51 protein-coding genes, 1 tRNA gene and 1 other RNA gene (1 of these 53 only partly in view) are annotated in these 57,671 nt (G+C 57.2%); 29 read left to right on the top strand and 24 right to left on the bottom strand.

The genetic code is table 11. From position 1 onward, the window contains the following. From dapA to ypfH, 6 genes are all read left to right on the top strand, one after another. Positions 1-151 carry the final stretch of a 4-hydroxy-tetrahydrodipicolinate synthase gene (gene dapA, locus L370_RS21290; RefSeq protein WP_023308757.1) on the top strand. Its footprint begins 728 nt before the window's first position, so the window shows 151 of its 879 coding nt (coding positions 729-879); its start codon lies off the left edge, out of view; its stop codon occupies positions 149-151. A gap of 16 nt (positions 152-167) precedes the next feature. Next, a complete protein-coding gene (gene bamC, locus L370_RS21295; RefSeq protein WP_023332986.1) occupies positions 168-1,202 on the top strand; it encodes an outer membrane protein assembly factor BamC in 1,035 nt (344 codons plus the stop codon). 109 nt (positions 1,203-1,311) lie between these two features. Continuing rightward, on the top strand, positions 1,312-2,025 hold the full coding sequence (purC, locus tag L370_RS21300; protein WP_023332985.1) for a phosphoribosylaminoimidazolesuccinocarboxamide synthase: 714 nt from the start codon (positions 1,312-1,314) through the stop codon (positions 2,023-2,025). Positions 2,026-2,145: 120 nt separating this feature from the next. After that, entirely contained in the window at positions 2,146-3,015 is an 870-nt protein-coding gene (locus L370_RS21305) for a KPN_02809 family neutral zinc metallopeptidase (protein WP_023332984.1), read from the top strand. After that, positions 3,015-4,961 carry a tRNA(Met) cytidine acetyltransferase TmcA gene (locus tag L370_RS21310; protein WP_023332983.1) on the top strand — a complete coding sequence of 649 codons (1,947 nt, stop codon included), beginning with the start codon at positions 3,015-3,017 and terminating at the stop codon, positions 4,959-4,961. Before L370_RS21305 ends, L370_RS21310 begins: the two co-directional genes overlap by 1 nt. Before the next feature lie 73 nt (positions 4,962-5,034). Beyond that, on the top strand, positions 5,035-5,730 hold the full coding sequence (gene ypfH / locus L370_RS21315; protein ID WP_023332982.1) for an esterase: 696 nt from the start codon (positions 5,035-5,037) through the stop codon (positions 5,728-5,730). 91 nt (positions 5,731-5,821) lie between these two features. On the opposite strand, the gene L370_RS21320 is transcribed toward ypfH, so the two are convergent. The 3 genes from L370_RS21320 to L370_RS21330 are packed head-to-tail and all read right to left on the bottom strand — an operon-like array spanning position 5,822 to position 7,532. Continuing rightward, positions 5,822-6,019 carry a YpfN family protein gene (locus tag L370_RS21320; protein ID WP_014171111.1) on the bottom strand — a complete coding sequence of 66 codons (198 nt, stop codon included), beginning with the start codon at positions 6,017-6,019 and terminating at the stop codon, positions 5,822-5,824. Positions 6,020-6,043: 24 nt separating this feature from the next. After that, on the bottom strand, positions 6,044-7,171 hold the full coding sequence (gene dapE, locus L370_RS21325; RefSeq protein ID WP_023332981.1) for a succinyl-diaminopimelate desuccinylase: 1,128 nt from the start codon (positions 7,169-7,171) through the stop codon (positions 6,044-6,046). Between the two features lie 10 nt (positions 7,172-7,181). After that, entirely contained in the window at positions 7,182-7,532 is a 351-nt protein-coding gene (locus L370_RS21330) for an ArsC family reductase (RefSeq protein ID WP_023332980.1), read from the bottom strand. Between the two features lie 387 nt (positions 7,533-7,919). On the opposite strand from L370_RS21330, the gene ypfM reads away from it, so the two are divergent. Continuing rightward, complete coding sequence (gene ypfM / locus L370_RS23315) at positions 7,920-7,979, top strand: protein YpfM (protein WP_015572204.1); 60 nt, start codon at positions 7,920-7,922, stop codon at positions 7,977-7,979. 109 nt (positions 7,980-8,088) lie between these two features. On the opposite strand, the gene acrD is transcribed toward ypfM, so the two are convergent. Together acrD and narQ are read right to left on the bottom strand one after the other, a co-directional pair. Then, positions 8,089-11,202, bottom strand: a complete 3,114-nt coding sequence (acrD, locus tag L370_RS21335) for a multidrug efflux RND transporter permease AcrD (RefSeq protein ID WP_023332979.1) — start codon at positions 11,200-11,202, stop codon at positions 8,089-8,091. Between the two features lie 142 nt (positions 11,203-11,344). Further along, positions 11,345-13,039, bottom strand: a complete 1,695-nt coding sequence (gene narQ, locus L370_RS21340) for a nitrate/nitrite two-component system sensor histidine kinase NarQ (protein ID WP_023332978.1) — start codon at positions 13,037-13,039, stop codon at positions 11,345-11,347. A 152-nt stretch (positions 13,040-13,191) separates the two neighbouring features. Between narQ and aegA the strand changes: the two genes are divergently transcribed. The 3 genes from aegA (at position 13,192) to L370_RS21355 (ending at position 16,973) form a co-directional block, all read left to right on the top strand. Next, the gene (gene aegA / locus L370_RS21345) at positions 13,192-15,168 is read left to right on the top strand and encodes a formate-dependent uric acid utilization protein AegA (protein WP_023332977.1); all 1,977 of its coding nucleotides are present in this window, start codon (positions 13,192-13,194) and stop codon (positions 15,166-15,168) included. 66 nt (positions 15,169-15,234) lie between these two features. Then, positions 15,235-15,822 carry a GDP-mannose pyrophosphatase NudK gene (gene nudK / locus L370_RS21350; RefSeq protein ID WP_023332976.1) on the top strand — a complete coding sequence of 196 codons (588 nt, stop codon included), beginning with the start codon at positions 15,235-15,237 and terminating at the stop codon, positions 15,820-15,822. Positions 15,823-15,929: 107 nt separating this feature from the next. Further along, the gene (locus tag L370_RS21355; protein WP_023332975.1) at positions 15,930-16,973 is read left to right on the top strand and encodes a DUF1176 domain-containing protein; all 1,044 of its coding nucleotides are present in this window, start codon (positions 15,930-15,932) and stop codon (positions 16,971-16,973) included. Positions 16,974-17,252: 279 nt separating this feature from the next. On the opposite strand, the gene ygjK is transcribed toward L370_RS21355, so the two are convergent. The 6 genes from ygjK to ebgR all read right to left on the bottom strand — a co-directional run bounded on the left by ygjK (position 17,253) and on the right by ebgR (position 26,859). Continuing rightward, a complete protein-coding gene (gene ygjK, locus L370_RS21360) occupies positions 17,253-19,598 on the bottom strand; it encodes an alpha-glucosidase (protein ID WP_023332974.1) in 2,346 nt (781 codons plus the stop codon). A gap of 14 nt (positions 19,599-19,612) precedes the next feature. After that, positions 19,613-20,671, bottom strand: coding sequence for a protein YgjJ (ygjJ, locus tag L370_RS21365; protein WP_023332973.1), 1,059 nt, complete (start codon positions 20,669-20,671; stop codon positions 19,613-19,615). 38 nt (positions 20,672-20,709) lie between these two features. After that, complete coding sequence (locus tag L370_RS21370) at positions 20,710-22,146, bottom strand: amino acid permease (RefSeq protein ID WP_023332972.1); 1,437 nt, start codon at positions 22,144-22,146, stop codon at positions 20,710-20,712. Between the two features lie 53 nt (positions 22,147-22,199). Further along, entirely contained in the window at positions 22,200-22,649 is a 450-nt protein-coding gene (locus L370_RS21375) for a beta-galactosidase subunit beta (protein WP_023332971.1), read from the bottom strand. Next, on the bottom strand, positions 22,646-25,729 hold the full coding sequence (gene ebgA, locus L370_RS21380) for a beta-galactosidase subunit alpha (RefSeq protein ID WP_023332970.1): 3,084 nt from the start codon (positions 25,727-25,729) through the stop codon (positions 22,646-22,648). The genes L370_RS21375 and ebgA overlap by 4 nt, the downstream gene beginning before the upstream one ends. Before the next feature lie 146 nt (positions 25,730-25,875). Beyond that, positions 25,876-26,859 carry a transcriptional regulator EbgR gene (ebgR, locus tag L370_RS21385; RefSeq protein WP_023332969.1) on the bottom strand — a complete coding sequence of 328 codons (984 nt, stop codon included), beginning with the start codon at positions 26,857-26,859 and terminating at the stop codon, positions 25,876-25,878. A gap of 137 nt (positions 26,860-26,996) precedes the next feature. Here ebgR and L370_RS21390 point away from each other — a divergent pair, with 137 nt between their 5' ends. Continuing rightward, the gene (locus L370_RS21390; RefSeq protein WP_023332968.1) at positions 26,997-27,329 is read left to right on the top strand and encodes a tRNA-binding protein; all 333 of its coding nucleotides are present in this window, start codon (positions 26,997-26,999) and stop codon (positions 27,327-27,329) included. Positions 27,330-27,394: 65 nt separating this feature from the next. Here L370_RS21390 and tkt read toward each other — a convergent pair whose 3' ends face one another. Together tkt and tal are read right to left on the bottom strand one after the other, a co-directional pair. Continuing rightward, positions 27,395-29,383, bottom strand: coding sequence for a transketolase (tkt, locus tag L370_RS21395; protein WP_023332967.1), 1,989 nt, complete (start codon positions 29,381-29,383; stop codon positions 27,395-27,397). A 19-nt stretch (positions 29,384-29,402) separates the two neighbouring features. Continuing rightward, positions 29,403-30,353 carry a transaldolase gene (gene tal, locus L370_RS21400; RefSeq protein WP_023332966.1) on the bottom strand — a complete coding sequence of 317 codons (951 nt, stop codon included), beginning with the start codon at positions 30,351-30,353 and terminating at the stop codon, positions 29,403-29,405. A gap of 289 nt (positions 30,354-30,642) precedes the next feature. Here tal and maeB point away from each other — a divergent pair, with 289 nt between their 5' ends. Continuing rightward, on the top strand, positions 30,643-32,922 hold the full coding sequence (maeB, locus tag L370_RS21405; RefSeq protein WP_023332965.1) for an NADP-dependent oxaloacetate-decarboxylating malate dehydrogenase: 2,280 nt from the start codon (positions 30,643-30,645) through the stop codon (positions 32,920-32,922). Between the two features lie 79 nt (positions 32,923-33,001). On the opposite strand, the gene hemF is transcribed toward maeB, so the two are convergent. Together hemF and amiA are read right to left on the bottom strand one after the other, a co-directional pair. Then, on the bottom strand, positions 33,002-33,901 hold the full coding sequence (gene hemF, locus L370_RS21410; RefSeq protein WP_023332964.1) for an oxygen-dependent coproporphyrinogen oxidase: 900 nt from the start codon (positions 33,899-33,901) through the stop codon (positions 33,002-33,004). Continuing rightward, positions 33,901-34,776, bottom strand: coding sequence for an N-acetylmuramoyl-L-alanine amidase AmiA (gene amiA, locus L370_RS21415; RefSeq protein ID WP_023332963.1), 876 nt, complete (start codon positions 34,774-34,776; stop codon positions 33,901-33,903). The genes hemF and amiA overlap by 1 nt, the downstream gene beginning before the upstream one ends. 212 nt (positions 34,777-34,988) lie before the next feature. Here amiA and L370_RS21420 point away from each other — a divergent pair, with 212 nt between their 5' ends. The 10 genes from L370_RS21420 (at position 34,989) to pdxK (ending at position 43,330) form a co-directional block, all read left to right on the top strand. After that, positions 34,989-35,414: a GNAT family acetyltransferase gene (locus tag L370_RS21420; RefSeq protein ID WP_023332962.1), complete on the top strand. Its 426-nt coding sequence runs from the start codon at positions 34,989-34,991 to the stop codon at positions 35,412-35,414. Further along, a complete protein-coding gene (locus L370_RS21425) occupies positions 35,401-35,850 on the top strand; it encodes a DUF2919 domain-containing protein (protein ID WP_023332961.1) in 450 nt (149 codons plus the stop codon). Before L370_RS21420 ends, L370_RS21425 begins: the two co-directional genes overlap by 14 nt. Before the next feature lie 63 nt (positions 35,851-35,913). Next, on the top strand, positions 35,914-36,489 hold the full coding sequence (locus tag L370_RS21430) for an RpoE-regulated lipoprotein (RefSeq protein ID WP_023332960.1): 576 nt from the start codon (positions 35,914-35,916) through the stop codon (positions 36,487-36,489). A 92-nt stretch (positions 36,490-36,581) separates the two neighbouring features. Next, on the top strand, positions 36,582-37,481 hold the full coding sequence (locus tag L370_RS21435) for a Dyp-type peroxidase (RefSeq protein WP_023332959.1): 900 nt from the start codon (positions 36,582-36,584) through the stop codon (positions 37,479-37,481). A gap of 176 nt (positions 37,482-37,657) precedes the next feature. Further along, positions 37,658-38,671 (top strand): sulfate ABC transporter substrate-binding protein, encoded by a 1,014-nt coding sequence (locus tag L370_RS21440; protein ID WP_023332958.1) that lies wholly within the window; start codon positions 37,658-37,660, stop codon positions 38,669-38,671. After that, positions 38,671-39,504 (top strand): sulfate/thiosulfate ABC transporter permease CysT, encoded by an 834-nt coding sequence (cysT, locus tag L370_RS21445; RefSeq protein ID WP_004123378.1) that lies wholly within the window; start codon positions 38,671-38,673, stop codon positions 39,502-39,504. The genes L370_RS21440 and cysT overlap by 1 nt, the downstream gene beginning before the upstream one ends. Then, entirely contained in the window at positions 39,504-40,379 is an 876-nt protein-coding gene (gene cysW, locus L370_RS21450; protein ID WP_023332957.1) for a sulfate/thiosulfate ABC transporter permease CysW, read from the top strand. Before cysT ends, cysW begins: the two co-directional genes overlap by 1 nt. After that, the gene (gene cysA, locus L370_RS21455) at positions 40,369-41,463 is read left to right on the top strand and encodes a sulfate/thiosulfate ABC transporter ATP-binding protein CysA (protein WP_008501607.1); all 1,095 of its coding nucleotides are present in this window, start codon (positions 40,369-40,371) and stop codon (positions 41,461-41,463) included. Before cysW ends, cysA begins: the two co-directional genes overlap by 11 nt. Before the next feature lie 113 nt (positions 41,464-41,576). Next, the gene (gene cysM / locus L370_RS21460) at positions 41,577-42,488 is read left to right on the top strand and encodes a cysteine synthase CysM (RefSeq protein ID WP_023332956.1); all 912 of its coding nucleotides are present in this window, start codon (positions 41,577-41,579) and stop codon (positions 42,486-42,488) included. A gap of 5 nt (positions 42,489-42,493) precedes the next feature. Further along, on the top strand, positions 42,494-43,330 hold the full coding sequence (pdxK, locus tag L370_RS21465) for a pyridoxine/pyridoxal/pyridoxamine kinase (protein WP_023332955.1): 837 nt from the start codon (positions 42,494-42,496) through the stop codon (positions 43,328-43,330). A 44-nt stretch (positions 43,331-43,374) separates the two neighbouring features. On the opposite strand, the gene crr is transcribed toward pdxK, so the two are convergent. The 5 genes from crr to cysZ all read right to left on the bottom strand — a co-directional run bounded on the left by crr (position 43,375) and on the right by cysZ (position 48,168). Further along, on the bottom strand, positions 43,375-43,884 hold the full coding sequence (gene crr, locus L370_RS21470) for a PTS glucose transporter subunit IIA (protein ID WP_003861316.1): 510 nt from the start codon (positions 43,882-43,884) through the stop codon (positions 43,375-43,377). 40 nt (positions 43,885-43,924) lie between these two features. Continuing rightward, entirely contained in the window at positions 43,925-45,652 is a 1,728-nt protein-coding gene (gene ptsI, locus L370_RS21475) for a phosphoenolpyruvate-protein phosphotransferase PtsI (protein WP_023332954.1), read from the bottom strand. Between the two features lie 44 nt (positions 45,653-45,696). Next, positions 45,697-45,954 carry a phosphocarrier protein Hpr gene (gene ptsH, locus L370_RS21480; RefSeq protein ID WP_000487600.1) on the bottom strand — a complete coding sequence of 86 codons (258 nt, stop codon included), beginning with the start codon at positions 45,952-45,954 and terminating at the stop codon, positions 45,697-45,699. 317 nt (positions 45,955-46,271) lie between these two features. Continuing rightward, complete coding sequence (gene cysK, locus L370_RS21485) at positions 46,272-47,243, bottom strand: cysteine synthase A (RefSeq protein ID WP_014884739.1); 972 nt, start codon at positions 47,241-47,243, stop codon at positions 46,272-46,274. A gap of 163 nt (positions 47,244-47,406) precedes the next feature. Further along, positions 47,407-48,168, bottom strand: coding sequence for a sulfate transporter CysZ (gene cysZ, locus L370_RS21490; RefSeq protein ID WP_023332953.1), 762 nt, complete (start codon positions 48,166-48,168; stop codon positions 47,407-47,409). A 230-nt stretch (positions 48,169-48,398) separates the two neighbouring features. Here cysZ and zipA point away from each other — a divergent pair, with 230 nt between their 5' ends. The 3 genes from zipA (at position 48,399) to L370_RS21505 (ending at position 51,678) form a co-directional block, all read left to right on the top strand. Next, a complete protein-coding gene (zipA, locus tag L370_RS21495) occupies positions 48,399-49,376 on the top strand; it encodes a cell division protein ZipA (protein ID WP_023332952.1) in 978 nt (325 codons plus the stop codon). Between the two features lie 69 nt (positions 49,377-49,445). Then, positions 49,446-51,461, top strand: coding sequence for an NAD-dependent DNA ligase LigA (gene ligA / locus L370_RS21500; protein ID WP_032643533.1), 2,016 nt, complete (start codon positions 49,446-49,448; stop codon positions 51,459-51,461). A gap of 1 nt (position 51,462) precedes the next feature. Further along, complete coding sequence (locus tag L370_RS21505) at positions 51,463-51,678, top strand: DUF3820 family protein (RefSeq protein ID WP_003861328.1); 216 nt, start codon at positions 51,463-51,465, stop codon at positions 51,676-51,678. Here L370_RS21505 and L370_RS21510 read toward each other — a convergent pair. Then, positions 51,675-52,670, bottom strand: a complete 996-nt coding sequence (locus L370_RS21510) for a bile acid:sodium symporter family protein (RefSeq protein WP_023332950.1) — start codon at positions 52,668-52,670, stop codon at positions 51,675-51,677. The two genes, L370_RS21505 and L370_RS21510, sit on opposite strands and share 4 nt — an antisense overlap. An 89-nt stretch (positions 52,671-52,759) precedes the next feature. On the opposite strand from L370_RS21510, the gene L370_RS21515 reads away from it, so the two are divergent. Further along, positions 52,760-53,695 carry a LysR family transcriptional regulator gene (locus L370_RS21515; protein ID WP_032666646.1) on the top strand — a complete coding sequence of 312 codons (936 nt, stop codon included), beginning with the start codon at positions 52,760-52,762 and terminating at the stop codon, positions 53,693-53,695. Here L370_RS21515 and L370_RS21520 read toward each other — a convergent pair. Beyond that, positions 53,692-54,030, bottom strand: a complete 339-nt coding sequence (locus tag L370_RS21520; protein ID WP_023332948.1) for a FlxA-like family protein — start codon at positions 54,028-54,030, stop codon at positions 53,692-53,694. The two genes, L370_RS21515 and L370_RS21520, sit on opposite strands and share 4 nt — an antisense overlap. Before the next feature lie 206 nt (positions 54,031-54,236). Here L370_RS21520 and xapA point away from each other — a divergent pair, with 206 nt between their 5' ends. From xapA to L370_RS21535, 3 genes are all read left to right on the top strand, one after another. Next, positions 54,237-55,061, top strand: coding sequence for a xanthosine phosphorylase (xapA, locus tag L370_RS21525; protein WP_023332947.1), 825 nt, complete (start codon positions 54,237-54,239; stop codon positions 55,059-55,061). A 51-nt stretch (positions 55,062-55,112) separates the two neighbouring features. Beyond that, on the top strand, positions 55,113-56,369 hold the full coding sequence (locus tag L370_RS21530) for a nucleoside permease (protein WP_023332946.1): 1,257 nt from the start codon (positions 55,113-55,115) through the stop codon (positions 56,367-56,369). A 67-nt stretch (positions 56,370-56,436) separates the two neighbouring features. After that, complete coding sequence (locus tag L370_RS21535; RefSeq protein ID WP_023332945.1) at positions 56,437-57,321, top strand: LysR family transcriptional regulator; 885 nt, start codon at positions 56,437-56,439, stop codon at positions 57,319-57,321. A gap of 43 nt (positions 57,322-57,364) precedes the next feature. On the opposite strand, the gene L370_RS22345 is transcribed toward L370_RS21535, so the two are convergent. After that, a non-coding RNA gene (locus tag L370_RS22345) (RtT sRNA) lies at positions 57,365-57,493 on the bottom strand. Between the two features lie 26 nt (positions 57,494-57,519). After that, positions 57,520-57,595: transfer RNA gene (locus tag L370_RS21540), tRNA-Lys, on the bottom strand. Positions 57,596-57,671: the final 76 nt, after the last annotated feature.

Here is a 57,671-nt window from a genome sequence, read left to right as displayed (position 1 = left end):
ATTTGTCGAACCCAATCCGATCCCAGTGAAATGGGCATGTAAGGAGTTGGGACTTGTAGCATCCGACACGCTGCGTCTGCCAATGACACCGATTACCGACCATGGTCGTGACATCGTCAGGGCGGCGCTGAAGCATGCCGGTTTGCTGTAGAGTTTAGGGAGATTTGATGGCTTATTCAGTACAGAAGTCGCGCCTGGCGAAGGTTGCGAGTGTTTCGCTTGTTATGCTGCTCGCTGCCTGTAGTTCAGACTCGCGCTACAAGCGCCAGGTGAGCGGTGATGAATCCTATCTGGATGCGACCCCGCTTGCTGAACTTCACGCACCGGCTGGTATGATCCTGCCGATTCAGAACGGCGATTATAATATTCCCGTGACCAACGGCACCGGCCTGGTCGGTAAAGCGCTTGATATTCGTCCGCCAGCACAGCCTCTGGCGCTGGTCAGCGGGGCGCGTACCCAGTTTACCGGTGATACGGCGTCTCTGATGGTTGAGAGCGCGCGCGGTACCACGCTGTGGCCGCAGGTTGTCAGCGTTATTCAGTCGAAGAACTACACCATCGATAAACGCGATGACGCCAGCCAGACGTTAACCACCGACTGGATCGAATGGAACCGTCTGGATGAAGACCAGCAGTACCGCGGTCGCTATCAAGTCTCCGTAAAACCACAGGGTTACCAGCAGGCGGTTAACGTTAAGCTGTTGAACCTGGAGCAGGCGGGTAAACCGGTTGCGGATGCCGCGTCCCTGCAGCGTTACAGCACCGAAATGCTGAACGTGATTGCCGCGGGTCTGGATAAGACCGCTACCGATGCCGCCAACGCCGCGCAGAGCCGCAACGGCGCGACCTTCGATGTGCAAAGCGGAGCGGATGATACCGGCCTGCCAATGCTGGTGGTTCGTGCTCCGTTTAACCAGACCTGGCAGCGCCTGCCAGCGACGCTGGAAAAAGTGGGCATGAAAGTGACCGACAGTACGCGTTCGACCGGCAGCATGACGGCAACGTATAAGCCGCTCTCCGACAGCGCATGGCAGGAACTGGGCGCGAAAGATCCTCAGCTTGCCTCCGGTGACTACAAGATTCAGGTAGGCGACCTGGATAACCGCAGCAGTCTGCAGTTTATCGATCCAAAAGGTCACACGCTGACCCAGTCGCAGAACGATGCGCTGGTCGCTGTCTTCCAGGCAGCATTCAGCAAATAAATACGAGGGCTGGTGAATCCAGCCCTTTTTATTTTAGTGCCACGCAAACGTGTGCGTGGCATAATATCCCCAGTTTTGAACACAAATCATCACACCAGGAGTAATGAAGATGCAGAAGCAAGCTGAGTTGTATCGTGGCAAAGCGAAGACCGTATACAGCACGGAAAACCCGGATCTGTTGGTGCTCGAGTTCCGCAATGATACGTCAGCAGGGGATGGCGCGCGCATTGAGCAGTTCGATCGTAAAGGCATGGTGAACAACAAGTTCAACCACTTCATTATGACCAAACTGGCCGAAGCGGGTATCCCGACCCAGATGGAAGCGTTGCTGTCCGATACGGAATGTCTGGTGAAAAAACTGGATATGGTTCCGGTTGAGTGCGTTATTCGTAACCGTGCGGCGGGCTCCCTGGTGAAGCGTCTCGGCATTGAAGAAGGTATCGAACTGAATCCACCGCTGTTCGACCTGTTCCTGAAAAACGATGCCATGCACGACCCGATGGTCAACGAATCCTACTGCGAAACCTTCGGCTGGGTGAGTAAAGAGAACCTGGCGCGCATGCAGGAGCTGACCTACAAAGCCAACGACGTGCTGAAAAAACTGTTTGATGACGCGGGCCTGATCCTCGTCGATTTCAAGCTGGAGTTTGGTCTGTTCAAAGGCGAAGTGGTGCTGGGCGATGAGTTCTCACCGGACGGTAGCCGCCTGTGGGATAAAGAAACCCTGGATAAAATGGACAAAGACCGTTTCCGTCAGAGCCTGGGTGGCCTGATTGAAGCGTACGAAGCGGTTGCTCACCGTTTAGGCGTTAAGCTCGACTAACTCCCTCACTTGCCAAAGGATGTTCCCATCCTTTGGCGTCTTACCTTTGTTTCCTATGGTAATCTTGCCGTTAACCGCCTACGATCATAGCTATTATAAATGGAATAGTTCGAGGTGGTTATGCGCTGGCAAGGGCGTCGTGAAAGTGACAATGTAGAAGACAGACGCAGTGATGGCGGCGGCGGTCCTTCAATGGGGGGGCCCGGCTTCCGGTTACCCAGCGGCAAAGGCGGGATAATCCTGCTGATTGTTGTGCTGGTCGCGGGGTATTATGGTGTCGATCTCACCGGTTTAATGACCGGTCAGCCGCTGCAACAGCAGCAGCAATCTCAGCACTCCATTAGCCCGAATGAAGATGAAGCGGCCAAATTTACCTCCGTTATTCTCGCCACAACAGAAGACACCTGGAGTCAGCTGTTTGAGAAGATGGGGCGTACCTACCAGCAGCCGAAGCTGGTGATGTACCGGGGGGCAACCCGCACCGGATGCGGTACCGGGCAATCTGTAATGGGGCCGTTTTACTGCCCGGCAGACGGCACCGTCTATATCGATCTCTCTTTTTACGATGACATGAAACGCAAGCTTGGCGCTGACGGTGATTTTGCCCAGGGCTACGTGATCGCGCATGAAGTTGGCCATCACGTGCAAAAGCTGCTGGGGATTGAGCCAAAAGTGCGCCAGCTTCAGCAAAATGCCTCTCAGGCGGAAGTGAACCGCCTTTCCGTTAAAATGGAGCTGCAGGCAGACTGCTTCGCGGGCGTCTGGGGCCACAGCATGCAGCAGCAGGGCGTGCTGGAATCCGGCGATCTTGAGGAGGCGTTAAATGCCGCTCAGGCTATCGGTGACGACCGCCTTCAGCAGCAGAGCCAGGGGCGCGTCGTGCCGGACAGCTTCACTCACGGTACCTCACAGCAGCGGTACACCTGGTTTAAACGCGGCTTCGACAGCGGCGATCCGGCGCAGTGTAATACCTTCGGCAAAGCGATGTAATGCTGGAGTTTGAACAGCTGATACGCGAGCTTGAGCGCACCGGCCATCGTCGGCTGGTGGTGCTCAGCGGTGATGCACAGTGGACGTTAAGCCAGGCGCTTGCCCTGCGCGACGCATTGCCTGGAGACTGGGTAAGGCTTGACGAACATCCTTCAAAAGCCATCAGCGGCCTGCTGGGACGCGAGTTCCGGCATGCCGTTTTTGACGCCAGCGCCGGGTTTGATGTCGCCGCGTTTGCCGCCCTGAGCGGAACGCTGAGCGCCGGAAGCCTTCTGGTGCTGCGGGTTCCGCTGCTCGACGCGTGGTCCGGGTTGCCAGACAGCGATTCGCTGCGCTGGAGCGACAGCGCCGAAGCGATAGCCACGCCGCATTTTGTACACCATTTCTGCCGGACGATTGCCGCCAATCCCGACGCGATTGTCTGGCTTCAGGGCCGTGCGTTATCCCTTCCGCCTTTACCCGACGCGCCTGACTGGCAGCCTGCCAGCGGCGCCCCGCAGCGCGAGCAGGCCGAGATCCTGAATGTGCTGCTGGGGATGGCGGAGGGCATCGTGGCCGTCACCGCCGCGCGCGGGCGCGGAAAATCAGCCCTGGCGGGCATGTTGCTGAACCGCATTGCCGGCAGCGCCGTGGTCACCGCCCCGTCGAAGGGGGCGACGGATATCATCGCCCGCTTTGCCGGAGAGCGTTTTCATTTTATGGCCCCGGACGCGCTGCTTGCCTCTTCACGCCAGGCTGACTGGCTGATTGTCGATGAAGCCGCTGCGATCCCCGGTCCGCTGCTGGAAAAGTTAGTTGTCCGCTTCCCTCGCGTGCTGTTGACCACCACGGTGCAGGGATATGAAGGGACGGGCCGGGGATTCTTGCTTAAATTCTGCGGTCGGTTTGCCGGGCTGCAGCGCTACAGTTTATCTACACCGGTCCGCTGGGCTGCGGGCTGCCCGCTTGAGCGGGTTGTCGCCAGCGCGCTGCTGTTTGACGATACGCTGATCGACCGCCGCCCGGATGGAGAGGTGCGTTTAACGTCCCTGACGCCGACGGCATGGGAAAGCCGCCCGGCGCTTGTCGCGAGCGTATACGAGCTCCTCTGTGCGGCGCATTATCGCACCTCGCCGCTCGATTTACGCCGCATGATGGACGCGCCCGGGCAGCAGTTTGTCGTTGCCGAAACGAACCCGGTTATCGCCGGGGCGCTCTGGCTGGTAGAGGAGGGGGGGCTGTCCCCCGAGCTTAGCCGCGCCGTGTGGGCAGGGTACCGGCGTCCGCGCGGTAACCTGGTGGCGCAGTCTCTGGCGGCGCACGGCGGCTCTCCGCTGGCGGCGACGCTCAGAGGACGACGAGTGACCCGCATTGCCGTACATCCTCACCGTCAGCGGGAAGGGATTGGCCAGGCGCTTGTTCGCAGCGCCAGCGGCGAAGATTATCTGTCGGTGAGCTTTGGTTATACCGATGAGCTTTGGCGCTTCTGGCAGCAGTGTGGGTTTGTACTGGTGCGGATGGGCAGCCATCGTGAAGCCAGCAGCGGCTGCTACACCGCGATGGCCTTGCTGCCGCAGAGTGAGGCAGGGCGTCAACTGTGTGAGCAGGCGCAGCGGCGTCTGAAGCGCGATGTACGGGTGTTATCGGCCTGGAACGGTGAAAAGATCCCCGTGGAGGATGGCTGGGAAGCTACCCTTAATAATGACGACTGGCTGGAGCTGGCGGGGTTTGCATTTGCGCATCGGGCGTTTTCAACCTCGGTTGCCGCGCTGACGCGGTTGTTGCTCACCGTTGATATGCCGCTCCCGGCCCTGCGGGGGAAAATGGCAGGAAAAGCGGAAGACATCGGGCGAAAAGCATTGCTGGCAACGTTGCGGAGTGAAACCGCACAAGCGATTGAAAGTCTTGACTATCCGCGCTGCCAGCAGTTGAAGGAAGAGATTTTGCAATGGCAATTTTTTCAATGACTTCTTCAGTAAAGTGGCATGGTCATTCACGTCGGGAGGCGTAGAATCCAGGTCATCTATTAAGGAGACCACCATGAAACATGACCATTTTGTTGTTCAAAGCCCTGACAAACCGGCTAAACAGTTACTGCTTCTGTTTCATGGCGTTGGCGATAATGCCGTCAATATGGGGCAGATTGGCAGCTGGTTTGCGCCCGTTTTCCCCGAAGCGCTGATTGTCAGCATCGGTGGCGTAGAGCCATGTGGTCCGAACGGGCGCCAGTGGTTCTCGGTTCAGGGCGTAACGGAAGCGAACCGTCAGGCCCGCATCGACGCCATCATGCCCATCTTTATCGACGTCGTCCGCTACTGGCAGCAGCAGAGCGGTGTGGGAGCCGATGCGACCGCGCTGATTGGCTTCTCGCAGGGGTCAATCATGTCGCTGGAAAGCGTTAAAGCGCAGCCGGGTCTGGCGTCACGCGTCATCGCGTTTAACGGCCGTTTTGCGACGTTACCGACAAGCGCGACCACGCAGACCACGATCCACCTGATCCACGGTGGTGAAGACCGGGTGATTGAGCTCTCGCATGCGGTTGCCGCTCAGGAAGCCCTGATTCGCGAAGGTGGAGACGTGACGCTGGATATCGTTGACGATCTGGGGCACGCGATTGACGACCGTAGCATGCAGTTCGCGCTCGATCGTTTGCGCTATACCGTACCGAAGCACTACTTTGATGAAGCGCTCAGCGGCGGTAAGCCGGATAACGATGATATTGTAGAGTTTATGTGAGGTTTCCCCCTCACCCTGACCCTCTCCCCGGAGGGGAGAGGGAACATGGCCCCCCTCGCCCCTCCGGGGAGAGGGGTTGGGGGTGAGGGGATTACTTCTTCTGATCCTTCTTCGGCCAGTCGTCGTCATCGTCCCACTTGTCGTTAAAATCACGGTGCGGGGGAAGATCCGGTTTGTTGGCGAGAAACTTTTTATGGTCAACGCGCTTCAGATCTTTAATCACGTTAAGCAAAACGCCAACCAGAAAAACTAACACCAGAATCCACCAGTATTTTGAAAGCCAATCCATTCGCTATTCCTCTCAGAGCGTTCGTCAGGCGACGAGTTGCTCCATAATACGTTGATACATACGGGCCAGCAGTTGCAAATCTGCCGCATTGACACACTCATTTATTTTATGAATGGTTGCGTTCACTGGACCCAGTTCGACAACCTGGGCGCCCATACGGGCGATAAAGCGTCCGTCTGAGGTGCCACCCGTTGTCAGCAGCTGTGGCTTAATTTCATTATAGTGCTCAATGGCGTTCACCACCGCATCCACCAGATTACCGCGCTGCGTCAGGAACGGCTGGCCGGAAAGCCACCACTCCACGGTGTAGCGCAGCTGATATTTTTCCAGCAGGGCGACAACGCGCGCCTTGATCATCTCATCGGTCAGTTCGGTGCTGAAGCGGAAGTTAAACTGAACGAAGTAATCGCCCGGGATCACGTTGTTGCTGCCGGTCCCGGCCTTGACGTTCGCAATCTGCATGCTGGTTGGCGGGAAGAATTCGTTGCCTTTATCCCACTCGATGCCCACCAGTTCGCTCAGCATTGGCGCAGCGCGATGGACCGGGTTATCGGCCAGATGCGGGTAAGCAACGTGCCCCTGAACGCCGTGAATGGTCAGGTTACAGGTCAGCGAGCCACGGCGCCCGTTTTTGACAACATCACCCACCACTTCGGTACTGGACGGCTCACCGACCAGACAGTAGTCGAGACGCTCGTTACGCGCCATCAGTGCTTCAACGACCTTCACGGTACCGTTATGGGCACTGGCTTCTTCGTCGGAGGTGATTAAAAACGCCAGACGGTTTTTGTGGTTTGGATGCTGAGCCACAAAGCGCTCTGCCGCCACGACCATCGCCGCCAGAGAGCCTTTCATGTCTGCCGCGCCGCGACCAAACAGCATGCCATCGCGGATGGTCGGTTCAAACGGCGGGTTAATCCAGCGATCCGCGTCACCGGCGGGAACGACGTCAGTATGCCCGGCAAAGGCCAGCGTTTCACCCTGGCCGCGCCACGCCCAGAAGTTCTGGGTATCGCCAAAATCCATGCGTTCAACGGTGAAACCGATGGCACGCAGGCGCTCAATCATAAGTGCCTGACAACCTGCGTCGTCCGGGCTAAGGGAAGGACGGCGAATAAGCTGCTGAGTCAGCTCAATGACCGGGCATGACATAAACTACACCTCAACGAAAAAAGTCGGAATAAAGGGTTTCACTGAAACCCAGCAGCATAGGCTGCCCTGGCGCGCAGAGCAATGGGCGTTTGATAATTGCCGGCATCTCGAGCATCAGTTTTGCCGCGCTGTCGGCATTGTTGATGCTGGCGCGCAGAGATTCGTCCAGTTTACGCCAGGTGGTGCCGCGGGTATTCAGCAGGGCTTCCCACCCCAGTTCGCCGATCGCGCTATGCAGAAATTCTGCATCAAGCCCGTCTGCACGGTAATCGTGGAAGCGGTACTCCACGCCGTTTGCTTCCAGCCAGCGGCGGGCTTTTTTGATGGTGTCACAATTTTTAATGCCGTACATCACAACCATGGTGAATCCTTTTGACCTAATGATGATTAAATGTTCAGTAAATTCGAAGATATATCCTTAAGTAGAATATAACACATTCAGGAATTGTCTGGATTTACACGTCTTCTTAATTCAACTCACAACTGTACGCTGAATATTCTTTCATCATTTAAGCATAGATGTCCATAAGGTTTAAATTTCGAATAAACTCAGCGGGTAAAATAAAACTCACCCGTCCGTAGGGTTATTTCAAAATATTGCTAGTCGTCACAAAAAATTGAGTCCTCTCCGTTCATATTTATCATAAATCCCCGCAGGACGTGGGGTACAATCACAGCAATTGGTTAAATAGTCTTCACAATGATGGTCCGTTTTTGTAGAATGCGCATAATAATAAGAGAGGTTATTATGATTGAACGTGAACTGGGGAACTGGAAAGATTTTATCGAAGGCATGCTTCGTAAATGACATTCAGTAAGAATTGCAAGAGCACTAAAATAAGTAAAATAACCATAGTGTGAATTAATCACACAATAAAAAGGCGGCCGATAAAGCCGCCTTTTTTTATTTCAATCACTTACTCAGCCCGTTCCTTTAACGGGAAGCGGCGACGCACCAGCACAAAGAACAACGGCACGAAGTAAATGGCCAGAACGGTGGCCGAAATCATGCCGCCCATGACCCCCGTCCCGACGGCATGCTGGCTGCTGGAGCCTGCGCCCGTACTGGTCGCCATCGGCAGTACGCCAAAGACAAACGCCAGCGACGTCATCAGGATCGGGCGTAAGCGCTGACGGCAGGCGTGCAGCGTGGCGGCCATCAGCTCGTGGCCTTTGGCATTCATCTCGTTGGCAAACTCAACGATCAGAATGGCGTTTTTCGCCGATAGCCCAATCACGGTGAGCAGCCCCACCTGGAAGTAAACGTCGTTCTCGAGGCCGCGCATCCAGGTCGCCAGCAGCGCACCGATAACCCCAAGCGGCACGACCAGCATGACGGAGAACGGGACCGACCAGCTTTCATACAGTGCGGCCAGGCAGAGGAAGACCACCAGCAGAGAGAGCGCGTAAAGGGCGGGGGCCTGTGCCCCGGAGAGACGTTCCTGGTAGGACATGGCCGTCCACTCGAGACCAAAGCCGGCAGGCAGCTGCTGCACCAGTTTTTCCATGGTGTCCATGGCGGTACCGGTACTCACTCCCGGCGCGGCTTCCCCGACGATTTCAACCGCAGAGTAGCCGTTATAGCGCTCCAGACGCGGCGAACCGCTCTCCCAGTGCGAGGTGGCGAACGCGGAGAACGGCACCATGCCGCCAGCGTTATTCCTGACAAACCAGCGGTTTATATCATCCGGCAGCATGCGGAACGGCGCGGCGGACTGGACATACACTTTTTTCACGCGGCCGCGATCCATAAAGTCATTCACATAGCTCGAGCCCCATGCCGTTTGCAGGGTGTCATTGATATCGTTGATCGAGACGCCCAGCGCCTGCGCTTTACGCTGATCGATATCCACCTGCAGCTGCGGGCTGTCGTCGAGGCCGTTATGGCGAACGCGGGTCAGACCCGGATCGTTGCCCGCCAGCGCTAACAGCTTGTCGCGTGCCGCCATCAGCGCCGTGTGGCCCGCGCCGGCGTGATCCTGCAGCTCCATATCAAAGCCCGCAGAGCTACCCAGCCCGCTTATCGCCGGCGGGCTGCTGGCGAAGACGCGCGCTTCTTTAATGTGCGCAAAGGCTTTGGTCGCGCGCTCAATGATGGCAAACGAGGTGCCCGTTCTGGTATCGCGCTCGTCCCAGTCCTTCAGGCGGACGAACATGCGGGCGACGTTCTGCCCGTTTCCGCCCGGGCCAGAGCCCACGGTGGAGAAGACGGACACCACGTTATCTTTCTCTTTGGTGAAGAAGTACTGCTCCACTTTCTGGACCACTTTCAGCGTCTGCTGCTGCGTTGCGCCGCTCGGGAGCTGCACCGAGGTGGTGAACATTCCCCGGTCTTCCATGGGCAGAAACGAGGTGGGGAGATGCATAAACAGCCAGACCATGCCGCCCAGCAGCACAACGTAAATCATCATCCAGCGCAGGCTGCGATGGAGCACGCCACCGACGGCAGATTCATACCGCGCGGCATTGCGGTTGAACATCCGGTTAAACCAGCCGAAGAACCCTTTTTGCCCGTGCTGCTCCCCTTTGTGCAGCGGTTTCAGAATGGTGGCGCACAGCGCGGGGGTAAGGATCAGCGCCACCAGCACGGAGAGCACCATCGCCGAGACGATGGTTATCGAGAACTGACGGTAAATCGCCCCGGTGGTGCCGCCAAAGAAGGCCATCGGGATAAAGACGGCCGACAGCACCATCGCAATACCGACTAACGCCCCCTGAATTTGCCCCATGGATTTTCGCGTCGCCTGGCGCGGTGAGAGACCTTCTTCGCTCATGATGCGCTCGACGTTTTCAACCACCACGATGGCATCATCCACCAGAAGGCCAATCGCCAGCACCATCGCAAACATCGTCAGGGTGTTAATGCTGTACCCGAACGCGTAAAGCACCGCAAAGGTCCCCAGCAGCACCACCGGGACGGCAATGGTGGGGATCAGCGTCGCGCGGAAGTTTTGCAGGAACAGGTACATCACCAGGAACACCAGCGCGATGGCTTCCAGCAGGGTCTTCACCACGTCCTCAATCGACGCTTTAACGAAGGAGGTGGTTTCATAGGCGACTTTGTACTCCAGCCCGTGCGGGAAATACTGTGAAAGTTCGTCCAGGCGGTCCAGCACCAGTTTCGCCGTGGCCATTTCGTTTGCGCCGGAGGCCAGTTTAATTCCCAGACCGGAGGCCTGATTGCCGTTAAAGCGGCTCAGGTAGTCGTATTTTTCCGCCCCCATTTCCACCGTAGCGACATCGCCCAGACGCACTTCCGACCCGTCCTGATTCACGCGCAGGGTGATGTTGCGAAACTGGTCCGGCGTCTGCAGCAGGGATTGCGAATTAATGGTGGCATTCAGGGCCTGTTTATCGACGGACGGCGTTCCCCCCAGTTGCCCCACCGCAATCTGGGCGTTCTGGGCTTTAATGGCATCCGTCACGTCGGTTGCCGTCATCTGGTAGCTGTTCAACTTGTTGGGATCGAGCCAGATGCGCATTGAGTACTGTGAGCCGTAAGCGTCGATATCCCCGACGCCGTTAATCCGGCTGAGTGGGTCCTGAATATTACTGGCGACGTAGTCCGCAATGTCCTGCTTATCCATCGAGCCATCTGTCGAGACAAACGCGATGGTCAAAATGTTGGTATCACCGGTTTTACGCACGGTCACGCCCTGATTCTGCACTGCCTGGGGCAGCTTGCGCATGGCAGACTGCAGCTGGTTTTGGACCTGCTGCACCGCTTCGTCCGGGTCGGTGCCCGCCTTAAAGCTCAGGGTCACCGTCGCCTGACCCGTGGCGCTACTTTGCGAGGACATGTACATCAGGTTATCCAGACCCGTCATGTTCTGCTCGATAACCTGCGTCACGGTGTTTTCCAGCGTTTGTGCGGAAGCGCCGGGGTAGTTTGCGGTGACGCGCACGTTAGGTGGCGCCAGATCGGGGTATTGCTCAACAGGAAGTGACGTAATTGCCAGGACGCCTGTCAGGCACAACAGGATGGCAAGCACCCAGGCAAAAATGGGGCGATCGATGAAAAAATTCGCCATGAAAGTGTGACCTCGTTTTGCTGCACGTCATTATTGTTTATTGTCCGCATAACTTTAGCGGTAAGGCCCAGGTCAAACGTGGAGAAATAAAGGAGATAATGTAAATTATCATGCGCTTTTCCCTGCGCTTCCCTCTTTACCGTTATTTACCCGTTAACGGCGCGGGCACCGGGAACGTCACGCTGACCAGCGTGCCGCCGTTTTGCGGCTGCGAAAAGTGCAGCCTTCCTCCGAGCCGTTGCGCGCGTTCGCGCATAATGTTCAGCCCGTAGTGTCCCGGCGGCTCGCTGGCTTCGCCAATCCCGATGCCGTTGTCACGAATGCTGACGCTGTGCGTCCCGTCCGCTGCGGTCACGCAGTTCACCGCGATTTCGCTGGCCTGCGCGTGCTTAATGGCGTTCAGCACGGCCTCACGCACGATCTGCAATAAATGCACCTGCTTTTGCGCGTCCAGCGCCAGCGAGGAGAGGCGACAGTCAAGATGCAGCTTCGCCTGCGTCTGGCTCTGCAGGACGTCGAGCGACTCCTGCAGCGCCGCGGGTAAATTCGCGTGGTTCAGCGTCAGGCGGAAGGTGGTGAGCAGCTCGCGAAGCTGCTGCCAGGCATTGTTCAGCTCGCGGGAGAAGTCGGAGATGATAGTCTGCGCCGGAGTATTGTCCTGGGGCACGGCGCGCTTGAGCAGCGCCAGCTGAATGCGCCAATAGGACAGCACCTGCGCCAGCGAATCGTGCAGCTCGCGGGCAATGGTGGCGCGCTCTTCCATCAGCAGCAGCTGCTGGTAATGTTTTTGCGCCTGGTTAAAATACAGCCCGCGCCCGAGCATGGTCGCCACGCTTCTCATCAGCGGAAGGGGGACGCTGTCCGTCTCGCTTTGCCAGCGCAGCTCGCCGTAAAGGGTGTCCTGCATCAGTACCGGCAGGTTTTGCAGAGGGATGCCCTCAGACTCCGTCCCTTCACACAGCCGCCAGTCGTCGCTGGTGCGCAGTTCGAGATAATTCATCTGCGTATAGTCATGAACAATCTGCAGGATATGCCGGAAGCAGTGGCTGTCTATCTGACCGGTATTCAGCGCCTGCGAGCACTTGAACAGCATGTCGAGCTGCTGGTGGGCTTCATGCAGATGCCGCGTCTTCTCCGCGACCGAGGCTTCGAGCGAACGGTAGAGCGTCGCGAGCTCGGCTGACATGTGGTTGAAGGCGCGAGAGAGTTGGCCCAGCTCGTTCGGCAGGGCGGTATCCGGCGCCGGGGTTGCAAATTCCCCACGCTCAACCCGTTCGCTGGCCGCCACCAGATTGTTAAGCGGCACCACCACCTGGCGACGGATGCGTCGCAGGGTAAACAGCGTCAGGAGCAGGATCCCGAGAGCGCCCGCCAGCGAGAGCAGGGTCACCGTCTGAATTTTATGTTCGGTGTAGTGCTGGAGGGCGAGCACAAAGGCGTCAATACGGCCAACAAAATCCTCAATATGGGTTTGATACCATGCGCTGTCGCCGCGAGCGATGTGTGCATCCATCTCCAGCCAGGCCACGTGCAGCTGCTGGTAGCGCGCTTTGACATTGTCCGGGACGTACCAGCGGTTCAGCTTCTGCAGTGCAGGCGCACTCAGCGTCTGTTGCCAGCTGTCGCGATGTGCGGCAAGGGAAGGGCTGTTGCGCTGCATCTCGTAGCCCAGACGATAGCTCTGCATGCGCAGAGAACCCGCGATATTAATGGCTTCGGCGTCACGCTGGCTGCTGGCCAGCGTCAGCAGGGCGACGGTGCTGGTCAGCACGGATAAGACAATGATCGAAAAGAAAGCCCAGGCAAGGCTTCCGGAAACGGGTCGTTTAACGGTCACAGAACGGCTCTCTGAATAAAATTGATCTGCTACAGGTTCACTGTAAATAATTCGGCATTCCGGGCATTTGAACATTGCCCGATCGCGCCGTGATGCGTAAATACCTTATTCATACAAAGAATAAGGTTATTGAACCAAAAACAGGTGTGGTTATGAATCGTTTTATTATGGCTAACAGCCAGCAGTGCATTGGGTGTCGCGCCTGCGAAGTGGCCTGCGTGATGGCGCACAACGATGAGCAGCACGTCCTGAGCGAGCGCCATTTTCATCCCCGCATTACGGTCCTGAGAGCCGGCGACAAGCGACACCCCGTCACCTGTCATCACTGTGAAAATGCACCCTGCGCGCAAAGCTGCCCGAACGGCGCCATCAGTAAATGCGATGACAGCGTACAGGTGAATCAACAAAAATGCATCGGCTGTAAGGCCTGCGCGGTGACCTGCCCGTTTGGCACGATGGAGATTATCGTCACCCCGCTCGACAACGGCAGCGTGAAGGCCTCGGCGAACAAATGCGATCTCTGTCTGAGGCGGCCACACGGCCCGGCCTGTATCGAAAATTGCCCGGCAGATGTCCTCTCACTGGCGACGCCCGCTGTCCTTGATACGCTGGCGAAATCGCGCCGACAGCGCACGGCCTGCCTGGAGGCGCAGCCCTGGCATGCGGAGGTCGTCGGAGAAGATGCTCCGCGCACCAAACTGCAGCAGATGCACGCGACGGCGCCACGCGGCGAGCCAGACAAACTCGCTGCCGCAGAGCGCGTGGGCCATTTTAACGAAATTTACCTGCCGTTTCGGGCCGGGCAGGCCGCCCGCGAGGCGTCGCGCTGCCTGAAATGTGGTGAGCACAGCATTTGCGAATGGACCTGCCCGCTGCATAACCACATCCCGCAGTGGATTGAGCGCCTCAACGCGGGGGATATCACCGGCGCGGTCGAGCTTTCGCATCAGACCAACTGTTTACCTGAAATTACCGGCCGCGTCTGCCCGCAGGACCGATTATGCGAAGGTGCCTGCACAATACGTGAAGAGACGGGATCCGTGACCATCGGTAACATCGAGCGCTATATCTCCGATCGGGCGCTGGCAATGGGCTGGCGGCCGGATATGTCCGCCGTCACGCCGTCGGGTAAACGCGTCGCGATCGTCGGCGCGGGGCCCGCCGGGCTGGCGTGCGCCGACGTGTTGGTGCGCAGCGGCGTGAGCGTGACGGTCTATGACCGGCATCCGGAAATCGGCGGATTGCTGACCTTTGGCATCCCGGCATTCAAGCTGGACAAATCGCTGCTCGCGCGGCGCAGAGAGATATTTACCGCGATGGGGATCCGCTTCGAGCTGAACTGCGAGGTGGGTCAGGACGTGTCGATGTCGCAGTTAAAGAACGATTACGACGCCCTGTTTATAGGGGTGGGAACCTACCGCTCGATGAAGGCAGGTATCCCGCATGAAGACGCGCCGGGGGTCTATGACGCGCTGCCTTTCCTGGTGGGCAACACGCGGCACGTTATGGGGCTGGCGGCGACGGCCAGCGAACCGTTCATCGACACCCAGGGCTTAAACGTGGTGGTGCTTGGCGGGGGCGATACCGCGATGGACTGCGTCCGCACCGCGTTACGCCACGGTGCGGCGAAGGTGACCTGCGCCTATCGTCGGGATGAGGCCAACATGCCGGGCTCGAAGAAAGAGGTGAAGAATGCCAGAGAAGAGGGCGCGACGTTTGAATTTAACGTCCAGCCGGTTGAGCTGACGCTGGATCCTGACGGAAAGGTCAACGGTATCCGGATGCTGCGTACCGAGCTCGGAGAGCCGGACGCGCAGGGACGGCGTCGGCCCGTTCCCGTGGCGGGCAGCGAATTTGTGATGGCCGCAGATGCGGTCATCATGGCGTTTGGTTTTAACCCGCACGCGATGCCGTGGCTGCAGGAGCAGGGTGTCGAAACGGATGACTGGGGGCGGATCGTTGCCTCCGTTGAGAGCCGTTACCGTTACCAGACGACCAACCCACAGATCTTCGCCGGGGGCGATGCGGTACGCGGCGCGGATCTGGTGGTAACCGCCATGGCGGAAGGGCGTCATGCGGCGCAAGGAATACTTGACTGGCTTGGGGTTAACGCACCAAAACATCATTAAACCGGCGGGCGACAAAGCGGGATTCACGGCGTAGTATAGGACGACTCATTGTGTTGTGGAGCCCGTATGACCCTGAAAATTAACGTTATCAAAGACAAAATTCTCTCTGAAAACTACTTTGTCCTGCGTAACATCACCTATGATCTTACGCGTAACAACGGTGAAGTGATCCGCCACAAGCGCGAGGTCTACGACCGCGGCAACGGAGCAACCATTCTGCTCTATAATCGTGAAAAGCAGAGCGTGGTGCTGATCCGTCAGTTCAGGGTGGCGACATGGGTCAATGGCAACCCCGACGGACGTCTGATTGAAACCTGCGCGGGCCTGCTCGATGATGATGAGCCGGAAGTTTGTATCCGCAAAGAGGCCGTAGAAGAAACCGGCTTCGAAGTGGGCGAGGTCAAAAAAGTCTTTGAGCTGTTTATGTCACCGGGCGGCGTGACGGAGCTCATCCATTTCTTCATTGCGGAGTACAGCGACGCGCAGCGCACCCACCGGGGCGGAGGCGTTGAGGATGAAGATATCGAAGTGCTGGAGCTTCCTTTTTCCCGGGCGCTGGAGATGATGCGTTCAGGCGAAATCAGGGATGGTAAGGCAGTGATATTACTGCAGTATTTACAGACAACCGGGTTAATGAACGCTGCTTTCGAATGAATGTAGTCTGTTTTTCGGGTATATCTGATAAATCCGATTGAGCAACCCCGGCGGGAACACGAAGATACTGCCCAGTTAAGCGTTTTCGTTCCGGGATTGTGCCATTCATGCGCTACAGCGTCTTTTTAATTTCCCTGTTTTGTGTGCTCCTTGCGCCGCAGGTGCGGGCTGCACCTGCGCAGCAAGCCTTCTCTGACTGGCAGGTGACCTGCAATAACCAGAACTTTTGCCTTGCGCGCAATACGGGTGAACACCGTGGTCTGGTCATGACGCTCACCCGAAGCGCCGGGGCGAAAACGGATGCCACGCTGCGCATCGATCTTGGCGGTCTTGATACGCCGTCGGTCAAAGAGCCAGAGATTGCCCCCCGGCTGCTGCTGGATAACGTTCCCCTGAAGCTGGACAAACAGCGCTGGCAGCTCACGCCCTGGCATCTGAAAACGGACGATGCGGCCACCATCACCGCCTTTCTGAAAAACATCCAGGAAGGGAAGGCCCTGACCCTGCGCGGCGGTAAGCAGGTCATTTCACTGAGCGGTCTGAAAGCCGCGCTGCTGTTCATTGATGCGCAGCAAAAGCGCGTCGGCAGCGAAACCGCGTGGATCAGAAAAGGTGACGATCCGCCGTTAAGCGTTCCGCCTGCTCCCGCCTTAAAAGAGGTGGCGGTCGTCAACCCGACCCCGACGCCACTCTCCCACGCCGAACTGAACGACCTGCTGGACTATGGTACCGGACGGATGAACAGCAGCCAGTGCTCGCTGGATCCTAACCGCCGGGAAGTGCGCGTCACCGCGTTGACGGATGACAAAGCGTTGCTGATCGTCAGTTGCGAGGCGGGGGCCTATAATACGGTCGATCTGGCATGGCTGGTATCACGTAAAAAACCGTTCACCACACGCAGCGTCAGGCTGCGTCTGCCGTTTACGCCGTCAAGCGACGACAGTGAAATGGAGTTGATGAACGCCAGCTTTGATGAGAAGACGCGCGAGCTGACAACGCTCGCGCTGGGGCGCGGTATGGGCGATTGCGGGATCCAGACGCGCTGGCGGTTTGACGGCCAGCGTTTCCGCCTGGTGCGCTACGCCGAGGAGCCCAGCTGCGACAGCTGGAACGGGCCAGATGCCTGGCCCACGCTGTGGATCACGCGGTAGTTTTGCCGAGTGGCGGCTTCGCCTTACCCGGCCTACGAATCTTGCGGTCTGTGACAATGTGCCGGAGGGGGCTTGGCCTTTCCCGGCCTACGAATCTTGCGGCCTGTGACAATGTGCCGGGGGGGCTTGGCCTTTCCCGGCCTGCCAATCCTGCGGCCTGTGACAATGTGTCGGGTGGCGGCTTGGCCTTACCCGGCCTACGAATCCTGCGGCCTGCAAAAGCTCAAACCGTAGGCCGGGTAAGCGATAGCGCCACCCGGCAAAGCAGACAGCTCCCCGTTACTGTTTACGGAAGAAGTCGTTGTACAGCATGTAAAGGTGCGCCGCACTCCACGAGAAATTAGGCGCGCCTTGCTGTGCCCCGGTCAGCGGATTGTAGTTTTCCTGAATCGGGCCGTCGGACGTTAACCCCTTTGCGTGCTTAAAGAAGCTTTCCGCCAGCGTTTGCGCCTGTTCCCGGTAGCCATAGCGTTCCATCCCTTTCAGCCCAAACCAGAACTGGTCGACCCAGACCCGGCCGCGCCAGTAGATATCCGGACCAAATGCCGGGTTGGTTAGCGCGGCAGTTCCGAGCGGCACGTACGTGTTGAACTCTTTCGGATCCAGCATCACCTTCACCACGGCATCCGCATGCTCCTGCGTGGCTGCACCGTTAAACAGCGGCGACCAGCCTTCCGGCCCTTTACCGCGTTCGACGATCGGTTTGCCCGCACAGCCGTTCGACAGCGGTTTATCCTCAATGCGGATGTCATAGTAAAAGCCGCTCTTCGCATCGAACATGCAGGTATTGATGTAGCTAGCGAGCCTATCCGCCAGCTGACGGTAGCGGCTGGCCTCCTGCTCCTTACCCAGCAGACTCGCCATCTGCGCCAGATAGTGATTGTCGCTGTACATATAGCTCGCCTGGTCGACGGACTCCTGCAACAGCGAGTAGCCCAACAGCTTGCCCTCTTTGTCGCGGTTTTCGGCAAACCTCACCGTCCAGTCGCTGCGCTTGCCGCCGTTTGCGATGTATTTATCCAGCTGGGATTGATCGATAAAACCGAATACGGCGGCGTCATCGCGCCCTGATTCCCACGAGGCCGCAACCTGCGCCGGGATCTCCAGACTGTCGTAATGGCCCTTGTCGATGACCCTGGCGTAATTCTTCAGCCCGGAGAGGGATTCTTCTTTGTCGCCTTTTTTCACCGTGAAGAGCATGTCGCCGCCGGCGGTGTTATGGGCCTTGTCGCGCGTCGCACCGTACTCCGGCACGCCGTTGCCGTTGTGGTCGCGGTTGCGCAGCCACCAGTCGTGATAGGCCACCAGTTTAGGATACATTTCCGCCAGCCAGGCCTTATCCTGCGTGGTGTTGTACACCTCCATCACCGACCACGCCGCCAGGCTCGGTTTGGTATTACGCTCATTCCAGTTGCCGCCGTCGCCGCCGCGTTCCGGGCTCAGGTTCCAGGCGATGAGGTCCGGCACAAAACCGGCATCCTGCGGGCGAACCGGATCGTCGGGTCTGATTTGCCAGGAAAAGACCGCACGAATGTTCTCTTTGGCGATTTCCGGATTGAAATGCGACATGGCAAACGCCTGTTTCCAGGTATCCCACGGCCAGGTCTGGTTGCCGGAGAACCAACGTCCGGTGACGGATGGCGTCACCGTGTTATAGCGCACCGCGCCGCCCGGCGAGCGCCAGTTGCCGTTCAGCGTTTCGATGGCCTTCACCGCCACGCGGGTTTGCTCTGGCGTCGCATCAGGGTTGGTTAGCCCTTTCTGCAAATAGCCTTCCCAGCGCTGCTGCGAGGCCGTCATATAGAAGGCCGGGCGCGCCAGAATATCGCGGATCTGCACCTGCTCGTGCTTTACCTCATCGGCATTCAGCAGATGGGAATAGGTGGTATACAGCGTGGTGCTGCCGGTAACGTGCGCCCGGCTGGTAAAGCGATGCCCGTCGACGGTGGTGTCAACGGGGAGGGATTTATGAACCTGATATTCGGAACTGCCGGAGGTCAGCAGATCCCAGGTGGAGCGCACTTTGCCAAAGGTCACCTTCAGGCCGTCACGCGTGGGGACCAGCCTGCGCTGGTAATCCGGATACGCGCCGTCGATGGTCTTATTCGACAGCGGTTTGCCCTCTTTGGCCTCCAGCTTCTCCAGCAGTTCGCCGTCCCATACCAGGTCGAGCGGTGTCTTGCTGATGATGCGGGTTTCCAGCAGCGAGGTGCGCGCGGAGGCAAAGCGCAGCGTCATCGCGATCTGCACATCTTTTGCGTTCAGCTTCTGCACCAGCGCGCCGGGAATGCTGTAGGCCTCAAGGGTAAAATCGACTTTTTTGCCGTTCTGATACACGCTCAGGCGATCGAAATTGGTCGCCATAAAGTTAATGTACTCTTCGGTGAGCAGCGCTACGCCGGGAAATCCTCCCTGGGTCTGCGGCCCGTCCGGCAGCAAATGACCATGCCAGGCACCCAAATCGAAAAAGGGATTGAAACGCTGGTGGTCGTCAGCGTCGAAATCGTGCATGTATTCCGGCGCACCGGAACGGTTGATGACGTTTTTAAAATCAGCAGGAGCGGCGGCGTGAGCCGAAAAGCTGAGCGCCAGCGCGCAGGCCAGCGGTGTAAGGCTGAGTTTCATATCGGAAGATCCTTTTACCAGTAGACGTATTGCATCAGGAAGACCTGATCGCTCGGGTCGCCGGAGGCATTTTGCATATAGAAACGGCTGTCGGCTGCGGTGGCAAAGCGTCCACCGCCGTACTCATACCAGATACCGAACTGCATAAACGAGGTTGTTTCATCGGCGGCATTGTCCGGGCGATGCTTTGCGTAGCTGTAAGCGGTGGAGAGATAGACGCCTTTTAACGCTTCAACCATGGCGCTGACCATATACCCGGTCTCTGTGCCGGAGACGTCCCTGCCGCTGGCGCGTCCGGTGTGATGCCAGGCGCGCGCCGCCAGGTTGGGCGACAGAATGCCGGTCAGGAAGAGTTGACCGGTCCCGTCGGTGACCTCCAGGCCGTTCATCCAGGTGACGTCTTTGACGATGTCATACTGGATATAGCCGTTGGCCATCGCCGGATAGGTATACTTATCGTCATAGCGATCGTATTTGCCAAAATGCAGCCAGGCTTTGCTCTCGTCGTGATGCCCCGCAGGCGTGGCGGTGACGCTGTAGCGCAGGTTACCGGAGCGGTTCTGTACCTTGAGCGCGTACATAATGTCGCGGGTGTTGGGGATCACATACCCCAGATCGGGCGTGAAATCCCCCCACCACTGCAGGTCATCGAGGGAGGAGTCCTGACGCAGGCTGAGCATGATTTCGGTGCTGTCGTCAGTTTTGTAGCCGCCGTAAAAGCGGTTAAGCCCGCCCTCGAATCCGCCCCAGCTGTGGTCGGGCACCCAGGCGTTCCCCTGATGGTCAGCCTGTACGGTCCAGCCCTCGCCGTAAATCAGGCCGAACCAGTGCCCGTGTTTCATTTCCAGACCACCCTCAATATAGGTGCCGTCACTGTATTTATGCTTATTCTGGCCCTCTAAATCCATATATCCGCCAACCCCCAGCTCGCCATAAAAACGAAATGATGGAGAGGTCATTTCCGGCGTTTTGGTATCGTCGTGCTCCGCTGGCCGAGCCTCTTCTGCGGCAAATGACGGGTAGCAGAAGGAGAGGGCAGCGAGTGCCCCAATCGTTTTCTCTTTAATTTTCATGCACTCATCCCAATGAGAAAATATCCATGCCTTAAGTGTTAATTAATATTTGAGGCAGGTGACGCTTCTATTTGTTGTTGTTCTTTTGATAATCCCCTGACGTATTTGCTGTATTTCCACCAGGCAAATCCGAGGAATAACACAATGCCACCGACGTTATAGAAAATAATCGTCAGAATATTGGCACCGGTGGGGAAGGTTGAGGCCACAAAGCCGATGGCAAAAATCACAATCAGCATCGACACCACCACCATCCCCGTGGTGCGTGAGCCCATTTTGAAATCACGCGGGAGATGGTCGAGCTTACGACGCAGGTTCAGGTAAGCCAGCATGATGAACAGCGGCGGTAACATTGACGCGGCCGCGGTCATGTTGATGACGGTATTCATCAGCTCCTGCGCGGTGTTCGATCCCATGGTTGGGATAATCATTAACGGAATGACGATCAAATACTGGATCCACGCCGCGCGCGCCGGGACGCCATTCTCGTTCAGCGTCACGGTTTTTGGCCCAAAGATGCCGCTCGGAATTTCAGAGAAAAAGATTTTGACCGGGGTCGCCGTCCACATCAGCAGGGAACCGAACATCGCGGTAAAGGAGACCAGGCCGACAAAGCGGTTCATCAGCACTTCCGGCAGGCCAAACCATACCGCCAGGCCGTGGAACACCTGTACCGAACCACCGGTGAATTTCAGTTCCTTGCTGCTGATGAAGACGTTAATCAGCACCGAGGAGATGGAGTAAAGCACGCCGATGAAAATCCCCGCCAGAATGATCACCTTAACGAAGGATTTTGACCCGCCCTTCACGTCGTTAACGTATACCGCAACGGACTCTGCGCCCCCGGCGGCCATAAATATCCAGGTGGTGATGCCAAGAAACGCCCAGTTAAAGTTCGGGATCATCGCGTCAACGTTAATCGGGTCGGCTGGCTGCACGCCGCCCATCAGCGCCGCACCGGCCAGCAGAATATAGGAGAGGGTTAGCAGCAGCATCAGCGTTGAGGTCACAGACGTGATCGGCCCCAGCATTTTCGCCCCGTTGGTGGACACCCAGGTTGAGAAAGCGAACAGCACCATGCTCAGTACCGTGGTGGCAAACGGCGTAAGGATGTACTCATAACCCAAAAACGCGTAAGAGGCGTAGGCGATGACGCGGGGTAATAACGACGTAAAGAAGAACAGGTTTACGAACCAGTAGGTGTAGGCGGTAATAAACGCCCAGCGCCCGCCCAGCGAGCTTTTCACCCAGGCGTACACCCCGGCTTCGGAGTTTTTATTCAGGGAGACAAACTCCGCGATGATTAAGCAGAAAGGAATGAAGTAGAACAGGGTGGCTAAAAAGAACATCGGCGCCGAGGCAAGCCCCAGCTCGATATTGTTGTTGATAACGTTGTTAAAACTGAATACGGCGGCAAACGTCAGCGACAGCAGGCCGAATTTGCCGATGGTATTACGCTTGGTAGTTTCAGACATAACATATCTCCGGGTACGAGGAGGGCGGTGCTTCATTGGCACCGCTGGTTTTTTTATTTGTTATGGAAATAGCCGTCTTCGATGGTCACATAGAGGACGACTTTTTTTGCCAGCGTTTCGCTGATAAAGCGATACGCCTCGTGGTTTTCACAAATCACGATTTGCCCCTCGCGCACCTGTTCGGTTTGACCCACGCCTTTCAGGTACTCGCGGTCGGTTTCATCCCGGTAGCACTCCACAAGCTGAAGGGCGTCTTTTGCGGCGTACTCAATTTTCTGCGCGCCCTGCAGGTAGTAATGCACCTCGAAATAGCGGCGATGGCCGACGAACAGCGCGTCGGTGCTGGCATCATGGGTCACGCGATAGGCCAGAGAGTCGCCAATCGAGTGGGCTACGCCGGGCTGGATGTTGTCGATGTTGTTGATGGCCTCCGTGCAGCGCTGCCATTTACGGCCCGTACGATAACGCTGCTGGAACTGTTCCAGGCTGTCGAGAACGATCATTTGTCTGCCTCGCTGTGTGAATTCATGGAAAAGAAACCGGTGCCGAACTGATGGCGTGCCAGCGTCTGCGCGGCGGTTTGTCCGCCTTCCAGCGGGAGCAGGGTGAAGCCGTAGCGGAACGGCCTGAACCAGACGCGCCAGGTATCCAGCACTTCGCTTCCCCAGGAGTTGGAGCCTAAGCCCAGTACCTGATGGTCAAGGTTGAGGGTGATGTCATCGCTGCGGCGCAGTTCGTTGCAGTGCTGCGCGGCGTGGATGTTCTCTGCCGTGTAGTGCCAGGCGCTGAAATGGATGGGCTGTTCAGGCATCACCAGAAGACCGCTGCCGTGACGGTTGGCGAGCGTTGCCCAGCGCACCTGCTGGCGGTTGCCGTTGTTCTGCGGGAACGGGTAGTTTTCGAACATCTCGTCCACCGTGGTGTGCCACAGGTCAATGGTGCTGGCCTGCTGGCTGTCCGGGTAGTTCTCACCGGGGCCGCGTCCGTAGTAGCTCACCTGGTCGAATTCGCCGTTGATGCCGAGGGTAAAGCCGATGCACGGGATAATGTGCGGGTAATCACCGTAGCGTTCACCGCTCAGCTCAACGTTAATTTGCCCGTCGGCGGCAATGCGCCAGCGGTAGGTGCAGCGCATACCAAAATCAAACACCGGCGGAGCAATCAGCGTGCGGGTCGTAATGACGATCGCATCGTCCTGCTGCTCGATCTCAACACCGCGCAGATGCTCCTGCATTATCTGCAGATGGTTGGGTTGCCACAGTCCCTCATACTCCTGCTTGTGGTTATCAATCATCGGTTTGAAAAAGTTAATTTTTGGTTCACGAGTGATGTTTTCCTCACCGTTAACCTGCCAGGAACAGAGTTTTCCCGTCACTTTTGAGATGCGTGCGCGGAAGTTATGTCCGGTCACGGTACAGTTCAGGCGGTCCTCTTCCAGCAGCAGCGGCGTGGCGTTGGCGTTAATAAACGGCGTAGCGTGAGCCGTGCGCGCTTTAAGCGGGAACTGATACACCGCAATCTCGTGTCCGGCTTCGCTGTAGCGGGTGCGGCTGTTTTTGCTGATGCGCACGGTCAGGAACGCTTCGCGCTCGTCGAGTTCTGGCAGGTCCAGGCTCACGCTGCGGGTGCTGTTGGGGGCCAGTCCGGTCACTGTCAGCGGCTGGCTGTACAGGGTTTCACCTTCGGCACGCACCTCAACGAGCAGGGTGTAATCATCCAGGCCGGTGAACCAGAAGCGATTTTCAACGTGCAGCTCGCCGTTCTGCCAGCGCACTTTGACCGGGGCAATCACCTGCTTATATTCACGCAGGCCCGGACCCGGCGTTTGGTCGGAGTAGATCAGCCCGTCGAGGCAGAAGTTGTAGTTGTTCGGATAATCACCAAAGTCGCCGCCGTAGGCGTAATACGTATTGCCGCTGGCATCCGCCGCCTGAATACCGTGGTCGCACCACTCCCAGACGTAGTGGCCCTGAATGCAGTCGTGGCGATCGAAGACGTGTTGATATTCGCTCAGACCGCCGGGGCCGTTGCCCATCGCGTGGGCGTATTCGCAGATAATGCGCGGTTTGGCGTGGGGATACTCGCCGAACAGGTTCATCAGCGGCACGCGGGTGTACATGGTCGAGATGATATCCACCACCTCGGCGTCGCGATCTTCTTCGTAATGCAGCAGGCGCGTGTCATCCAGAGCCTTTGCGGCCCGCGCCATGGCGCGGATATTGCAGCCGTAGCCGGACTCGTTTCCAAGCGACCAGATGATGATTGAAGGGTGGTTTTTCTGCGCGTGGATATGGCGTTCGATGCGCTCAACGTAAACATGTTCCCACGCCGGATCGTCCGTGATGCGGCTCAGGTCGCCGACGTTGGCAAAGCCGTGAGATTCCACATCCGTCTCCGCCATCACAAACAGGCCGTAGATGTCGCACAGCTCGTAGAAGCGCGGATCGTTGGGATAGTGGGCGGTGCGCACCGAATTGATGTTGTGCTGTTTCATCAGGATCAGGTCGCGCTCGACGCGATCCATCCCCACGGCACGGCCTTTCTGGTGATCGTTGTCGTGACGGTTTACGCCGTGCAGCTTCAGGTAGCGGTTGTTCACGTAGAACAGGCCGTCTCGCACCTTGATGTCGCGGAACCCAATGCGCTGAGGGATAACCTCCAGCGTCTGCCCGTCCACATCTTTTAGCGTCATTACCAGATGGTAGAGGTAGGGCGATTCCGCAGACCATTGCTGAGGCTGTTTGACCTCAATGCTAAAGGCGGTTTCCGCGTGGCGGGTCACTGTCAGGCTGTCGGTTGTGCCCTGATGGATCGCTGCGTCGCCATCATACAGGGCATACTCCAGCGACACGGCGGATGCGTGCGGGGCCAGGTTTTCCAGCTCAAGCTGACAGAAGAGGGTGGCGTTTTTGTAAGCTTCGTCAAAGATGGTTTTGATCGTGACGTCGCGCACGTGAGTGGGATTTTTGCCGATCAGATAGACGTCGCGGAAAATACCGGCCGTCCACCACATGTCCTGATCCTCAATGTAGGTAGAATCCGCCCACTGCATCACCCGCACGCAGAGCAGGTTTTGCCCGCCATGAACCGCGTGGCTGACATCAAACTCGGCGGTCAGCCGGCTGCCCTTGCTAAAGCCAATGTACTGACCATTCACGTAGACGTCGAAATAGGTTTCGACGCCGTCAAACTTGATGAGGGTCTGCTTATCCTGCCAGCCGTCCGAAAGCGTGAAGTAGCGCTGATACGCCCCGGTTGGGTTATCCGCAGGCACCCAGGGGACGTCGACCGGGAAGGGAAAGCCTTCGTCGGTATACTGCAGCTGGCCGTGGCCTTCCATCTGCCACATGGCGGGTACGGTTATGTCGCCCCAGTCGGCCATGTACTCAGAGGTGAAGTTTTCCGGCACCAGAAGTGGGTTGGTGAAAAAGCGAAAGTTCCACTTACCGCTCAGAGACAGAAAGTGGCTGCTGGCTTCGCGGGCAAAGGTGCGAGCCTGTGCGACGGTGTCGTATGAGAAGAAGTACGCACGCGGCGGAAGCCGGTTCTCATGCGTAAGTTGAATATTTTCCCAGCGATTCATGCGATCTCCCTTTAGGGGTAAAACATCATTGCTGAGGATTTTAGTAAATATTTTACTAAATAAAATCAGTAAAATTGATTTGCTTTAACTCGATCACGAAATAAAAAAAAGCCGGGCATGCCCGGCATTGTGTCAAACGAGGGGGATTAGCGGGTGGTGCCGCGCAGTTTCAGCACGCTCGGCACAAAGACCTGCAGCGGCAGCGCCCGGCCATCGCGGGATTTTTCCAGCAGCAGGTTAACCCCCTGGCTGCCCATCATTTCTGAGTGGATGCGTACGGTAGAGAGCGGCGGGAAGGTGAAGCGGGCGGTGGGGATATCGTTCACGCTAATGAGCGAAATGTCCTCCGGGATCGCCAGCCCTTTTTCATGGATAGCGCGCAAGACGCCGATGGCTATCGAGTCAGAGGCGACAAACAGCGCGTCAGGCCAGCTTGCCTGCGCCAGCATGGTTTTTGCCAGTTCGTATCCGGATGAGCTGGAAAAACCGCCGCGCCAGATATCCTGTTCTGACACCACTCCTTTCAAACGGCCATACTCGACAAAAGCGGCTTCGCGGATATCGGCTTTGCCGGGCTCATCTTCACCGCCGATAAAGCCAATGCGCTTAACGCCCTGACCAATAAAGAAATCAACGATCTGCTTGCTGATGCGCGAGAGGTCAATGTCGACGGAATCGAACGCGCTGCCGGGCTCGTGAAAATCGATAAAGCAGACGTTGTCCGTTAACGCAGTTGCAGCGCGCAGGACGGCTGAAGAGGGCTTGCCCACAATCAGTACGCCGGTCAGTTTTTTACTCTCTGGCAGGGTGGCATTGGCGTAACAGTTGCTCAGCTCGACGCCCAGTTTTTCACACTGTGTCTCAATGCCGTGGCGGATGGCAAGGTAGTAAGGGTCGTTAATCTCCAACTCTTGCTGGTAGCTGTAGAGCGCCAGAATGTGTTGCTGACCCACCGCGGCAGACTGCAATTTGCGGGACGTTGTACTCTTATATTCCAGCTTCTCCGCAATCTCCAGAATGCGGTGTTTGGTCTCTTCTTTTACGTTCAACGTTGGGTCATCGTTTAAAACCCGGGATACCGTCGCCAGCGAAACGCCAGCCTCCGTCGCGATGTCTTTGAGCGTAGCCATGTTTGTCCTTATTCCCCACGTGATAACCCATTGTAAAGGATGAATCAGGACATGCATCCGTTTTTAGTAAATATCCCGCCCATTGCTTCCGGCAAATAGCGTGCTAGTATTTAGTAAAACTTTACCAAGGAGAGAGCATGGACACGATAGCTTACGATGACTTTGCAAAGCTGGAGATCCGCGTGGGGACGATTGTGGACGTTAAGCGCCACGCTAACGCAGATAAACTCTATATCGCGCAGATTGATGTGGGCGGAAAAACGCTGCAAACCGTCACCAGCCTGGTGCCGTATTACCGGGAAGAGGAGCTTATGGGAAAAACGGTGGTGGTGCTGTGTAATCTGGCGAAAGCGAAGATGCGCGGCGAAACGTCTGAGTGCATGTTGCTCTGCGCTGAAACCGATGACGCCGGTGAAAGCGTGTTGTTAACGCCGGAGCGGGCGATGGCGGCGGGTGTGCGGGTGGTATAAAAAAGGGTGGCAGAGCCACCCGATTTTGTAGGCCCGGTAAGCGACAGCGCCACCCGGCAAAAGCACTACAGCACGCTCAGCGCCTTCTCCACCACGTTCTCAACGGTAAAGCCAAAGTATGGGAACAGCTTATCGGCAGGGGCGGACTCACCGTAGCCTCGCATGCCGACAATCGCCCCTTTGAGCCCGACATACTTGTACCAGTAGTCGGCAATCCCGGCTTCCACCGCCACGCGCGCCGCGACGCTGGACGGCAGGACCGATTCCCGGTACGCCTCGTCCTGGGCGTCAAAGATATCCGTTGAGGGCAGGGACACCACGCGCACCGCGTGGCCTTCGGCGGTCAGTTTCTCCGCCGCTTTCACCGTGATTTCCACCTCGGAGCCGGTCGCAATCAGGATCACGTCCGGCTTGCCGCCGCTGTCCTTCAGGATGTAGCCGCCGCGGGCGATGTTTTTCACCTGCTCCGGGGTACGCTCAATCTGCGCCAGGTTCTGGCGTGACAGAATCAGTGCCGTTGGGCCATTGTGGCGTTCCACCGCCAGCTTCCAGCCCACCGCCGCTTCGACCTGATCGCACGGACGCCAGGTGCTGAAGTTGGGCGTCAGGCGCAGGCTCGCCAGCTGTTCAACCGCCTGGTGCGTAGGTCCGTCTTCCCCCAGCCCGATGGAGTCGTGGGTATAGACCATAATCTGCCGTGCCTTCATCAGCGCCGCCATGCGCGCCGCGTTACGGGCATACTCGACGAACATCAGGAAGGTGGCGGTGTACGGCACGAAGCCGCCGTGATGGGCGATGCCGTTGGCAATGGCGGTCATGCCAAACTCGCGCACGCCGTAGTGGATATAGTTCCCGGCAATGTCCTCTTTGAGCGATTTCGAGCCGGACCAGATGGTCAGGTTACTCGGTGCCAGGTCCGCCGAGCCGCCGAGCAGTTCGGGCAGAAGAGGGCCGATTGCGTTCAGGGTATTTTGCGACGCCTTGCGGGTGGCGATTTTCGCCGGGTTGGACTGCAGGTTTTCAATCAGCACCTGGGTTTTATCGTCCCAGTCCTCCGGCAGGCCGCCGCTCATGCGGCGGGAAAACTCTGCCGCCAGCTCCGGGTGCGCTTTTTTGTAGGCGGCAAACTTCTCGTTCCAGGCCTGCTGGGCTTTCTCACCGTCTTCACGGGCATCCCAGGCTCTGTAGATCTCTTTCGGGATCTCAAACGGTGGATGTTTCCACCCCAGCTTTTGTCGGGTCAGCGCGACTTCCTCCTCGCCCAGCGCCGCGCCGTGCGCCTCCTCTTTGCCCGCCTTGTTCGGCGAGCCGAAGCCGATGACCGTACGGCAGATAATCAGCGACGGTTTGTCCTTCACGCTCTGCGCTTCCTGAATCGCTTTTTTCACCGCCTCGGGGTCGTGGCCGTCGATCTCGTGCACCACGTGCCAGTGGTAGGCTTCAAAGCGTTTTGCCGTGTCGTCGGTAAACCAGCCTTCGGTCTCCCCGTCGATGGAGATGCCGTTGTGATCGTAGAAGCCAATCAGCTTGCCGAGCCCCAGCGTGCCCGCCAGGGAGCAGACCTCATGGGAAATCCCCTCCATCAGGCAGCCGTCACCCATAAACACGTAGGTATAGTGGTCGACAATTTCGTGGTCCGGCTGGTTAAACTGCGCCGCCAGCGTGCGTTCGGCAATCGCCAGCCCAACCGCATTGGCCAGCCCCTGACCGAGCGGCCCGGTGGTGGTCTCCACCCCTGGCGTATAGCCAATCTCAGGGTGCCCCGGCGTTTTGGAGTGCAGCTGGCGGAAGTTTTTCAGCTCCTCAAGCGGCAGATCGTAGCCGGAAAGGTGCAGCAGGCTGTAGAGCAGCATTGAGGCGTGACCGTTGGAGAGGATAAAACGGTCGCGATCGTACCAGGTGGGGTCGTTGGGGTTGTGCTTCAAAAAGTCGTTCCACAGCACTTCGGCAATATCAGCCATGCCCATCGGCGCGCCGGGGTGGCCAGAATTGGCTTTTTGCACGGCATCCATGCTGAGGGCGCGAATGGCATTGGCTAGCTCTTTACGGGACATAGTTCACTCCGTGGCAGGGTTAAAGTTTGGCGGCGAGAAGATCTTCAAGTTTGCGCTGGTCGACGGCGAACAGGCGGATACCTTCCGCCAGTTTTTCCACGGCCATGGCGTCCTGATTGTGCTCCCAGCGGAACTCCGCTTCGGTCATGGCTTTTGGTTTTGGCAGAACGGTGGAGGTCGGCACCAGCTTGCGGATCACCGTTTCTTCTTTGTCCTGTAGCTCCTGGAGCAGGTTAGGGGAGATGGTTAGACGGTCGCAGCCTGCCAGGGCGAGGATCTGCTCGGTACGGCGGAAGCTGGCCCCCATCACGATGGTTTCGTAGCGGTGCTGTTTGTAGTAGTCGTAGATATTACGGACCGATTTCACGCCCGGATCCTCATCCACCACGTACGGGTCCATCGGCTGTTTTGCCTGATACCAGTCATAGATGCGCCCGACAAACGGCGAGACGAGGAACACGCCCGCTTCAGCGCAGGCGCGCGCCTGGGCAAACGAGAACAGCAGCGTCAGGTTGCAGTGGATGCCCTCTTTTTCCAGCACCTCTGCCGCGCGGATGCCTTCCCAGGTGGAGGCGAGCTTGATCAGAATGCGTGATTTATCGATTCCCTGTTCCTGGTAGAGTTCCACCAGACGACGCGCCTTATTAATGCTCTTTTCTGTATCGAACGAGAGGCGCGCGTCGACTTCGGTTGAGACGCGCCCCGGGATACTTTTAAGAATTTCCGCACCGAAATTAACCGCCAGCTTGTCGCTGGCTTCGGCGACCTGCTGCTCCTGCGTTTTCCCGCGCTGTTTACCGTAGGTAATGGCGTCATCAATCAGATGACTAAAATGGGCAAGCCCGGCCGCTTTGAGCAGTAGCGAAGGGTTGGTGGTCGCGTCCTCAGGCTGATAGTGACGAATCGACTCGATATCGCCGCTGTCTGCAACCACGGTGGTGAATTTTTTGATGCCGTCTAGCTGGTTCATAAATAATTACTCCTTGGAAATAAAAGAGTTAGATGAGTGCGTTAGTTCACACTTCTGAGAAAATCATGATGGACTTAACAAAAAAGCATAGCAGACGGGGGAGGCATTGCTTTTGAGACGGGTAACATGGCTGTTATAAATTGATAACAATTTTTAATGTGTGATGGTGAGAGTTTGGCTGCCTTCAAAGTTTAGGAGGCGGCCTGAGGCGATACTAGGCGGCACACCAGGGTGTGCATCAGGATCGCTTACGTCACCCTTTTGACCGATACGTGAAAGGAAAAATAAGATGGATGAGCAGTTAAAACAGAGTGCCCTCGATTTTCACGAGTTTCCTGTTCCGGGGAAAATCCAGGTCTCCCCAACCAAGCCGCTGGCAACCCAGCGCGATCTGGCGCTGGCCTATTCGCCGGGCGTCGCTGCCCCGTGTCTGGAAATCGAAAAAGACCCGCTGGCGGCCTACAAATACACGGCGCGCGGCAACCTTGTCGCCGTAATCTCTAACGGCACGGCGGTGCTGGGGCTGGGCAACATCGGTGCGCTGGCCGGTAAGCCGGTGATGGAAGGGAAGGGGGTACTGTTCAAGAAATTCGCCGGTATCGACGTGTTCGATATCGAGGTGGATGAACTCGATCCTGACAAATTCATCAACGTGGTGGCCGCGCTGGAGCCGACCTTCGGCGGGATTAACCTGGAAGACATCAAAGCGCCGGAATGTTTCTATATCGAGCAGAAGCTGCGCGAGCGTATGAACATTCCCGTGTTCCATGATGACCAGCACGGCACCGCGATTATCAGCACCGCCGCGATTCTGAACGGCCTGCGCGTGGTCGAGAAAAATCTCTCCGACGTGCGCATGGTGGTTTCTGGTGCAGGCGCCGCGGCCATCGCCTGTATGAACCTGCTGGTGGCGCTGGGGATGCAGAAACACAACATTGTGGTCTGCGACTCCAAAGGCGTTATCTATAAAGACCGCGAGCCGAACATGGCGGAAACCAAAGCGGCGTACGCGGTGGAAGACGACGGTAAACGCACCCTGGACGACGTGATTGACGGCGCGGATATCTTCCTCGGCTGCTCGGGTCCGAAAGTACTGACCCAGGAGATGGTGAAGAAGATGGCGCGTGCGCCAATGATCCTGGCCCTGGCGAACCCGGAGCCGGAAATCCTGCCGCCGCTGGCGAAAGCGGTGCGTGAAGACGCCATTATTTGTACCGGTCGTTCTGACTACCCGAATCAGGTCAACAACGTGCTCTGCTTCCCGTTCATCTTCCGCGGCGCGCTGGACGTCGGCGCAACGGCGATCAACGAAGAGATGAAGCTGGCCGCCGTTCACGCCATCGCGGAGCTGGCCCACGCCGAGCAGAGCGAAGTGGTCGCGTCTGCGTACGGCGATCAGGATCTGAGCTTCGGCCCGGACTACATCATTCCAAAACCGTTTGACCCGCGTCTGATTGTCAAAATTGCCCCAGCGGTGGCCAAAGCGGCGATGGATTCCGGCGTGGCGACGCGTCCGATTCAGGACTTCGACGCTTACGTCGATAAGCTCACCGAGTTTGTCTATAAAACGAACCTGTTCATGAAGCCGATCTTCTCCCAGGCGCGCGCCGACGCGAAGCGCGTGGTGCTGGCGGAAGGGGAAGAGGCGCGCGTGCTGCACGCCACCCAGGAGCTGATCACCTTAGGCCTGGCGAAACCGATCCTGATTGGTCGTCCGAGCGTGATTGAGATGCGCATTCAAAAGCTCGGCCTGCAGATCAAGCCGGGCGTCGACTTCGAGATCGTGAACAACGAATCCGATCCGCGCTTCAAAGAGTACTGGAGCGAATACTACGCGATCATGAAGCGCCGGGGGATCACCCAGGAGCAGGCGCAGAAGGCCGTCATCAGCAACACGACGGTGATCGGCGCGATCATGGTTCATCGCGGCGAGGCGGATGCGCTGATCTGCGGCACCATAGGCGATTACCACGAGCACTTTAGCGTGGTGCAGGAGATCTTCGGCTATCGCGACGGCGTCCATACCGCCGGGGCGATGAACGCGCTGCTGCTGCCGAGCGGCAACACCTTTATTGCGGATACCTACGTTAACGACGATCCGACCCCGGACGAGCTGGCGGAGATCACCGTGATGGCCGCCGAGACCGTGCGTCGCTTTGGTATTGAGCCGAAGGTGGCGTTGCTGTCGCATTCTAACTTTGGTTCGTCTAAATCCGCGGCGGCCTGCAAAATGCGTCAGACGCTGGAGCTGGTGCGCGAGCGCGCGCCGGAGCTGATGATTGACGGGGAGATGCACGGTGATGCCGCGCTGGTGGAGAGCATCCGTAACGAACGTATGCCGGACAGCCCGCTGAAGGGATCGGCCAACATACTGATTATGCCGAACGTGGAAGCGGCGCGTATCAGCTATAACCTGCTGCGCGTCTCCAGCTCTGAAGGGGTGACCGTAGGACCGGTACTGATGGGCGTGGCGAAACCGGTGCATGTGTTAACGCCGATTGCCTCTGTGCGTCGTATCGTGAATATGGTGGCGCTGGCGGTGGTTGAGGCGCAGACGCAGCCGCTGTAATCGCTGCGTGTCGGGTGGCGCGTTCGCTTACCCGACCTACGGGTTGACCAGGACGGATAAGCGCAGCGCCATCCGGCAGTTAAACCCAGTCCCGAACCTGAATAAACTCCCTCAAGGCAGCCTCCGGGCTGCCTTCTTTTGGTTCGTAGCAGTACTCCCAGCGCACCAGCGGCGGCATCGACATCAGAATTGACTCCGTGCGCCCGCCGGTCTGCAGGCCGAACAGCGTCCCGCGATCCCACACCAGGTTGAACTCCACGTAGCGCCCGCGGCGGTAAAGCTGGAACTCACGCTCGCGCACGCCGTAGTCAGTGTTTTTACGGCGCTCGACGATGGGAAGATACGCGTCGGTATAGCCTTCACCCACCGCGCGCATAAAGCTGAATGCGGTATCAAAATCAGGCGTATTGAGATCGTCAAAGAACAGCCCGCCGATGCCGCGCTGCTCGTCGCGGTGCTTCAGGTAAAAGTAGTCGTCGCACCACTTTTTAAATTTCGGATAGACGTCTTCGCCAAACGGCAGGCAAAGATCCCGCGCGGTGGTGTGCCAGTGCACGGCATCTTCTTCAAAGCCGTAGTAGGGCGTTAAGTCGAAACCGCCGCCGAACCACCAGACCGGATCGGCCCCCGGTTTTTCCGCAATGAAAAAGCGCACGTTGGCGTGGCTGGTGGGCACAAACGGGTTGTGCGGATGCACCACCAGCGAGACGCCCATCGCTTCGAAGCTGCGGCCCGCCAGCTCAGGACGGTGCGCCGTCGCCGATGCGGGCATGGCGTCGCCGTGCACGTGGGAAAAATTGACGCCCGCCTGTTCGAAGATGCCGCCGTTTCGCAGCACGCGGCTGCGCCCGCCGCCCCCGGCCTCGCGCTGCCAGCTATCTTCCTGAAATTCACCGCCGTCTGCGGCGGCCAGTTTCTGGCAGATCTCATCCTGCAGCTGCAGCAGGAAGGTTTTTACCAGTTGAGCATCGGGTTTCATCAACGTTTCCTGGAGTGCGCTTTCTGGTTATCGAACCAGTTGAAGTAGCTGATAATGCCGGAGGCGATGGCGTTGGCGATCTTCTGACGAAACGCCGTGGTGCCGAGCAGTCGCTCTTCTTCCGGGTTGGTAATGAAGGAGGTTTCCACCAGCACGGACGGGATGGACGGTGATTTCAGCACTACAAATGCTGCCTGTTCGGTGCTCCTGCTGTGCAGGCGATGCACGGGCTTAATCTTCTTCAGAATATGCGAGCCGAGCGTCAGGCTGTTTTTGATCGTATCCGTCTGCACGAGGTCGAACAGCACCTGCTGCAGCAGATGATCTTTGTCGGTGGCTTTCTTCCCGGCGACTTCATCCGCCCGGTTTTCGCGGTCGGAGAGGTATTTTGCCATGGCGCTACTGGCGCCGCGGTTGGAAAGCGCAAACACCGAGGCGCCGGCCGCGGAAGGGTTGGTAAAGCCGTCCGCGTGAATCGACATAAACAGATCCGCCCCATGCTGGTGGGCGATCTCTACGCGATCATACAGTGGAATAAAGGTGTCGCCAGAGCGCGTCAGACGGGCGTCAATGCCGTTGCTGCGTAAAATCGCCCGCACATTTTTTGCAATCGCCAGCACGACGTGTTTTTCTTTCGACCCGTTTTTGCCGATGGCGCCGGTATCAATACCGCCGTGGCCCGGGTCGAGCATCACCAGACGCTTCGCGCCCGGCCTTTTGGTTTTCGGTTTGCTGTGTCCGTTACTGGTTTTGAGCGTGCTCTCGTCTTTCGCCTGAGCCTGCTTTGCGATGCCCGTTAACGTTAAGGCCGCCAGCCCCGCTTTGAGAACCTGACGACGCGATGTGAGTGCTTTTAATGGTTTGAATGTGCTCATGCGGCCTGAATACTAAAAAAAGGGGTCCTGGTGTTATATCGTATCGTGTTTCCCGTTACGACAGTCCATATTGAGAATTGTTTTACTTTTCATTTCAATACGTGACAAAGTGACATTATGCCAAATTTTGGCGAGATTTTCCCCGGTTATTGGCTAAAGGCGTGCTTCGCGCCATAATCACTGTTTTTAAACCCGAAAAGGCGGTTAATACCATGGAGATACGCGTTTTTCGCCAGGAAGATTTCGAAGAGGTGATCACCCTTTGGGAGCGCTGCGATCTGCTGCGTCCGTGGAACGATCCGGAAATGGATATCGAACGTAAGGTGAACCACGACGTCAGTCTGTTTCTGGTCGCGGAAGTCAATGGCGTGGTCGTGGGAACGGTGATGGGCGGTTACGACGGCCACCGCGGCTCGGCCTATTATCTGGGCGTCCACCCGGAATACCGTGGCCGCGGCATTGCCAATGCGCTGCTGAACCGGCTCGAGAAGAAGCTTATCGCCCGCGGCTGCCCAAAAATCCAGATCATGGTGCGGGAAGATAACGACGTGGTGCTGGGCATGTATGAGCGTCTGGGTTACGAGCATTCTGACGTGCTGAGTTTAGGAAAGCGTCTGATCGAAGATGAAGAGTACTGAGATCCACCCGGCAGACTATGACGCGCAGGGCCGCGTCAGGCTGCCCTTTTTATTCTGGTGCGTTTTGCTGCTGCAGGCCCGGACCTGGGTGCTGTTTGTGATGGCCGCCGCGTCGCGCGGGCAGGGCGACACGCTGCTGAATCTCTTTTATCCCGATCATGACGCCTTCTGGCTCGGCTTGCTGCCGGGCGTACCGGCGGTGGTCGCTTTTTTATGCAGCGGACGACGGCAGGCGATCCCCCGTTTTTGGCGCGCGCTTCGCTGGCTGCTGATCCTCGCCCAGGTTGCGCTGCTCTTCTGGCAGCCGGTACTCTGGTGGTACGGTGAACCGCTGACGGGCACCGGCGTTGCGCTGGTGGTTGCCGATATTGTGGCCCTGCTGTGGCTGCTGACCAACCCGCGTCTTCGCGCCTGTTTTGCGCATCAGGATGATTAATCCGGCACTTTTTGCCGATGCCGCACTCCAACAAGCGTTGATTTAACAAGAAAGGACGTTTCAATGAAATCGCTGCGTTTACTTTTATGCGCTCTCCCGCTGGCGTTGACCGGATGTTCGACGCTCTCCTCCATTAACTGGTCCGCCGCGTATCCGTGGAACTGGTTCGGCTCATCAACGGAAGTGACCGAGCAGGGCGTGGGGAAAATCACCGCCTCGACGGCACTGGATCAGGATGCCATTCAGGATGCCATCGGCAGTGATTATCGCCTGCGCAGCGGCATGAAAACGGAGAATGGCAATATTGTTCGCTATTACGAAGCGCTGAAGGGCGACAAGCTGGCGCTGGTGATCAACGGTGACAAAGGCACCGTAAACCGTATCGCTGTGATGGATGAAGATATTCCGACGGCGAGCGGTGTGAAGGTGGGTACGCCGTTTAGCGAACTTTATAAGCAGGCTTTTGGAAACTGCACCAGCGTGCCGTCTGACGACAAGGTCGCGGTGGAATGTAAGGCTGAAGGCAGCCAGCACATCAGCTATGTCTTCACCGGAACCTGGAGCGGTCCGGAAGGTCTGATGCCGTCTGACGACACGCTCAAGAACTGGAAAGTGAGCAAAATAGTCTGGCAGCAGTAATTTGCGCCTGAACAAACCGCCTCGCTGAAATCCGGGTATAATACCCGCCATCAATGCCACGCTGACGTGGCATCTTTATTTCAGGAGGAGCGATGTCTCAGGTTCAGAGTGGCATTTTGCCAGAACATTGCCGCGCGGCGATTTGGATTGAAGCCAATGTTAAAGGGGACGTGGATGCCCTGCGTGCGGCCAGTAAAGCGTTTGTTGATAAGCTGGCAACCTTCCAGGCTAAATTCCCGGAGGCCCACCTCGGCGCCGTTGTTGCCTTCGGCAATAACGTCTGGCGTCAGCTGAGCGGCGGCGAAGGGGCGGAAGAGCTGAAAGACTTCATCCCTTACGGCAAAGGTCTGGCTCCGGCGACCCAATACGACGTGCTGATCCACATTCTCTCCCTGCGTCACGACGTGAACTTTTCCGTTGCCCAGGCGGCAGTAGCGGCTTTTGGCGACAGCATTGAGGTGCAGGAAGAGGTTCACGGCTTCCGCTGGGTCGAAGAACGCGATCTGAGCGGCTTCGTCGACGGGACGGAAAACCCGGCGGGTGAGGAAGTTCGTCGCGACGTGGCGGTGATTAAAGACGGCGTGGACGCAGGCGGCAGCTACGTGTTCGTGCAGCGCTGGGAGCACAACCTCAAGCAGCTTAACCGCATGAGCGTGCACGACCAGGAGATGATGATTGGTCGTACTAAAGAAGCCAACGAAGAGATCGACGGCGACGACCGTCCGGTTACCTCTCACCTGACCCGCGTTGACCTGAAAGAAGATGGCAAAGGGCTGAAGATTGTTCGCCAGAGCCTGCCGTACGGCACGGCAAGCGGCACGCACGGCCTTTACTTCTGCGCCTACTGCGCGCGCCTGTATAACATTGAGCAGCAGCTGCTGAGCATGTTCGGTGATACCGACGGCAAGCGTGACGCCATGCTGCGCTTCACCAAACCGGTGACCGGCGGCTACTACTTTGCGCCGTCCGTTGAGCGTCTGCTGGCGCTGTAAAATCGCTCTCCATAGGTAGGCCGGGTAAGCGTTAGCGCCACCCGGCAATTTTCCCAGCCCCCTTATTCCCTTTTCTGCTTCTAAATCACCAAACGGTATATAAAACCGTTACTCCTTTCATCCCCGTTATAAATATTATGACTATAAGATAGTCATCACATTTATAAGGGTACGCAATGGCCGTTACTGTACTGAAAAAAGGAACTCTGGCGCTGGCAGGTTTACTGCTGGTGGCACAGGCGCAGGCGACGGAACTGTTAAACAGTTCGTATGACGTCTCCCGCGAGCTGTTTGCCGCCCTTAATCCACCGTTTGAACAGCAGTGGGCGAAAGAAAACAACGGCGATAAGCTGACTATTAAACAGTCCCACGCCGGGTCGTCCAAGCAGGCGCTGGCGATTTTGCAGGGCCTGAAAGCGGATGTGGTGACCTACAACCAGGTGACTGACGTGCAGATCCTGCACGACAAAGGCAAGCTGATCCCAGCGGACTGGCAGAGCCGACTGCCAAACAACAGCTCCCCGTTCTATTCCACCATGGGCTTCCTGGTGCGTAAGGGCAACCCGAAGAATATCCACGACTGGAGCGACCTGGTGCGTTCCGACGTGAAGCTGATTTTCCCGAACCCAAAAACCTCCGGTAACGCGCGTTATACCTATTTAGCTGCATGGGGCGCGGCGGACAAGGCTGACGGTAACGATAAAGCCAAAACCGAGCAGTTCATGACCCAGTTCCTGAAAAACGTCGAAGTGTTTGATACCGGCGGCCGTGGGGCGACCACGACCTTCGCAGAACGCGGTCTCGGCGATGTGCTGATCAGCTTTGAATCGGAAGTGAATAACATCCGTAAACAGTATGAAGCGCAGGGCTTTGAGGTCGTTATCCCGAAAACCAACATCCTGGCCGAGTTCCCGGTGGCGTGGGTGGATAAAAACGTGCAGGCAAACGGTACCGAGAAAGCGGCAAAAGCCTATCTCAACTACCTGTACAGTCCGCAGGCGCAGACCATCATTACCGATTATTACTATCGCGTGAATAACCCGGACGTGATGAACAAGCTGAAAGATAAGTTCCCGCAGACCGATTTGTTCCGCGTGGAAGATCATTTCGGCTCCTGGCCTGATGTGATGAAAACGCATTTTGCCAGCGGCGGTGAGTTAGACAAACTGCTGGCGGCGGGGCATAAGTGATGTTTGCTGTTTCGACAAAACGCGTGCTGCCGGGCTTTACCTTAAGCCTCGGGACCAGCCTGCTGTTCGTCTGCCTGATCCTGCTGTTGCCCCTCAGCGCGCTGGTGATGCAGCTTGCTCAGATGAGCTGGGCGCAGTACTGGGACGTGGTCACCAACCCGCAGGTGGTGGCGGCCTATAAGGTGACGCTGCTGTCGGCGTTTGTCGCCTCCATTTTTAACGGCGTGTTTGGCCTGCTGATGGCGTGGATCTTAACCCGCTATCGCTTCCCGGGCCGCACGCTGCTTGACGCTCTGATGGATCTGCCGTTTGCGCTGCCGACGGCGGTGGCAGGCTTAACCCTCGCGTCGCTCTTCTCCGTGAACGGGCTGTACGGCGAGTGGCTGGCGAAATTTGATATCAAAGTGACCTACACCTGGCTCGGTATCGCGGTGGCGATGGCCTTTACCAGCATCCCGTTTGTGGTTCGTACCGTGCAGCCGGTGCTGGAAGAGTTGGGTCCGGAATACGAAGAAGCGGCGGAAACGCTGGGTGCCACGCGCTGGCAGAGCTTCCGTAAGGTGGTTCTGCCGGAACTCTCTCCGGCGCTGATGGCGGGCGTTGCGCTGTCGTTTACCCGCAGCCTCGGTGAGTTCGGCGCGGTGATTTTTATCGCCGGGAACATCGCCTGGAAAACAGAAGTCACCTCGCTGATGATTTTTATCCGTTTGCAGGAGTTTGATTATCCGGCGGCGAGCGCCATTGCCTCGGTGATCCTGGCGGCCTCGCTGCTGCTGCTGTACTCGATTAACACTCTGCAAAGTCGCTTTGGTCGACGTGTGGTAGGTCACTGATGGCGGAAGTTACGCAATTGAAGCGATACGATGCACCCCGCATTAACTGGGGCAAATGGTTTCTGATTGGCGTGGGCGTGCTGGTTTCCGGCCTCATCCTCGTCGTGCCGACGATTTATATCTTCGTTCAGGCGTTCAGCAAGGGCCTGATGCCCGCGCTGGAAAACCTGGCGAACCCGGATATGCTGCATGCCATCTGGCTGACCGTGCTGATTGCGTTGATCACCGTGCCGGTGAACCTCGTGTTCGGGACCCTGTTGGCCTGGCTGGTGACCCGCTTCAACTTCCCGGGACGTCAGCTGCTGCTGACCCTGCTGGACATTCCTTTCGCCGTATCGCCGGTGGTGGCGGGTCTCGTGTACCTGCTCTTTTACGGCTCCAACGGCCCATTGGGCGGCTGGCTGGACGAGCATAACCTGCAGATCATGTTCGCCTGGCCGGGCATGGTGCTGGTCACCATCTTCGTGACCTGTCCGTTTGTGGTGCGTGAGCTGGTGCCGGTGATGTTAAGTCAGGGGAGCAACGAAGACGAAGCGGCGGTGCTGCTTGGCGCGTCGGGCTGGCAGATGTTCCGTCGCGTGACGCTGCCGAACATTCGCTGGGCGCTGCTTTACGGCGTAGTGCTGACCAACGCCCGCGCGATTGGTGAGTTCGGCGCCGTGTCCGTCGTCTCTGGCTCCATCCGGGGTGAAACCCTGTCGCTGCCGCTACAGATTGAGCTGCTGCAGCAGGACTACAACACCATCGGCTCGTTTACTGCCGCAGCGTTGCTGACGCTGATGGCCATTTTGACCCTGTTTTTGAAGAGTGTGGTGCAGTGGCGTTTAGAAAATCAGGAAAAACGTCAGCATCAGGAGGGAAATCATGAGCATTGAGATTGCCAATATTAAGAAGTCTTTTGGTCGCACCCAGGTGCTGAATGATATCTCGCTGGATATCCCTTCCGGACAAATGGTGGCGCTGCTGGGGCCGTCTGGCTCGGGTAAAACCACGCTGCTGCGTATTATCGCCGGGCTTGAGCATCAGACCAGCGGGCACATCCGCTTTCACGGCACCGACGTGAGCCGCCTGCACGCCCGCGATCGTAAAGTAGGTTTTGTGTTCCAGCATTACGCGCTGTTCCGCCACATGACCGTGTTCGACAACATCGCGTTTGGCCTGACCGTGCTGCCGCGTCGCGAGCGCCCGGATGCGGCAACCATTAAGGCGAAAGTGACCAAGCTGCTGGAGATGGTGCAGCTGGCTCACCTGGCGGACCGTTTCCCGGCCCAGCTGTCCGGCGGGCAGAAACAGCGCGTGGCGCTGGCGCGCGCGCTGGCCGTTGAGCCGCAAATTCTTTTGCTGGATGAACCCTTCGGCGCGCTGGATGCGCAGGTGCGTAAAGAGCTGCGCCGCTGGCTGCGCCAGCTGCATGAAGAGCTGAAGTTCACCAGCGTCTTCGTGACCCACGATCAGGAAGAGGCGATGGAAGTCGCGGATCGCGTGGTGGTCATGAGCCAGGGCAACATTGAGCAGGTTGACGAACCGGAGCAGCTCTGGCGTGAACCGGCGACCCGCTTCGTGCTGGAGTTTATGGGCGAGGTGAACCGTCTGCAGGGCACCATTCGCGGTGGACAGTTCCACGTTGGCGCGCACCGCTGGCCGCTGGGCTATACCTCCGCGCACCAGGGGCCGGTCGATCTGTTCCTGCGTCCGTGGGAAGTGGACGTGAGCCGCCGTACCAGCCTGGATTCACCGCTGCCGGTGCAGGTGCTGGAAGCTAGCCCTAAAGGTCACTACACCCAATTGGTGGTACAGCCGCTGGGCTGGTATACCGAGCCGCTGACCGTGGTCATGCGCGACGACGTGCCGCCGCACCGGGGTGAGCGCCTGTTTGTCGGGCTGCAGCATGCCCGTATTTATCACGGGAAGGAGCGCATCGAGACGCGCGAGGATATTGCTCTGGCGGAGTCAGCCTGATAGGTTAGGATTACGTAGTTTTGCCGGGTGGCGCTGCGCTTACCCGGCCTACAATATGACGTCTGTAGGCCCGGTAAGCGAAGCGCCACCGGGCTTTTTATTGGACGGCGATCATGAATACATTAGAAAACACCATCGGCAACACTCCTCTGGTCAAGCTTCAGCGCATGGGGCCAGACAACGGCAGTGAAATCTGGGTCAAACTCGAAGGCAATAACCCGGCGGGGTCGGTGAAAGACCGCGCGGCGCTGTCGATGATTGTCCAGGCCGAAAAACGCGGCGAGATAAAGCCAGGCGACGTGCTGATTGAGGCCACCAGCGGCAACACCGGTATCGCCCTGGCGATGATTGCCGCGCTGAAAGGCTACCGCATGAAGCTGCTGATGCCGGACAACATGAGTCAGGAGCGCCGCGCCGCGATGCGTGCCTACGGGGCGGAGCTGATTCTGGTGACTAAAGAGCAGGGAATGGAAGGCGCACGCGACTTAGCGTTAGAAATGGCCGAGCGCGGTGAAGGTAAACTGCTCGATCAGTTCAACAACCCGGACAACCCGTACGCGCACTACACCACCACCGGCCCGGAAATCTGGCAGCAAACCGACGGGCGTATCACCCATTTTGTCTCCAGCATGGGCACCACCGGCACCATTACCGGCGTATCGCGTTTTCTGCGCGAGCAGGAAAAAGCCGTCACCATCGTTGGCCTCCAGCCGGAAGAGGGGAGCAGCATTCCGGGTATTCGCCGCTGGCCGGCGGAGTATATGCCCGGCATCTTTAATGCGCAGCTTGTGGACCAGGTGCTGGATCTTCACCAGCGCGAGGCGGAAAATACCATGCGTGAGCTGGCCGTGCGCGAAGGTATCTTCTGCGGGGTCAGCTCGGGCGGCGCGGTAGCGGGTGCGATTCGGGTAGCGCAGGCAAACCCGGGTGCCGTAGTGGTGGCGATTATTTGCGATCGCGGCGATCGCTATCTGTCTACCGGCGTCTTTGGTGAAGAGAGTTATTCGCAGGGGGCGGGGATTTAAGCGTCATGGAGATGATTCTATTCCGGGATAATACCCGGGCGCAGCAAACCGACATTGTCGCCGTGCAGTCGCAGGTGGTTTACGGCAGCGTGGGGAACAGCATTGCGGTACCGAATATTCGTACCCACAGGCTGAACGTTACCGCCGTGCCGACGGTACTGTTTAGCAACACACCGCACTACGACACGTTTTATGGTGGAGTGATCCCCGACGAGTGGTTCAGCGGCTACCTTAAGGCGCTGGAAGAGCGTGAGATACTGCGCGAGCTTAAGGCGGTGACCACTGGCTATATGGGCAGCGCCAGCCAGATCGTTCTGCTGGCTCAGTGGCTGAAGGCGGTCAAAGCGCAGCATCCTGACCTGCTCGTGCTGGTCGACCCGGTTATCGGCGATATCGACAGCGGTATGTACGTGAAGCCCGAGATCCCGCAGGCGTATCGGGAGCACCTGCTGCCGCTGGCGCAGGGGATCACGCCAAACGTCTATGAGCTGGAAGTGTTAAGCGGCAAACCCTGCCGCACGCCCGAAAGCGCCATCGCGGCGGCGCAGGGACTGCTCTCCGACAGTCTGAAATGGGTGGCGATCACCAGCGCGCCGGTGGCCGATGACCCGGAAAACATCCACGTGGTGCTGGTGACGAATGAAGGCGTGACCGTCAGCGCGCATCCGCGCGTAGAAACCGATCTGAAAGGGACGGGCGACCTGTTCTGTTCAGAGCTGGTGAGCGGAATTGTTGAGGGAAAAACCGTTGCCGATGCGATTCGCATGGCGGGCGATCGGGTGACCGACGTGATGCTGTATACGCAGTCGAAAGGCTACGACGAGCTTATCCTCCCCGCATAAACAAAAATGGCGCCCGAAGGCGCCATTTTTCTGTGCGGCAAGAATTACTTCTTGATGCGGATAACCGGGGTTTCACCCACGGTGACGCTGCCAGACAGTTTGATCAGTTCTTTGATTTCGTCCATGTTGGAGATAACAACCGGCGTCAGGGTAGACTTGGCTTTTTCTTCCAGCAGTGGCAGATCGAATTCAATCACCGGGTCGCCAACTTTAACACGCTGGCCTTCTTCCGCGATACGTTTGAAGCCTTCGCCTTTCAGTTCAACGGTGTCGATACCGAAGTGAACGAACAGTTCGATACCGCTATCGGATTCGATAGAGAACGCATGGTTGGTTTCAAAAATTTTACCGATGGTGCCGTCAACTGGAGCAACCATTTTGTTGCCAGTTGGTTTGATAGCAATGCCATCACCAACGATTTTCTCAGCAAACACTACATCCGGCACGTCTTCGATGTTGACGATCTCGCCGGAGAGCGGAGCAACAATCTCAATAGTTCCGGAGTCTTTCTTATCATCAGAAACCAGAGATTTCAGTTTATCGAACAAACCCATGATCTTCTCCTAAGCAGTAATTTGGGCCGCATCTCGTGGATTAGCAGATTGTTTTTTCTTCAATGAACTTGTTAACCAGCGTCATTAACTCGTCCGTTGTCGGTTGAGCAAGAGCCTGCTCTGCTAACACCTTCGCATCTTCGAAGTTCGTGTTACGGATAATCTTCTTAATGCGCGGGATGGAAATGGCGCTCATAGAGAATTCGTCCAGACCCATACCCAGCAACAGAAGTGTAGCACGTTCGTCGCCTGCAAGCTCACCACACATGCCAGTCCATTTACCTTCTGCATGAGAAGCATCAATAACTTGCTTGATCAAGTTCAGTACGGACGGTGACATTGGCTGGTAGAGATGTGAAATCATATCATTACCACGGTCAACTGCCAGGGTGTACTGCGTTAAATCATTGGTGCCGATACTAAAGAAATCAACTTCTTTGGCTAAATGACGCGCAATGGTCGCCGCCGCAGGTGTTTCCACCATCACGCCGATCTCGATTGACTCGTCAAACGCTTTACCTTCGTCGCGCAGTTCCTGTTTGTAGATTTCGATCTCTTTCTTCAGTGCACGCACTTCTTCAACAGAGATGATCATCGGGAACATGATGCGCAGTTTACCGAAAGCAGAGGCACGCAGGATCGCGCGAACCTGGTCACGCAGGATCTCTTTACGATCCATGGCGATACGGATTGCACGCCAGCCCAGGAACGGGTTCTCTTCTTTCGGGAAGTTCATGTACGGCAGCTCTTTGTCGCCACCGATGTCCATGGTACGGACGATAACCGCCTGAGAGCCACACGCTTCAGCCACGGCTTTATAGGCAGCAAACTGCTCTTCTTCCGTTGGCAGCGCGTCGCGGTCCATGAACAGGAATTCTGTACGATAGAGACCTACGCCTTCCGCACCGTTGCGCTCAGCGCCATCAACGTCGCGGACGGTACCGATGTTTGCGCACACTTCTACCTGATGACCGTCCAGGGTGATGGCCGGCAGGTCTTTCAGCTTAGCGAGTTCCGCTTTTTCAGTCGCAACCTGCTCCTGAACCGCGCGCAGTTTATCGATCTCTTCATTGGTTGGATTGACGTAAACCAGATTGTTTACGGCATCCAGAATCAGATAGTCGCCGTTTTTCACCTGAGAGGTGACGCTACCGGTACCCACGATGGCAGGCAGTTCCAGAGAGCGCGCCATGATTGAGGTGTGGGAGGTACGGCCGCCCGCGTCGGTGATGAAACCGAGGACCTTTTTCAGGTTCAGCTGTGCAGTTTCAGACGGGGTGAGGTCAGCGGCAACCAGGATCACTTCATCCTGAATCGCGCTCAGGTCGATGATGGCCAGACCCAGGATGTTGCGCAGCAGGCGCTTACCGATGTCACGTACGTCAGCCGCACGCTCTTTCAGGTATTCATCATCCAGTTCTTCCAGGGCAGTTGCCTGACCTTCGATAACTTCATGCGCAGCCGCGTCGGCCGTCATGCCTTTATCTTTAATCAGGGCTATGATTTCCTGCTCCAGCTCCTCATCTTCGAGCAGCATGATGTGCCCTTCGAAGATGGCTTCTTTTTCTTCACCGAAAGTTTCGCCAGCTTTAGTTTTGATTGCTTCCAGTTGCGCAGATGCCTTGGCACGACCGCTCAGAAAACGTTCAACTTCCTGATCAACCTTGTCGGCAGAAATTTTTTTCCGGTCGATGACGATCTCGTCTTCTTTCAGCAGCAGTGCTTTGCCGAAAGCGATACCCGGGGATGCTAAAATGCCTGAAATCATAACCCTACCTTACTTGTGACTGATATTTAAAAGAACCCGGAAACTTACTCGAGCTCAGCCATCAGTTTTACCAGATGCTCAACTGCTTTCTGCTCGTCTTCACCTTCTGCAGAGATGGTGACAACGGTGCCCTGAGTCAGGCCCAGAGTCTGCAGTTTGAACAGGCTTTTTGCGCTCGCGCTTTTGCCGTTGGAAGTCACAGTGATTTCAGAAGTGAAGCCTTTTGCTTCTTTAACAAACTGAGCAGCAGGGCGGGTGTGCAGACCGTTCGGAGCGGTAATGGTAACTTCTTGCTGGAACATTGTATTTCCCCAACTTATAGGTTTAGTGTTGTGGAACTAAAGTCTAGCCTGGCGACTGAACTTTAGCCTGTATTGTTAGCGCTGACGTTTCGATCGTCATTAAACATTATGCAGCGAAAGCAAGACTTGAACCAAATCATAAAATCGATTCAGCAAGGCTATTTCGTTCACTGATTAATTTCACGCATCAAAATAATTGCTGGTTTAAATACCAGACCCAACGGGGTGAAGCAATGCCAGGAGGGGCAAAAGTTTGAAGCAGGCCACAAAAAAGCACCTGAAAAGGTGCTTTTTTACGCGTTATTAACATGCTGGCACTACTGTTGCAGCTCTTTTTCGGTAAACAGATCGGCAAACAGTGCGGTGCTCAAGTAACGCTCACCCGAGGAAGGAAGGATAACCACAATATTCTTATTGGTAAAGGCTTCATCTTCCTGAAGTTTGAGCGCTGCCGCAACGGCCGCACCGGAAGAGATACCCGCCAGAATGCCTTCTTCATCCATCAGGCGACGCGCGGTAGAGATGGCTTCTTCGTTAGTGATAGTAACCACTTTATCGATCAGCTTCAGATCCAGGTTGCCCGGAATAAAGCCTGCGCCAATACCCTGGATTTTATGCGGGCCTGGTTTAAGCTCTTCACCCGCCAGTGCCTGGGTGATAACCGGTGAGTCAGTCGGCTCCACGGCAACGGTGATCAGGTCTTTTTTACCTTTGGTGCCTTTAATATAGCGTGACACGCCGGTCAGCGTACCGCCGGTACCCACGCCGGAGATAAAGACGTCAACCTGGCCGTCGGTATCTTCCCAGATTTCCGGACCGGTGGTCTTCTCGTGAATTTCCGGGTTAGCCGGGTTGCTGAACTGCTGCAGCAGCAGATATTTCGCCGGATCGCTGGCCACAATCTCTTCTGCTTTCTGAATGGCACCTTTCATGCCCTTCGCGCCTTCGGTCAGAACGAGGTTCGCGCCCAGCGCTTTGAGCAGCTTACGACGCTCGATGCTCATGGTCTCTGGCATGGTCAGCGTTAATTTGTAGCCGCGCGCGGCAGCCACATAGGCCAGAGCGATACCGGTATTGCCGCTGGTCGGTTCCACCAGCTCAACGCCTGGCTTCAGTACGCCACGTTTTTCAGCATCCCAAATCATGTTTGCACCGATACGGCATTTTACGCTGAAGCTCGGGTTACGTGATTCGACCTTCGCCAGAATGCGTCCATTACCGATACGGTTCAGTCGAACCAGGGGCGTATGACCGATAGTCAGCGAGTTGTCTTCATAAATCTTACTCATGGCCTGTCCTTAACTGTATGAAATTGGGATACCGACCCAGCATACCTGCTAAGCAGGTAGGGGGAAGTAAGGAATTCGCATATCTATATACTGCAAGGAAATAATGGGGATCAGTATGGAATAAGGGGCGGCATAAGCCACCCCTGCTTTACACATTTTTGCATTATTTCCATAACGCGTGCTTAGCACGGTAGCAGTCGACCCACATCGCCGTCGCGCCGCAGACGGCGACAGGCATGATGAACAGATTCAGGAAGGGAATCATGGTGAACAGGCTGGTCAGTGCGCCAAACTGCATATTGGCGACCTTCTGGCTGCGCAGGGCGGTGCGCATCGTTTTAAACGGCACCTTGTGGTTATCGAACGGATAATCGCAGTACTGGATGGCCAGCATCCAGGCGCTGAACAGGAACCACAGCACCGGTGCCACCGTCTGGCCAATGCCTGGCACAAAATAGAGGATAAGCAGCACAATCGTGCGGGGCAGGTACCAGGCAAACTTCTGCCACTCGCGCTTCATGATGCGTGGCAGATCTTTCATGATCCCCAGCACGCCCGTGTCCGGCGGCGTCGCGCCAGTAAGCCGCGCTTCCAGCTGTTCCGCCAGCAGACCGTTAAACGGTGCGGCTATCCAGTTGGCAATCGTCGAAAAGAAGTACCCAAATACCAGCAGCACGGAGATCACCGCCACCGGCCAGAGCAGGTAGTTAAGCCACTGAAGCCAGTTCGGCACATGGCTCATTAGCGACGGGATCCAGCTCTCCAGCTTTGTGAACAGCCACCAGAACGCACCGCCCATCAGAATAATGTTGATCAACAGCGGCAGAATCACGAAGCGTCGAATCCCCGGCAGGGAGACCAGTTTCCAGCCCTGAGAAAAATACCAGACGCCGCTGCGCGGGGGAGAAGAAGATGTTGAAACCATAGACAGGCTGTACTCCTTTTTACACAACCAGTGGAATTGCCCGCCTATATTATCCACTTACGGAGCAATGACCAGTTCGGAAATGTTCGAAAAACCAGCAAAAAGCACGATTTCCTTCATCTTTATGCTGTGAATGCTCTGCACACACTTGCACTTGACGTAAACGGCAAATACTCTTAGTGAGTAAATGTTTGCCGTGGTGGCAAGGTGTTAGAACAACAGAGAATATAATGATGCAGGATTTGCGTCTGATATTAATCATTGTTGGCGCGATCGCCATAATCGCTTTACTGGTACATGGTTTCTGGACCAGCCGTAAAGAGCGTTCCTCGATGTTTCGCGATCGCCCACTGAAGCGCATGAAGTCCAGTCGTGACGACGATGACAGTGAAGATGACATCGACGGCAGCGATGACGACGGCGTGGGTGAAGTTCGTGTTCATCGGGTCAATACTGCGCCCGGCGCAGGCCATGGGGAGCATGAAGCGCCTCGTCCTTCGCAGCACCAGTATCAACCGCCGTATGCTTCTGCACAGCCGCGCCAGCCAGCGCCGCAGCCTGTGGAAGAGCCGGTGCGCCAGCCGCCGCAACAGCCTGTCTATCAGCAGCCTGCCCAGCCGGTTCAACAGCAACCGGTACAGCAGCCCGTGCAGCAACAGCCTGCTCAGCCGGTACAACAGCCGCAGCAGCCTGTTCACGTGCAGCCTGCGCCTCAGCCCGCTCCGGCCCCGCACGTTGAGCCTGAGCCCGTTGTCGAGCCAGAGCCGGTTGTTGAAAAACCGCAGCGTAAAGAAGCGGTGATCATCATGAACGTGGCCGCGCATCACGGTAGCCATCTCAACGGTGACGTGCTGCTTAACAGTATTCAACAGGCAGGCTTCAAGTTTGGCGATATGAACATTTTCCATCGCCACCTGAGCCCTGACGGTAGCGGCCCGGCGCTGTTCAGCCTGGCCAACATGGTTAACCCTGGCACCTTTGATCCGGAAATGACCGGTGATTTCGTTACCCCGGGCGTGACTATCTTTATGCAGGTGCCGTCCTACGGCGACGAACTGCAAAACTTTAAGCTGATGCTGCAGTCCGCTCAGCACATCGCGGACGAAGTCGGCGGCGTGGTGCTCGACGATCAGCGTCGAATGATGACCCCGCAGAAGCTGCGCGAGTATCAGGACCGCATCCGCGAAGTTAAGGAAGCTAACGCGTAATCGTCGCGTTTACTTCGACTCCTCCTCAACCCCCGCCTGTCGGGGGTTTTTTCTCATTGATGGTGCGATATGGACTCAATCGAACAACAACTCACTGAACTGCGAACCACGCTTCGCCATCATGAATACCTCTATCATGTTATGGACGCGCCGGAAGTCCCGGACGCGGAATATGACCGCCTGATGCGCGAGCTGCGCGAATTAGAGGCGCAGCATCCGGAGCTCATCACGCCGGACTCCCCCACCCAGCGCGTCGGCGCTGAGCCGCTGGGGGCGTTTAGCCAGGTGCGCCATGAGGTGCCGATGCTGTCGCTGGATAACGTCTTCGATGAAGAGAGCTTTCTGGCGTTTAACAAGCGCGTGCAGGATCGCCTGAAAAGCAGCGACTCCCTCACATGGTGCTGCGAGCTCAAGCTGGATGGCCTGGCGGTCAGCCTTCTCTACGAAAACGGCGTGCTGGTGCGTGCCGCGACGCGTGGCGACGGTACGACGGGTGAAGATATCACCACCAACGTGCGCACCATCCGCGCGATCCCGCTGAAGCTGCAGGGCGACAATATTCCCGCGCGTCTGGAAGTGCGCGGCGAAGTGTTCCTGCCCCAGGCGGGCTTCGAGAAAATTAACGAAGAGGCGCGTCGCACCGGCGGGAAGGTGTTTGCGAACCCGCGTAATGCGGCAGCAGGCTCTCTGCGCCAGCTCGACCCGCGTATCACCGCGAAGCGACCGCTGACTTTCTTCTGCTACGGCGTCGGTATTCTTGAGGGCGGCGAGCTGCCGGACACCCACCTCGGGCGTCTGCTGCAGTTTAAAGCGTGGGGCCTGCCGGTGAGCAACCGCGTCCAGCTCTGCGACTCGCCGGAAGCGGTGCTGGCGTTCTACCACAAAGTGGAAGAGGACCGTCCGACGCTCGGGTTTGATATTGATGGCGTCGTCATCAAGGTGAATTCACTGGCGCTGCAGGAGCAGCTGGGCTTTGTGGCGCGCGCGCCGCGCTGGGCGGTGGCGTTTAAGTTCCCTGCTCAGGAGCAGATGACCTTCGTTCGCGACGTCGAGTTCCAGGTCGGCCGTACGGGGGCCATTACCCCGGTTGCCCGTCTGGAGCCCGTGCAGGTGGCGGGCGTGCTGGTGAGTAATGCCACCCTGCATAACGCCGATGAAATCGAACGCCTGGGCCTGCGCATTGGTGACAAAGTGGTGATTCGCCGCGCGGGCGACGTTATTCCGCAGGTGGTTAACGTCGTGGAGTCTGAACGTCCTGCCGATACGCGCGAGATCGTCTTCCCGACCCACTGCCCGGTGTGTGGATCTGACGTTGAACGTGTGGAAGGTGAAGCGGTGGCGCGCTGTACGGGCGGCTTAATCTGTGGCGCTCAGCGTAAAGAGTCGCTGAAGCACTTCGTCTCCCGTCGGGCGATGGACGTCGACGGCATGGGCGATAAAATTATCGATCAGCTGGTTGAGAAAGAGTATGTCCACACGCCGGCGGATCTCTTCAGGCTGACGGCAGGTAAACTGACCGGCCTGGATCGTATGGGGCCAAAGTCAGCCCAGAACGTGGTAAACGCGCTGGAAGCCGCCAAAGAGACCACCTTCGCCCGCTTCCTTTACGCGCTGGGCATTCGTGAAGTGGGTGAGGCGACGGCCGCGGGCCTGGCGGCGTACTTTGGTACGCTGGAGGCGCTGGAAAAGGCAAGCATCGACGAGCTGCAGAAAGTTCCGGATGTCGGCATCGTCGTCGCCACGCACGTCTTTAACTTCTTCGCCGAAGAGAGCAACCGTGAAGTCATCGGCAAACTGCTGGAAGAGGGCATCAGGTGGCCCGCGCCGGTGGTGGTTAACGCCGAAGAGATCGACAGCCCGTTCGCCGGTAAAACGGTAGTGCTGACCGGCAGCCTGAGCCAGCTTTCACGCGACGATGCCAAAGCCCGTCTGGTGGCGCTGGGGGCCAAAGTGGCGGGCAGCGTGTCGAAGAAAACCGACCTGGTGATCGCCGGGGAAGCGGCGGGTTCGAAGCTGGCAAAAGCCCAGGAGCTCGGTATTGCGGTTATCGACGAAGCGGAAATGATGCGTCTGTTAGGAGAGTAACGTGGAGAAAGAGCAGCTCGTTGAGATCGCCAATACCGAGATGCCGTTCGGTAAATACAAGGGCCGCAGACTGATTGATTTGCCGGAGGAGTATCTGCTGTGGTTTGCCCGTAAGGATGAATTCCCGGCCGGGCGGCTGGGCGAGCTGATGGCTATCACGTTACTGATCAAAACCGAGGGGCTGACCCAGCTGGTTCAGCCCCTGAAACGTCCTTAAGCCTTCGCGGCGCGGGTCTCTTCCTGCGCCAGCTTCTCGGTCTGGCGCTTGTAGCGACGCGCCAGCACCGCGCAGACCATCAGCTGGATCTGATGGAAAATCATCAGCGGTAGCACCATCATCCCGATCACCGAGGTCGGGAACAGAATGTTGGCCATCGGGATGCCGTTCGCCAGGCTCTTCTTCGAACCGCAGAACACAATCGTGATTTCATCCGCTTTGTTGAAGCCGCACCTGCGTGCCACAAAGACGTTTACCGCAATCACAATCGCCAGCAGGACGATGCTGACCACCACGATAAACAGCAGCGAGCCTGCGCCCACCTTGTGCCAGATCCCGTTCACGACCGCTTCGCTAAAGGCGGAGTAAACCACCAGCAGAATCGAGGTCTGGTCGGTTTTTGAAATCCATTTTTTATGCTTCGCCACAAACGCGCCGGTCCACGGTCGGGAAAGATGCCCCAGCACAAACGGCAGCAGCAGCTGCAGACAGATTTTGCCGACCTGCTCAAGGTTACCTTCCGCACCGTGCATGTTCATCAGCAGGCCTACCAGCAACGGGGAGACGAAAATTCCCAACAGGCTGGACGCGGATGCTGAACATACCGCCGCCGCTACGTTGCCGCCAGCCAGCGAGGTAAACGCAATGGCGGACTGCACGGTCGCGGGCAGAATGCACAGATAGAGGAAACCCGTATAAAGGGCCGGATCGACGTTTACCGGTGCCCACCAGGCAAACAGCACGCCGAGGATCGGGAACAGAATAAACGTGCTGCACATCACCCACAGGTGCAGTCGCCAGTGACCACCGCCTGCAATGATTGCTTCACGGGAAAGTTTGGCGCCGTGCATGAAGAACAGTAACGCGATGGCCGCCGTGGTGAGTCCTTCAAAGAACGGGACAAAACCGCCGCGTGCGGGGAAGAAGGAGGCCAGTAAAACGGTGACCACCAGGGTAAGCGTGAACGGATCAAGGATACGAAACAGTTTCATAATGACTCCTGAAATCAGATATCGCTATTGTGCTTTTTTCCATTTGAGAAATAAAATTGATTTATTGCATCCATTCATGAATGAAACAGATGAATTACTCCTTACGTCAGCTTCGTATTTTCGTCACCGTTGCCCATGCCCGCAGCTTTAGCAGGGCAGGGGATATCATCGGCCTGAGCCAGTCGGCGGTCAGCCACAGCGTGAAAGAGCTGGAGAATCAGACCGGGGTGAAGTTGCTTGACCGCACCACGCGCGAAGTGGTGTTGACCGAAGCAGGGCAGCAGCTGGCCCTGCGCCTCGAACGGCTGCTGGATGAGCTGAACAGCACGCTCAGAGACGTGGGGAGGCTGGGGCAGCAGCTTTCGGGGACCGTGCGCGTCGCAGCCAGTCAGACGATCTCTGCGCACCTTATCCCGCAGTGTATTGCCGAGGGAAGTCATCGCTACCCGGATATTGATTTTGTACTGCATGACAGGCCGCAACAGTGGGTGCTGGAGAGCATCCGCCAGGGGGATGTAGATTTTGGTATTGTTATCGATCCCGGTCAGGTGAGCGATCTGGCGTGCGAAAGCGTACTTTCTGAGCCCTTTTTGCTGCTCTGCCGTGATGACGATCCGCTGGCCACGTTGCCGGTGGTCAGCTGGCAGTGCCTGACGGGCGCGAACCTGGTTTTACAGGATTATGCCTCGGGCAGCCGTCCGCTGATTGATTCCGCGCTGGTGAATCAGGGGGTAAAGGCTGCTATCGTGCAGGAGATTGGTCACCCGGCGACGCTGTTTCCAATGGTGGAGGCCGGCATTGGCATCAGCGTCTTGCCCGCCCTGGCGCTTCCCCTGCCGCAGGGAAGCCGGCTGGCCGTCAGGCGATTAACGCCCGTTGTTGAGCGAAAGCTGATGCTGGTGCGGCGAAAAAATCGCTCACTCTCAGGGGCGGCGCAGGCTATCTGGGAAGTGGTGCGTATCCAGGCACAACGATTAACCGAAGCCCGCATACGCGACCCACTGTTTAACGCGTCAGAAGATTAGATGTAGATATCAATCTGATTAGCGTCTGACGGGCTGTTCACCCCTTCCACTTTGCCCAGCTTTTGATCCTGCTTCTTCTGGGCCTCTTCGGCCTGCTGGCGCTGCAGTGCGGCGAGCTGCGCCTGCAGCACTTTGATCTGGGTCTGAATAAGTTCCTGCTGCTTCTTCTTCTCATCGGTGCTGACGGGACTGTTTGCCAGTTCTTTTAACTGCTGAGTCAGCTTTTTGATCTTGTCGAGAATGCGGGTGATTTGTGCAGAGATATCGTTACTGCTCGAAGTTCCACTCGCGCCGCTGGTTTGAATCTGTTGGGTTGAAGCCTGAATGGTCGTCATACTTTTTCCTCGCGTATAAAACAGAGGTATCGGCACCGATGGGATTAGCTTGAGCAAAACTGCCATATCTGGCAGGGAGTTGCATCAATACACAATCAGTATTGATGGTGCGGTGAAAGTGTATTGGAGGCCACCCGCAGGCTGGGGATATAAGACGTAAGTCATGCGATTCCCGCTATCGCGATCTTAATCCTTAAGGAGCCTCTATGACCCTCTCGAATAACCCGTGGTACTGCGCCGACATCATTCGTGCCGCTAAGCCGAACTTCACGCCTCGCGTGGCGTTTATTCTCGGCTCTGGCCTGGGCGCGCTCGCCGACCAGATTGATGACGCCGTTTCCCTGAGCTACGAAAAGCTGCCGGGGTTTCCGGTGAGCACCGTGCATGGGCATGCCGGCGAGCTGGTGCTCGGGCATCTGGCCGGGGTGCCTGTGGCCTGCATGAAGGGGCGCGGCCATTTCTATGAAGGACGCGGGATGACCATCATGACCGATGCGATCCGCACCTTTGCGCTGCTGGGATGCGAGCTGCTGTTTAGCACCAATGCGGCGGGCTCGCTGCGCCCGGAGGTTCAGCCAGGAAGCCTGGTTGCCCTGAGCGATCATATCAACACTATGCCGGGCACGCCGATGGTGGGGCTGAACGATGAGCGCTTTGGCGATCGTTTCTTCTCTCTGGCCAATGCTTACGACGCGGATTACCGTGCCGTTCTGCAAACCGTGGCAACGAAAGAAGGCTTCCCGCTGCATGAAGGGGTGTTTGTCTCTTATCCCGGCCCGAACTTCGAGACGGCGGCCGAGATCCGCATGATGCAGATTATCGGCGGCGATGTAGTGGGGATGTCCGTGGTACCGGAAGTGATTTCCGCGCGCCACTGCGGCCTGAAGGTCGTGGCCGTTTCTGCAATTACCAACCTCGCCGAAGGTCTGGGTGAGGTCAAACTCTCGCATGAACAAACCCTTGCCGCCGCCGAGCTCTCCCGCCAGAACTTCATCAATCTTATCTGCGGTTTTCTTCGCCATATTGCCTGAGTAAAACAATAAAGTGGCCCGCGAGGGCCACACTGCTATAAGGAATGGGTTATGAACATCACGACTCGCTTAAAGATGATGTCCTTTATGCAATATTTTATCTGGGGGAGCTGGCTGGTTACCCTCGGCGCTTACATGATTAACACCCTACACTTTACCGGCTCCGACGTGGGCATGGTGTACAGCTCTAAAGGACTTGCCGCGATCGTTATGCCTTCGCTGGTGGGGATTATTGCCGACAAGTGGCTGCGGGCCGACCGTGCCTACGTGATTTGCCACCTCGTCTGCGCCGTCGCGCTCTGCTATGCCGCGCAGGTCAATGAGCCCGGGCTGATGTTCTGGGTCAAGCTGGTGAATGCGATGGCCTTCATGCCCACGATTGCGCTGTCGAACACCATTTCCTACTCCTGTCTTGAACAGGCAGGGCTGGATACGGTGAGCCATTTTCCGCGAGTGCGGGTGTATGGCACCGTGGGCTTTATTGCCGCGATGTGGGCCATAAGCCTGATGGGGGCGGAGCTGAGCAACGTGCAGCTCTATATAGCGGCTGCCGCGTCCCTGCTGCTGGCGCTCTACTCTCTGACGCTACCGGCCATTCCGGTTGCAAAGACAAAAACGTCTTCGTCTCTGGCAAGCAAGCTGGGCCTCAATGCGTTTATCCTGTTTAAACAGCCCCGCATGGCAGTGTTCTTTTTATTCGCGATGCTGCTGGGCGCCGTGCTGCAGATAACCAACACGTTTGGCAGCCCCTTCCTGCATGATTTTGCGCGTAATCCGGCGTATGCAGAGAGCTTTATCGTCAAATACCCGTCCATCCTGCTCTCCGTTTCGCAAATGTCTGAGGTGTTCTTCATTCTGACCATTCCGTACTTCCTTGGACGATTTGGCATTAAAACCGTCATGCTGATGAGCATGGTGGCCTGGATGCTGCGGTTCGGGCTATTTGCCTTTGGCGATCCGTCCGCAACGGGCTTTGTGCTGCTCATGCTCTCAATGATTGTCTACGGCTGCGCGTTCGACTTCTTCAATATTTCAGGCTCGGTATTTGTTGAACAGGAGGTCAGCGCCGATATCCGCGCCAGCGCGCAAGGGTTGTTTATGACGACCGTTAACGGTATCGGGGCGTATTTCGGTTCGGTATTGAGCGGTATGGCAGTGGATTATTTCTCGGTGGGCGGGGTGAAGGACTGGCAGACGATCTGGCTGGTGTTTGCGGCCTATGCCCTGGCGCTCGCGGTAGTCTTTTACTTCAGCTTTAACGACCGCCACACCTGTAAAAACAGCGGGATGCGCACAGTTGCGCACTAAATTTTCCCTCCGCACGCTGAAAGGCTTTAAGGTAGGCGCATAAGTGTTTTCGCCAGGATATGTTTTGATGGAACGCGTCTATCGGACCGATCTCAAGCTGCTGCGTTATTTTCTGGCCGTGGCGGAGGAACTGCATTTTGGACGGGCTGCGGCCCGTCTCAACATGTCTCAGCCGCCGTTAAGCCTGCATATTAAAGAACTGGAAAGTCAGCTGGGCACGTTACTTTTTATTCGCCACTCGCGGAGCGTCGCGTTGACGCATGCCGGTAAAGTGCTGATGGAAGAGTCACGCCGGCTGCTCGCCAGCGCAAACCAGGCTCTGGCTCGCGTCGAGCAAATTGGCAGGGGTGAGGCAGGGCGTATTGAGCTGGGGATTGTGGGCACCGCCATGTGGAGTGAGGTGCGCACGGTCATGCGCGCTTTCCTGAAAGAGCATCCGAATGTTGATGTTGTGTTTCGCGAAAAATCGCCGGTAATGCAGATGGCGCTGCTTGAGCGCCGGGAACTGGATGTTGGCATCTGGCGAATGGCAACGGAACCTACCGCGGGGTTTACCAGCCTGCGATTGCGTGAGGCGGGTTTTCTGGTGGCAATGCCGGAAGATCACCGGCTGGTCAGGGAGCATTCCATTGCGCTCGAAGAATTGCAGGATGAGTATTTTGTCACGATGCCTTCGGCCCATTCTGACTGGGCATTTTTACATCGCGTCTGCCAGCAGGCCGGGTTTTCGCCGATGATTGTGCGCGAAGCCGTTGAACCGCAAACGGTGCTGGCGATGATCAGCATGGGCATGGGGATCACGCTCGCCGCAGACAGCTACGCGCAAATGCAGTGGCCGGGTGTGGTATTCCGCCCGCTGAAAGAGCGTATACCGGCAGATTTATATGTGGTGTATGACGAGAAGCAGGCGACGCCAGCGGTGAAGACGCTGATTGCAACACTAACGATGTAAATCGTAGATAGCAAAAAGGCGCCTTTAGGGCGCCTTTCTACATTGGTGGGTCGTGCAGGATGACTCGCTTCGCTCGCCCTTCGGGCCGTCGCCGTAAACGGCTCCGGTGCCTCACTGCGTTCGGCTCGAACCTGCTGCAGGTTCGAATCATCCAGATCGCAGATAGCAAAAAGGCGCCTTTAGGGCGCCTTTTTACATTGGTGGGTCGTGCAGGATTCGAACCTGCGACCAATTGATTAAAAGTCAACTGCTCTACCAACTGAGCTAACGACCCGAAATGGTGGGCGATGACGGGCTCGAACCGCCGACCCCCTCCGTGTAAAGGAGATGCTCTACCAACTGAGCTAATC

The organism is Enterobacter sp. MGH 24 (assembly GCF_000493015.1).
In the GTDB taxonomy this organism is placed as follows: Bacteria; Pseudomonadota; Gammaproteobacteria; order Enterobacterales; family Enterobacteriaceae; genus Enterobacter.
This window is presented reverse-complemented; position numbering and strand designations above follow the sequence as displayed.

Coding starts and splice junctions, on each gene's coding strand:
- L370_RS21535 (WP_023332945.1), top strand. CDS start 56,437: ATGGAACGCGTCTATCGGACCGATCTCAAGCTGCTGCGTTATTTTCTG.
- tkt (WP_023332967.1), bottom strand. CDS start 29,383: ATGTCCCGTAAAGAGCTAGCCAATGCCATTCGCGCCCTCAGCATGGAT.
- cysM (WP_023332956.1), top strand. CDS start 41,577: ATGAATACATTAGAAAACACCATCGGCAACACTCCTCTGGTCAAGCTT.
- aegA (WP_023332977.1), top strand. CDS start 13,192: ATGAATCGTTTTATTATGGCTAACAGCCAGCAGTGCATTGGGTGTCGC.
- dapE (WP_023332981.1), bottom strand. CDS start 7,171: ATGTCATGCCCGGTCATTGAGCTGACTCAGCAGCTTATTCGCCGTCCT.
- cysT (WP_004123378.1), top strand. CDS start 38,671: ATGTTTGCTGTTTCGACAAAACGCGTGCTGCCGGGCTTTACCTTAAGC.
- cysW (WP_023332957.1), top strand. CDS start 39,504: ATGGCGGAAGTTACGCAATTGAAGCGATACGATGCACCCCGCATTAAC.
- L370_RS21375 (WP_023332971.1), bottom strand. CDS start 22,649: ATGATCGTTCTCGACAGCCTGGAACAGTTCCAGCAGCGTTATCGTACG.
- ebgR (WP_023332969.1), bottom strand. CDS start 26,859: ATGGCTACGCTCAAAGACATCGCGACGGAGGCTGGCGTTTCGCTGGCG.
- ygjJ (WP_023332973.1), bottom strand. CDS start 20,671: ATGAAAATTAAAGAGAAAACGATTGGGGCACTCGCTGCCCTCTCCTTC.
- tal (WP_023332966.1), bottom strand. CDS start 30,353: ATGAACCAGCTAGACGGCATCAAAAAATTCACCACCGTGGTTGCAGAC.
- zipA (WP_023332952.1), top strand. CDS start 48,399: ATGATGCAGGATTTGCGTCTGATATTAATCATTGTTGGCGCGATCGCC.
- ypfH (WP_023332982.1), top strand. CDS start 5,035: ATGAAACATGACCATTTTGTTGTTCAAAGCCCTGACAAACCGGCTAAA.
- cysA (WP_008501607.1), top strand. CDS start 40,369: ATGAGCATTGAGATTGCCAATATTAAGAAGTCTTTTGGTCGCACCCAG.
- ligA (WP_032643533.1), top strand. CDS start 49,446: ATGGACTCAATCGAACAACAACTCACTGAACTGCGAACCACGCTTCGC.
- L370_RS21330 (WP_023332980.1), bottom strand. CDS start 7,532: ATGGTTGTGATGTACGGCATTAAAAATTGTGACACCATCAAAAAAGCC.
- L370_RS21510 (WP_023332950.1), bottom strand. CDS start 52,670: ATGAAACTGTTTCGTATCCTTGATCCGTTCACGCTTACCCTGGTGGTC.
- maeB (WP_023332965.1), top strand. CDS start 30,643: ATGGATGAGCAGTTAAAACAGAGTGCCCTCGATTTTCACGAGTTTCCT.
- ptsH (WP_000487600.1), bottom strand. CDS start 45,954: ATGTTCCAGCAAGAAGTTACCATTACCGCTCCGAACGGTCTGCACACC.
- L370_RS21420 (WP_023332962.1), top strand. CDS start 34,989: ATGGAGATACGCGTTTTTCGCCAGGAAGATTTCGAAGAGGTGATCACC.
- purC (WP_023332985.1), top strand. CDS start 1,312: ATGCAGAAGCAAGCTGAGTTGTATCGTGGCAAAGCGAAGACCGTATAC.
- cysK (WP_014884739.1), bottom strand. CDS start 47,243: ATGAGTAAGATTTATGAAGACAACTCGCTGACTATCGGTCATACGCCC.
- L370_RS21310 (WP_023332983.1), top strand. CDS start 3,015: ATGCTGGAGTTTGAACAGCTGATACGCGAGCTTGAGCGCACCGGCCAT.
- L370_RS21390 (WP_023332968.1), top strand. CDS start 26,997: ATGGACACGATAGCTTACGATGACTTTGCAAAGCTGGAGATCCGCGTG.
- L370_RS21440 (WP_023332958.1), top strand. CDS start 37,658: ATGGCCGTTACTGTACTGAAAAAAGGAACTCTGGCGCTGGCAGGTTTA.
- ptsI (WP_023332954.1), bottom strand. CDS start 45,652: ATGATTTCAGGCATTTTAGCATCCCCGGGTATCGCTTTCGGCAAAGCA.
- L370_RS21515 (WP_032666646.1), top strand. CDS start 52,760: ATGAATTACTCCTTACGTCAGCTTCGTATTTTCGTCACCGTTGCCCAT.
- nudK (WP_023332976.1), top strand. CDS start 15,235: ATGACCCTGAAAATTAACGTTATCAAAGACAAAATTCTCTCTGAAAAC.
- bamC (WP_023332986.1), top strand. CDS start 168: ATGGCTTATTCAGTACAGAAGTCGCGCCTGGCGAAGGTTGCGAGTGTT.
- L370_RS21425 (WP_023332961.1), top strand. CDS start 35,401: ATGAAGAGTACTGAGATCCACCCGGCAGACTATGACGCGCAGGGCCGC.
- L370_RS21520 (WP_023332948.1), bottom strand. CDS start 54,030: ATGACGACCATTCAGGCTTCAACCCAACAGATTCAAACCAGCGGCGCG.
- L370_RS21435 (WP_023332959.1), top strand. CDS start 36,582: ATGTCTCAGGTTCAGAGTGGCATTTTGCCAGAACATTGCCGCGCGGCG.
- L370_RS21370 (WP_023332972.1), bottom strand. CDS start 22,146: ATGTCTGAAACTACCAAGCGTAATACCATCGGCAAATTCGGCCTGCTG.
- ebgA (WP_023332970.1), bottom strand. CDS start 25,729: ATGAATCGCTGGGAAAATATTCAACTTACGCATGAGAACCGGCTTCCG.
- xapA (WP_023332947.1), top strand. CDS start 54,237: ATGACCCTCTCGAATAACCCGTGGTACTGCGCCGACATCATTCGTGCC.
- L370_RS21305 (WP_023332984.1), top strand. CDS start 2,146: ATGCGCTGGCAAGGGCGTCGTGAAAGTGACAATGTAGAAGACAGACGC.
- ygjK (WP_023332974.1), bottom strand. CDS start 19,598: ATGAAACTCAGCCTTACACCGCTGGCCTGCGCGCTGGCGCTCAGCTTT.
- amiA (WP_023332963.1), bottom strand. CDS start 34,776: ATGAGCACATTCAAACCATTAAAAGCACTCACATCGCGTCGTCAGGTT.
- L370_RS21430 (WP_023332960.1), top strand. CDS start 35,914: ATGAAATCGCTGCGTTTACTTTTATGCGCTCTCCCGCTGGCGTTGACC.
- cysZ (WP_023332953.1), bottom strand. CDS start 48,168: ATGGTTTCAACATCTTCTTCTCCCCCGCGCAGCGGCGTCTGGTATTTT.
- crr (WP_003861316.1), bottom strand. CDS start 43,884: ATGGGTTTGTTCGATAAACTGAAATCTCTGGTTTCTGATGATAAGAAA.
- hemF (WP_023332964.1), bottom strand. CDS start 33,901: ATGAAACCCGATGCTCAACTGGTAAAAACCTTCCTGCTGCAGCTGCAG.
- pdxK (WP_023332955.1), top strand. CDS start 42,494: ATGGAGATGATTCTATTCCGGGATAATACCCGGGCGCAGCAAACCGAC.
- L370_RS21320 (WP_014171111.1), bottom strand. CDS start 6,019: ATGGATTGGCTTTCAAAATACTGGTGGATTCTGGTGTTAGTTTTTCTG.
- acrD (WP_023332979.1), bottom strand. CDS start 11,202: ATGGCGAATTTTTTCATCGATCGCCCCATTTTTGCCTGGGTGCTTGCC.
- L370_RS21355 (WP_023332975.1), top strand. CDS start 15,930: ATGCGCTACAGCGTCTTTTTAATTTCCCTGTTTTGTGTGCTCCTTGCG.
- L370_RS21530 (WP_023332946.1), top strand. CDS start 55,113: ATGAACATCACGACTCGCTTAAAGATGATGTCCTTTATGCAATATTTT.